At 55.9% G+C, this 56,208-nt stretch carries 57 protein-coding genes (1 of these 57 running past the window's edge); 25 read left to right on the top strand and 32 right to left on the bottom strand.

The genetic code is table 11. The annotated features are described in order from the left end of the window. Positions 1 to 1,120: the 3' portion of an MFS transporter gene (locus AC4EYZ_RS06705; protein WP_009286866.1), read on the top strand. The gene continues 47 nt to the left of window position 1, outside the view; the window shows 1,120 of its 1,167 coding nt (coding positions 48–1,167); the start codon falls outside the window, past its left edge; its stop codon occupies positions 1,118 to 1,120. Between the two features lie 68 nt (positions 1,121 to 1,188). Here the strand turns inward: AC4EYZ_RS06705 and AC4EYZ_RS06710 are convergent, their stop codons facing one another. Further along, a complete protein-coding gene (locus AC4EYZ_RS06710; RefSeq protein ID WP_141439839.1) occupies positions 1,189 to 2,085 on the bottom strand; it encodes an NAD(P)/FAD-dependent oxidoreductase in 897 nt (298 codons plus the stop codon). A 147-nt stretch (positions 2,086 to 2,232) separates the two neighbouring features. Continuing rightward, positions 2,233 to 2,682 (bottom strand): Rrf2 family transcriptional regulator, encoded by a 450-nt coding sequence (locus AC4EYZ_RS06715; RefSeq protein ID WP_027957229.1) that lies wholly within the window; start codon positions 2,680 to 2,682, stop codon positions 2,233 to 2,235. A gap of 265 nt (positions 2,683 to 2,947) precedes the next feature. On the opposite strand from AC4EYZ_RS06715, the gene AC4EYZ_RS06720 reads away from it, so the two are divergent. From AC4EYZ_RS06720 to AC4EYZ_RS06730, 3 genes are read left to right on the top strand one after another with little or no spacing between them, the layout of a single operon-like run. Next, on the top strand, positions 2,948 to 3,166 hold the full coding sequence (locus AC4EYZ_RS06720; protein WP_022519635.1) for a DUF1656 domain-containing protein: 219 nt from the start codon (positions 2,948 to 2,950) through the stop codon (positions 3,164 to 3,166). A 23-nt stretch (positions 3,167 to 3,189) separates the two neighbouring features. Then, the gene (locus AC4EYZ_RS06725) at positions 3,190 to 4,074 is read left to right on the top strand and encodes an efflux RND transporter periplasmic adaptor subunit (protein ID WP_474191650.1); all 885 of its coding nucleotides are present in this window, start codon (positions 3,190 to 3,192) and stop codon (positions 4,072 to 4,074) included. 3 nt (positions 4,075 to 4,077) lie between these two features. Then, positions 4,078 to 6,153, top strand: a complete 2,076-nt coding sequence (locus AC4EYZ_RS06730; RefSeq protein ID WP_474191649.1) for an FUSC family protein — start codon at positions 4,078 to 4,080, stop codon at positions 6,151 to 6,153. Positions 6,154 to 6,209: 56 nt separating this feature from the next. Here AC4EYZ_RS06730 and AC4EYZ_RS06735 read toward each other — a convergent pair whose 3' ends face one another. Further along, a complete protein-coding gene (locus tag AC4EYZ_RS06735; RefSeq protein ID WP_474191648.1) occupies positions 6,210 to 7,136 on the bottom strand; it encodes a LysR family transcriptional regulator in 927 nt (308 codons plus the stop codon). A gap of 140 nt (positions 7,137 to 7,276) precedes the next feature. Here AC4EYZ_RS06735 and AC4EYZ_RS06740 point away from each other — a divergent pair, with 140 nt between their 5' ends. Further along, a complete protein-coding gene (locus AC4EYZ_RS06740) occupies positions 7,277 to 7,669 on the top strand; it encodes a RidA family protein (protein ID WP_022519639.1) in 393 nt (130 codons plus the stop codon). 376 nt (positions 7,670 to 8,045) lie between these two features. After that, a complete protein-coding gene (locus AC4EYZ_RS06745) occupies positions 8,046 to 8,789 on the top strand; it encodes an SDR family oxidoreductase (protein ID WP_474191647.1) in 744 nt (247 codons plus the stop codon). A 38-nt stretch (positions 8,790 to 8,827) separates the two neighbouring features. Here AC4EYZ_RS06745 and AC4EYZ_RS06750 read toward each other — a convergent pair whose 3' ends face one another. After that, positions 8,828 to 9,838, bottom strand: a complete 1,011-nt coding sequence (locus AC4EYZ_RS06750; protein ID WP_212751654.1) for an MBL fold metallo-hydrolase — start codon at positions 9,836 to 9,838, stop codon at positions 8,828 to 8,830. A gap of 171 nt (positions 9,839 to 10,009) precedes the next feature. Between AC4EYZ_RS06750 and AC4EYZ_RS06755 the strand changes: the two genes are divergently transcribed. After that, entirely contained in the window at positions 10,010 to 10,918 is a 909-nt protein-coding gene (locus tag AC4EYZ_RS06755) for a LysR family transcriptional regulator (RefSeq protein WP_138799681.1), read from the top strand. Positions 10,919 to 10,983: 65 nt separating this feature from the next. Here AC4EYZ_RS06755 and AC4EYZ_RS06760 read toward each other — a convergent pair whose 3' ends face one another. Next, a complete protein-coding gene (locus AC4EYZ_RS06760) occupies positions 10,984 to 11,541 on the bottom strand; it encodes a sugar O-acetyltransferase (RefSeq protein WP_138799680.1) in 558 nt (185 codons plus the stop codon). Between the two features lie 28 nt (positions 11,542 to 11,569). After that, positions 11,570 to 11,743, bottom strand: coding sequence for a hypothetical protein (locus tag AC4EYZ_RS06765; RefSeq protein WP_022519644.1), 174 nt, complete (start codon positions 11,741 to 11,743; stop codon positions 11,570 to 11,572). 60 nt (positions 11,744 to 11,803) lie between these two features. On the opposite strand from AC4EYZ_RS06765, the gene AC4EYZ_RS06770 reads away from it, so the two are divergent. Next, on the top strand, positions 11,804 to 12,331 hold the full coding sequence (locus AC4EYZ_RS06770; protein WP_474192827.1) for a TetR/AcrR family transcriptional regulator: 528 nt from the start codon (positions 11,804 to 11,806) through the stop codon (positions 12,329 to 12,331). Further along, the gene (locus AC4EYZ_RS06775) at positions 12,328 to 13,476 is read left to right on the top strand and encodes an MFS transporter (protein WP_474192826.1); all 1,149 of its coding nucleotides are present in this window, start codon (positions 12,328 to 12,330) and stop codon (positions 13,474 to 13,476) included. The genes AC4EYZ_RS06770 and AC4EYZ_RS06775 overlap by 4 nt, the downstream gene beginning before the upstream one ends. Positions 13,477 to 13,748: 272 nt before the next feature. On the opposite strand, the gene aroQ is transcribed toward AC4EYZ_RS06775, so the two are convergent. From aroQ to AC4EYZ_RS06800, 5 genes are all read right to left on the bottom strand, one after another. Then, positions 13,749 to 14,372 carry a gamma subclass chorismate mutase AroQ gene (aroQ, locus tag AC4EYZ_RS06780; RefSeq protein WP_490204185.1) on the bottom strand — a complete coding sequence of 208 codons (624 nt, stop codon included), beginning with the start codon at positions 14,370 to 14,372 and terminating at the stop codon, positions 13,749 to 13,751. Positions 14,373 to 14,485: 113 nt separating this feature from the next. Then, on the bottom strand, positions 14,486 to 15,409 hold the full coding sequence (locus tag AC4EYZ_RS06785; RefSeq protein WP_490204186.1) for an AraC family transcriptional regulator: 924 nt from the start codon (positions 15,407 to 15,409) through the stop codon (positions 14,486 to 14,488). Positions 15,410 to 15,482: 73 nt separating this feature from the next. Continuing rightward, on the bottom strand, positions 15,483 to 15,890 hold the full coding sequence (locus AC4EYZ_RS06790; RefSeq protein ID WP_022519649.1) for a DoxX family protein: 408 nt from the start codon (positions 15,888 to 15,890) through the stop codon (positions 15,483 to 15,485). A gap of 216 nt (positions 15,891 to 16,106) precedes the next feature. After that, on the bottom strand, positions 16,107 to 17,591 hold the full coding sequence (locus AC4EYZ_RS06795) for an ATP-binding protein (RefSeq protein WP_474192849.1): 1,485 nt from the start codon (positions 17,589 to 17,591) through the stop codon (positions 16,107 to 16,109). Between the two features lie 20 nt (positions 17,592 to 17,611). After that, a complete protein-coding gene (locus AC4EYZ_RS06800) occupies positions 17,612 to 18,331 on the bottom strand; it encodes a response regulator (protein WP_474192850.1) in 720 nt (239 codons plus the stop codon). Positions 18,332 to 18,630: 299 nt separating this feature from the next. On the opposite strand from AC4EYZ_RS06800, the gene AC4EYZ_RS06805 reads away from it, so the two are divergent. From AC4EYZ_RS06805 to AC4EYZ_RS06820, 4 genes are read left to right on the top strand one after another with little or no spacing between them, the layout of a single operon-like run. Next, positions 18,631 to 18,930 carry a hypothetical protein gene (locus AC4EYZ_RS06805; RefSeq protein ID WP_474192851.1) on the top strand — a complete coding sequence of 100 codons (300 nt, stop codon included), beginning with the start codon at positions 18,631 to 18,633 and terminating at the stop codon, positions 18,928 to 18,930. Further along, complete coding sequence (locus AC4EYZ_RS06810; RefSeq protein ID WP_039858865.1) at positions 18,927 to 19,376, top strand: (2Fe-2S)-binding protein; 450 nt, start codon at positions 18,927 to 18,929, stop codon at positions 19,374 to 19,376. The genes AC4EYZ_RS06805 and AC4EYZ_RS06810 overlap by 4 nt, the downstream gene beginning before the upstream one ends. 45 nt (positions 19,377 to 19,421) lie before the next feature. Then, the gene (locus AC4EYZ_RS06815; RefSeq protein ID WP_490204187.1) at positions 19,422 to 21,590 is read left to right on the top strand and encodes a xanthine dehydrogenase family protein molybdopterin-binding subunit; all 2,169 of its coding nucleotides are present in this window, start codon (positions 19,422 to 19,424) and stop codon (positions 21,588 to 21,590) included. 31 nt (positions 21,591 to 21,621) lie between these two features. After that, positions 21,622 to 22,635, top strand: coding sequence for an XdhC family protein (locus tag AC4EYZ_RS06820; protein WP_490204188.1), 1,014 nt, complete (start codon positions 21,622 to 21,624; stop codon positions 22,633 to 22,635). A gap of 172 nt (positions 22,636 to 22,807) precedes the next feature. Here the strand turns inward: AC4EYZ_RS06820 and AC4EYZ_RS06825 are convergent, their stop codons facing one another. Then, positions 22,808 to 23,764, bottom strand: a complete 957-nt coding sequence (locus tag AC4EYZ_RS06825) for an AraC family transcriptional regulator (protein WP_490204189.1) — start codon at positions 23,762 to 23,764, stop codon at positions 22,808 to 22,810. A 170-nt stretch (positions 23,765 to 23,934) separates the two neighbouring features. Here AC4EYZ_RS06825 and AC4EYZ_RS06830 point away from each other — a divergent pair, with 170 nt between their 5' ends. The 3 genes from AC4EYZ_RS06830 (at position 23,935) to AC4EYZ_RS06840 (ending at position 26,822) form a co-directional block, all read left to right on the top strand. Then, positions 23,935 to 24,993, top strand: coding sequence for an aldo/keto reductase (locus tag AC4EYZ_RS06830; protein ID WP_474191389.1), 1,059 nt, complete (start codon positions 23,935 to 23,937; stop codon positions 24,991 to 24,993). A gap of 53 nt (positions 24,994 to 25,046) precedes the next feature. Beyond that, positions 25,047 to 25,919 (top strand): aldo/keto reductase family oxidoreductase, encoded by an 873-nt coding sequence (locus AC4EYZ_RS06835; protein ID WP_474191388.1) that lies wholly within the window; start codon positions 25,047 to 25,049, stop codon positions 25,917 to 25,919. An 81-nt stretch (positions 25,920 to 26,000) separates the two neighbouring features. Beyond that, a complete protein-coding gene (locus AC4EYZ_RS06840) occupies positions 26,001 to 26,822 on the top strand; it encodes an SDR family NAD(P)-dependent oxidoreductase (protein ID WP_474191387.1) in 822 nt (273 codons plus the stop codon). A 191-nt stretch (positions 26,823 to 27,013) separates the two neighbouring features. Here the strand turns inward: AC4EYZ_RS06840 and AC4EYZ_RS06845 are convergent, their stop codons facing one another. Together AC4EYZ_RS06845 and AC4EYZ_RS06850 are read right to left on the bottom strand one after the other, a co-directional pair. Further along, the gene (locus AC4EYZ_RS06845; protein ID WP_474191393.1) at positions 27,014 to 27,217 is read right to left on the bottom strand and encodes a zinc-binding dehydrogenase; all 204 of its coding nucleotides are present in this window, start codon (positions 27,215 to 27,217) and stop codon (positions 27,014 to 27,016) included. 14 nt (positions 27,218 to 27,231) lie between these two features. Further along, a complete protein-coding gene (locus AC4EYZ_RS06850; protein ID WP_474191386.1) occupies positions 27,232 to 27,849 on the bottom strand; it encodes a TetR/AcrR family transcriptional regulator in 618 nt (205 codons plus the stop codon). Between the two features lie 176 nt (positions 27,850 to 28,025). Here AC4EYZ_RS06850 and AC4EYZ_RS06855 point away from each other — a divergent pair, with 176 nt between their 5' ends. Beyond that, positions 28,026 to 29,246: an MFS transporter gene (locus AC4EYZ_RS06855; RefSeq protein WP_474191385.1), complete on the top strand. Its 1,221-nt coding sequence runs from the start codon at positions 28,026 to 28,028 to the stop codon at positions 29,244 to 29,246. A 90-nt stretch (positions 29,247 to 29,336) separates the two neighbouring features. After that, complete coding sequence (locus AC4EYZ_RS06860) at positions 29,337 to 30,269, top strand: alpha/beta fold hydrolase (RefSeq protein ID WP_474191384.1); 933 nt, start codon at positions 29,337 to 29,339, stop codon at positions 30,267 to 30,269. Between the two features lie 112 nt (positions 30,270 to 30,381). On the opposite strand, the gene AC4EYZ_RS06865 is transcribed toward AC4EYZ_RS06860, so the two are convergent. Continuing rightward, the gene (locus tag AC4EYZ_RS06865; RefSeq protein WP_490204190.1) at positions 30,382 to 31,329 is read right to left on the bottom strand and encodes a quinone oxidoreductase family protein; all 948 of its coding nucleotides are present in this window, start codon (positions 31,327 to 31,329) and stop codon (positions 30,382 to 30,384) included. 124 nt (positions 31,330 to 31,453) lie between these two features. Here AC4EYZ_RS06865 and AC4EYZ_RS06870 point away from each other — a divergent pair, with 124 nt between their 5' ends. Continuing rightward, on the top strand, positions 31,454 to 32,365 hold the full coding sequence (locus AC4EYZ_RS06870; RefSeq protein ID WP_138799665.1) for an AraC family transcriptional regulator: 912 nt from the start codon (positions 31,454 to 31,456) through the stop codon (positions 32,363 to 32,365). 34 nt (positions 32,366 to 32,399) lie between these two features. On the opposite strand, the gene AC4EYZ_RS06875 is transcribed toward AC4EYZ_RS06870, so the two are convergent. The 13 genes from AC4EYZ_RS06875 to AC4EYZ_RS06935 form a co-directional block, all read right to left on the bottom strand. Next, entirely contained in the window at positions 32,400 to 34,619 is a 2,220-nt protein-coding gene (locus tag AC4EYZ_RS06875) for a xanthine dehydrogenase family protein molybdopterin-binding subunit (RefSeq protein ID WP_474191382.1), read from the bottom strand. Positions 34,620 to 34,622: 3 nt separating this feature from the next. Continuing rightward, positions 34,623 to 35,075, bottom strand: a complete 453-nt coding sequence (locus tag AC4EYZ_RS06880; protein WP_138799663.1) for a (2Fe-2S)-binding protein — start codon at positions 35,073 to 35,075, stop codon at positions 34,623 to 34,625. Positions 35,076 to 35,095: 20 nt separating this feature from the next. Further along, positions 35,096 to 35,491 carry a c-type cytochrome gene (locus AC4EYZ_RS06885; RefSeq protein WP_138799662.1) on the bottom strand — a complete coding sequence of 132 codons (396 nt, stop codon included), beginning with the start codon at positions 35,489 to 35,491 and terminating at the stop codon, positions 35,096 to 35,098. Positions 35,492 to 35,780: 289 nt separating this feature from the next. Beyond that, positions 35,781 to 36,200, bottom strand: coding sequence for a class I SAM-dependent methyltransferase (locus tag AC4EYZ_RS06890; protein WP_414121280.1), 420 nt, complete (start codon positions 36,198 to 36,200; stop codon positions 35,781 to 35,783). A 167-nt stretch (positions 36,201 to 36,367) separates the two neighbouring features. Beyond that, entirely contained in the window at positions 36,368 to 37,060 is a 693-nt protein-coding gene (locus tag AC4EYZ_RS06895) for a DedA family protein (RefSeq protein ID WP_144810449.1), read from the bottom strand. Positions 37,061 to 37,101: 41 nt separating this feature from the next. Then, positions 37,102 to 39,420 carry a xanthine dehydrogenase family protein molybdopterin-binding subunit gene (locus tag AC4EYZ_RS06900; RefSeq protein WP_474191381.1) on the bottom strand — a complete coding sequence of 773 codons (2,319 nt, stop codon included), beginning with the start codon at positions 39,418 to 39,420 and terminating at the stop codon, positions 37,102 to 37,104. Between the two features lie 10 nt (positions 39,421 to 39,430). Next, positions 39,431 to 39,895 carry a (2Fe-2S)-binding protein gene (locus tag AC4EYZ_RS06905; RefSeq protein WP_474191380.1) on the bottom strand — a complete coding sequence of 155 codons (465 nt, stop codon included), beginning with the start codon at positions 39,893 to 39,895 and terminating at the stop codon, positions 39,431 to 39,433. A gap of 79 nt (positions 39,896 to 39,974) precedes the next feature. Next, positions 39,975 to 41,006 (bottom strand): alpha/beta hydrolase family protein, encoded by a 1,032-nt coding sequence (locus AC4EYZ_RS06910; RefSeq protein WP_212751653.1) that lies wholly within the window; start codon positions 41,004 to 41,006, stop codon positions 39,975 to 39,977. A 231-nt stretch (positions 41,007 to 41,237) separates the two neighbouring features. Next, the gene (locus AC4EYZ_RS06915; protein ID WP_138799656.1) at positions 41,238 to 42,206 is read right to left on the bottom strand and encodes an SDR family oxidoreductase; all 969 of its coding nucleotides are present in this window, start codon (positions 42,204 to 42,206) and stop codon (positions 41,238 to 41,240) included. A 101-nt stretch (positions 42,207 to 42,307) separates the two neighbouring features. Continuing rightward, on the bottom strand, positions 42,308 to 43,294 hold the full coding sequence (locus tag AC4EYZ_RS06920; RefSeq protein WP_201304183.1) for an alpha/beta hydrolase: 987 nt from the start codon (positions 43,292 to 43,294) through the stop codon (positions 42,308 to 42,310). A gap of 183 nt (positions 43,295 to 43,477) precedes the next feature. Then, positions 43,478 to 44,500, bottom strand: a complete 1,023-nt coding sequence (locus tag AC4EYZ_RS06925) for an SDR family oxidoreductase (protein ID WP_490204191.1) — start codon at positions 44,498 to 44,500, stop codon at positions 43,478 to 43,480. A 39-nt stretch (positions 44,501 to 44,539) separates the two neighbouring features. Further along, positions 44,540 to 45,331, bottom strand: coding sequence for a MipA/OmpV family protein (locus tag AC4EYZ_RS06930; protein WP_022519847.1), 792 nt, complete (start codon positions 45,329 to 45,331; stop codon positions 44,540 to 44,542). Between the two features lie 55 nt (positions 45,332 to 45,386). Next, positions 45,387 to 46,772: an NTP/NDP exchange transporter gene (locus AC4EYZ_RS06935; RefSeq protein WP_138799653.1), complete on the bottom strand. Its 1,386-nt coding sequence runs from the start codon at positions 46,770 to 46,772 to the stop codon at positions 45,387 to 45,389. 250 nt (positions 46,773 to 47,022) lie between these two features. Here AC4EYZ_RS06935 and AC4EYZ_RS06940 point away from each other — a divergent pair, with 250 nt between their 5' ends. Together AC4EYZ_RS06940 and AC4EYZ_RS06945 are read left to right on the top strand one after the other, a co-directional pair. Continuing rightward, positions 47,023 to 47,688 carry a response regulator transcription factor gene (locus AC4EYZ_RS06940; RefSeq protein WP_226249381.1) on the top strand — a complete coding sequence of 222 codons (666 nt, stop codon included), beginning with the start codon at positions 47,023 to 47,025 and terminating at the stop codon, positions 47,686 to 47,688. Further along, on the top strand, positions 47,688 to 49,067 hold the full coding sequence (locus tag AC4EYZ_RS06945) for a HAMP domain-containing sensor histidine kinase (protein ID WP_159176181.1): 1,380 nt from the start codon (positions 47,688 to 47,690) through the stop codon (positions 49,065 to 49,067). The genes AC4EYZ_RS06940 and AC4EYZ_RS06945 overlap by 1 nt, the downstream gene beginning before the upstream one ends. A gap of 139 nt (positions 49,068 to 49,206) precedes the next feature. On the opposite strand, the gene AC4EYZ_RS06950 is transcribed toward AC4EYZ_RS06945, so the two are convergent. Continuing rightward, entirely contained in the window at positions 49,207 to 49,716 is a 510-nt protein-coding gene (locus tag AC4EYZ_RS06950; RefSeq protein ID WP_474192175.1) for a lipocalin-like domain-containing protein, read from the bottom strand. Positions 49,717 to 50,058: 342 nt separating this feature from the next. Here AC4EYZ_RS06950 and AC4EYZ_RS06955 point away from each other — a divergent pair, with 342 nt between their 5' ends. Next, the gene (locus tag AC4EYZ_RS06955; RefSeq protein WP_414121292.1) at positions 50,059 to 50,895 is read left to right on the top strand and encodes a helix-turn-helix transcriptional regulator; all 837 of its coding nucleotides are present in this window, start codon (positions 50,059 to 50,061) and stop codon (positions 50,893 to 50,895) included. A gap of 26 nt (positions 50,896 to 50,921) precedes the next feature. On the opposite strand, the gene AC4EYZ_RS06960 is transcribed toward AC4EYZ_RS06955, so the two are convergent. Together AC4EYZ_RS06960 and AC4EYZ_RS06965 are read right to left on the bottom strand one after the other, a co-directional pair. Beyond that, a complete protein-coding gene (locus tag AC4EYZ_RS06960; RefSeq protein ID WP_053856885.1) occupies positions 50,922 to 51,284 on the bottom strand; it encodes a cupin domain-containing protein in 363 nt (120 codons plus the stop codon). A 367-nt stretch (positions 51,285 to 51,651) separates the two neighbouring features. Next, the gene (locus tag AC4EYZ_RS06965; protein WP_138799645.1) at positions 51,652 to 52,617 is read right to left on the bottom strand and encodes an AraC family transcriptional regulator; all 966 of its coding nucleotides are present in this window, start codon (positions 52,615 to 52,617) and stop codon (positions 51,652 to 51,654) included. Positions 52,618 to 52,976: 359 nt separating this feature from the next. Here AC4EYZ_RS06965 and AC4EYZ_RS06970 point away from each other — a divergent pair, with 359 nt between their 5' ends. The 3 genes from AC4EYZ_RS06970 to AC4EYZ_RS06980 all read left to right on the top strand — a co-directional run bounded on the left by AC4EYZ_RS06970 (position 52,977) and on the right by AC4EYZ_RS06980 (position 55,158). Beyond that, positions 52,977 to 54,029, top strand: a complete 1,053-nt coding sequence (locus tag AC4EYZ_RS06970) for an NmrA family NAD(P)-binding protein (RefSeq protein ID WP_201304182.1) — start codon at positions 52,977 to 52,979, stop codon at positions 54,027 to 54,029. A 124-nt stretch (positions 54,030 to 54,153) separates the two neighbouring features. Then, the gene (locus AC4EYZ_RS06975) at positions 54,154 to 54,441 is read left to right on the top strand and encodes an SDR family oxidoreductase (protein ID WP_490204283.1); all 288 of its coding nucleotides are present in this window, start codon (positions 54,154 to 54,156) and stop codon (positions 54,439 to 54,441) included. Between the two features lie 291 nt (positions 54,442 to 54,732). Further along, the gene (locus tag AC4EYZ_RS06980; RefSeq protein WP_474192191.1) at positions 54,733 to 55,158 is read left to right on the top strand and encodes a Rid family hydrolase; all 426 of its coding nucleotides are present in this window, start codon (positions 54,733 to 54,735) and stop codon (positions 55,156 to 55,158) included. A gap of 100 nt (positions 55,159 to 55,258) precedes the next feature. Here AC4EYZ_RS06980 and AC4EYZ_RS06985 read toward each other — a convergent pair whose 3' ends face one another. Continuing rightward, positions 55,259 to 56,152, bottom strand: coding sequence for a LysR family transcriptional regulator (locus AC4EYZ_RS06985; protein ID WP_474192190.1), 894 nt, complete (start codon positions 56,150 to 56,152; stop codon positions 55,259 to 55,261). Between the last annotated feature and the right edge of the window lie 56 nt (positions 56,153 to 56,208).

Raw genomic sequence — 56,208 nt, forward strand, 5'->3', positions numbered from 1 at the left:
GTTTGCACTTGGGATGGCCTCTTATGTGACTGCGGGGCTAATTCCCCTCATCGAAGACGCCTTTAGTGTCTCTGCGGCCACGGCTGCTCAGTTAGTCACGGCATTCACCTTAGCCTATGGCTTAGGCTCGCCTGTCGTCGTTGCGCTACTACCTGGCAAGCACCAACGCCTGGGTTTACTACTAGCGTTAGCCGTTTTTATTGTGGCAAATATCGCCAGCGCACTAGCCAACAGTTTTATATCACTCTCGATATGGCGGGCGGTCGCTGGCGTTGGCGCAGGGGTTTACCTTGCCATGGGCATTGCCGCCTCAGCCGCCATAACGGCTGAAGCCCACCGCGGTAAAGCGATTGCCATCATTATGGGCGGTATGGCGAGCGGCACGGTACTGGGGGTGCCTATCAGCCTGTTGCTAGCAGAGCGTTTAGGTTGGGAGTCAGCGATGTGGCTTATTTCAGCACTTGGGTTAATCGCCTACGCGGGGCTACAGGTAAAACTACCTGCTCTTCCATCCGCACCAACGCTTTCACTTGTTCGCAAGCTCGCTATTTTGCGAAGCCCTCATGCCATGGCCATTCTGGCGGTTTCCTTATTGGGCGCTGTGGCCAGTTTGGGGATGTATACCTTTATTGCCCCGTTTATGGCGGCCACCGAGTCAGGTGCTGTTCAGTCAATTACCGGCTATTTATGGGTGTGGGGGATTGGCGGCGTCGTGGGCAGTTTTCTGATTGGGCCTCTGGTGGACAGGTTTATCGGCCCTGTGATTACCCTGGCGATTATGTTGCTGCTCTTTTTGGCGCTCATTGCTCTACCTTTCACGGCGTCGGTTCACCCACTGCTGACGTTACTTCCAATTGCGCTTTGGGGTGCTGTGGGCTGGGCGCTTCAAGTGCCACAAAACAATGAACTCGTTCGTGCACGCCAAGCCCACGGCGACGGTAACCTGGCGGTCGCACTCAATGAATCAGCGCTCTATTTAGGCAGTGCGATAGGCGCGGCGTTCGGGGGCGTTTTGCTGGCTTTCCACCTTCCCGTTTCGACATTAGCCATTGGCGCGGGGGTTATTGCCGCTGCAGGTGCAGCAACACAGCTAATCATCGTCATGCGCATGAAGCGCTAGATCAGTTAGTGCACGCCAAGTGGCACTCTTCATGCCCCTTGGCGGCTCTACATAGATCAGTCTTTTGCTTAACACCCAAACATCAGCGACCGGTGTGTAGAAAGCCCGGCCATGGCGCCATCAGCCACGGCAAAGGTGACCGACCCTGCGGCGCGGGCTACATCACCGCAGGCGAAAACACCGGGGATTGAAGTGGCCTGCATTGCATCGGTTTTAACAATGCAGCCCATGGGAGACTCCTCTAGCTCGCATCCCAATTGAGCTGCTAACGGGCTAAGGTGAATGCGCGGCGCGACAAATAAGCCCACCAATGGAAACACCCGACCATCCTGCATTACCAGCTCAACGCCAACCTCTGTTTGGGAGACTAGCCGTGCCGCTGCGCCATATTCGATATGAGTACCGCGCGCCTTAAGCTGAGCCAGTTGCTCAGCAGTGGGTTCAAAGGCATCGTTAACAAACAGCGTGGTTGCGCCCCAGTCGGGCAGCATCAAACCATGGTGCATCGCGAGTTCTGAGGTTGCCAGCACACCGATACCCTCTTTGCCCAGCTCATAGCCGTGGCAGTACGGGCAGTGGAAAACGCATTTTCCCCACTGCTCGGCGAGCCCCGGTAAGCCTGGAAGCTCATCGGTAACACCCGCGGCCAGAATAATGCGCCGTGCCTGATAGGTGCTGCCATCGGCCAGCGCCACCAAGAAATTATCAGCCGTCCCCGTTACTGCCTCCACCCGCCCCGTGCGCCACTCAACCGTTGGGTACTCCATCAGTTGGCTACGGGCCTCTGCTGCTATCTCTGCGGGTGGTGCACCATCCTGGGTTAAAAAACCATGGGAGTGAGAAGCAAAACGGTTACGGGGTTGTCCCGCATCTATCAGTAATATTTTCCGCCTTGCTCGGGCTAGCTGTAGCCCTGCCGCCATGCCTGCGTAGCTGCCACCGATAATCACTGCATCAAAACTCATTGCCCTTCCTCCGTGTACACCCAGTCTTTTAAGCCCATGGTGAATAAACTCATTTCATGTATCTTTTATTGATACATTAAAAAGCGTACAGAGGTCAATGGCAATGTTGAGAATGCCGATTAACGCTAATCGGGTTGGTGGTGAAGATTAAGGCGTCGGCAGCTGGTAGCCTTTGCGCGTCGCAATATCGTCAAACTGAGTGGCTAGTTCCGCCAGCGTGACCGCTCCCAAGCGGTCGATCAGTAGCGCTTCTGCTTCGCGCATGGCATCAAAAAGCGCCGCATTAACCACCTGCTCTACCGCGCAGTCCGGGTTATCACGGTCGGTGCCGATGGCGAAAATGCGCGGTCCGCCTACGGCGTTGTGTATATCCAGCAGCGTTACGCTGTGCAAATCACAGGCGATGCGCCAGCCGCCGTTGTGCCCCTTTTCAGACTTTACATAGCCCGCCTTACGAAGGCCCGCCATAGTGCGCCGCACCACGGCAGCATTGGTGCCCAGCATGGCGCCAATCTGCTCTGAAGTAATCGGTTGGGATTCCCGCGCGATGTGCAGCAGCACATGCAGCATACGAGAGAGGCGGCTATCTGTTCTCACGGGCAACAGTCAACTATTCAGAGGATAAACAAAGGAAAACAACGAAGCTGCACTTTAGCACACCCGCGAGCGGGGCTGGGAATGAACCCAACCAGGGCCACCGCACACGAACCTACACCTCGTTCGCCGTTATAAGGCAAACTATGCTCTCGCTCTCTATACTGGTGCTGAATCACTTTCACTGGCAGGGGATAAATGTCTGGCACGTCATTAGCCCCATTTAGCGCCTCCCATTGTCGTTACTTCCAGGCCACTTAAGGATGTTATGGGTCTTCACGAAATCGCTGTCGGTGGCATCTACTTAAGCCCTCTGTTGATCTACGCGCTGATCGGCTTTGTGGCTACGCTGACCATTCGTTCACTACTGCACTGGGTGGTCGGCGAGTACGCGCTCTGGTACGAGGCGTGGTTCGACATTTCATTATTTGTCATCCTCACCGCTGCCACCACGTTCATTTTTACTGTTTTGCTTCAAAGCCCTTAAGACAGCCCTTGAGAGAATCGCCGATGCGCCCTTCGCTCCGTATTTTGCTCACCCTCGTTATTGTCGCCATTGCCGTTGCCGCCGGTGCATGGCTATGGCACTACTACCTCTATACCCCCTGGACTCGTGACGCTCGGGTTCATGCGGAAGTGGTGACGATTGCCCCCGATGTCTCTGGCTGGGTACGCACACTTGAAGTCGTGGACACCGACCATGTTGCCCAAGGCGATACGCTGTTTGAGATCGATAACACGCGTTACCAAGCGGCGGTGGACAGCGCCCAGGCCACGGTTGACCATCGCCAGGCAACCCTGGAGCTAAGCCGCGCCGAGGAGAGTCGACGTAACCAGTTGAGCAACAATCGTGCGATTAGCGCAGAAAACCAGCAGATTGCCCAGATCAACTCGCGCATTGCCGCCGCCGATTTACAGCAGGCTCAAGCGGAGCTGGCCAGTGCCCAGCTTGATTTAGCGCGCACCCAAATAACCGCGCCGGTAAGCGGCCATATCCTCAATGTCCACCTTACCGCTGGCACTTACGCTAATCGCGGCACGCCGGTGATGGCGCTGATCGCGGATGATTCCTTCTATGTCGTGGGTTATTTCGAAGAGACCAAAATGACGTCGATCGACATGGGCGATCCGGTAGATGTGATTCTGATGAACGGCGACACCCATCTGGCGGGCCGGGTGGCGGGTATTGGCCGAGGCATTGCCGATAGCAACACAACCCTTAACCAGCAGCTGCTACCGCAAGTGGAGCCCACCTTTAGCTGGGTGCGCTTGGCGCAGCGTATTCCGGTGCGCATTACACTAGAAGACGTTCCTGATGACACCCTGCTGAGCGTCGGCATGACAGCAACCGTGCGCGTCCGCCCTGCTAAAAACGCTGCCGAACAGTCTGAGTAACCCATGTCGCCGTTTGTTAGCACCTACCTGACGCCCAACGCTACGGCGGTCAAGTTTGCGATCAAGACCACCCTGGCAATGATGCTCGCGCTCTATATCGCGCTGATGTTCGACTTGGAGCGCCCCTACTGGGCGCTGATCTCGGCGGCATTTCTACAGATTCGCCCCATGAGTGGCATGGTGGTCGAGAAAGGTATCTGCCAACTTGGCGGCACCTTGATTGGCGCCTTGGCGGGTATCGCGATCATGGCCCTATTCGCCCAGGCCCGCGTACCTGCGCTTATCGTGCTTACCGCTTGGATTATGCTATGCACTTACGTGGGCTCGCTGTGGCGTAATAACTACACCTACGGCTGTCTGATGGCCTCCGTAACGGCCATGCTGATTGTGGTCATCTCCAGCGGCAGCACGCCCGCCGGGATCTTCGATATCGCCGTGGCGCGCCTTACCGAACTGGGGCTGGGCGCCATCTGCGCCATGCTGGTCAGCTCGCTGCTCTGGCCATCCCATGTGGGCGCCCACCTTGCCACTCAGGCCGACAGCGTGATCAACGAAGCCTTCGAGCATGCCGCCCTGCGCTTAGAAGCCAGCGACGATATTCCAGCGATGCAGAAAGCCCTGCGCAGCAGCCTCGTGCCGTTAACCCTGCTGGAAACCGATAGCCAGGCCGCCCGCTTTGAAGGCCCGGTAGGCCCCGGCCGAGTTCGGGCAGCCCATGTACTAACCCGCCGCACGCTGCGCTTTTTCGCCAATCTGCAGGCGCTTCATCAACTGATGCACGACCACGCTGACCGGCTCGCCCCACAAAGTATCGAACTCGCGGGCGAGGTCGCAAAAGGCTTTCGCGATGCTGAACACGTCAAAGGGGTCATTGAGGCCAGAAAAGCTCTCCAGTCGCTACGCCACCGGGTTCATGAAAGCGAGGAAGAGGCCAGCTTAGCTCCCCTCGATCGACGTCTGCGGTTGGGGCTACGTGAATCGATCGGCCACGCCATGATCATGCTCGATGCCCAGGAGGCGATTGCCTCGCCGGAGAGCCATAAACTGCGCTCATCGCCACTGGCCTGGCACCGCGATCGCCTCGCCGCCGGTATTAACGCCATTCGCTCAGGGCTAGTATTTTCGCTACTGGCGACTTTCTGGATCGTCACCGCCTGGCAGAGCGCCATGATCGCGATGATGCTGGGCACACTGTTTTCCGCCTTTTTCGCCAGCCGTGACAATCCCCTCGCCATCACCATGATGTTTTATAAAGGTATGCTGGCGGCGATTCCTAGCGCTTTTCTGTTCGGCCATGTATTGCTCTCCCAGGCCAACGGTTTTCCGATGCTAGCAATGCTGTTTGGTACACCGCTGTTCTTAGGACTATTAGGTGCCACTAACCTAGCCACCATGGGCTACTGCCTAGCCTTCACTATCTTCAATATTCTGCTAACCATGCCCGGCAACGGCATGGATTTCTCGTTCGACAGTTTTGCCAACCGGGTGGTGGCCGTAGTGATTGGGCTAAGCTGCGTGGTAATGGGCTTTCGTCTACTGCCGGGGCTGGGCACCCGACTTCGGCGGCGACGTTTAATCAATGCGATTTCCACCGATATCCATGAGCTAAGCCAGCGCTCGATTCGCGACGCCGAAACCCGCTTCAGCGGCCACATGGCGGATCGGCTTCTGCAACTGGCGCAGCATGACGACATGCTACCCGAAGACCAACGCCACCTGTTTATTCTTGGTTTGACCGGGTTGGATGTTGGCACCGCTACGCTGCGCCTGCGTGATCGGCTTGATGATGCACCGCACCCGCGAATTCGCGAGGCGCATCGCCACCTACTAGACACGCTAGCTGGCGGGTTTGAAGAGAGCGCCAACGGGTGCCAGCCACAAGGAATTCGCGAAGCAGGCCAGCAGTTGGAAGAGGCAATAGAGGCTTACGGCGACGTGCCCGCTGACCGCCGTGTACTGTTGGAAGGCTTGGTTGAGCGACTCGAATTGGCTCTGGAGCGCCTTGCGCGCATCATGGCGGAGCGGCCACAGATTAAGTCTGTGCATAAAGCCCCGAACGCTCCCGTGCTAAAAAAATAAGTGTCCGCTCATGGAATTACCAGAGTAAAGCGCTAGTGAACTAGCTGCTTGTATCGCTACTGCCCCCGTCGATCAACCATGGGCGCATGCTGAGCCATCAACTCCACGACCCAATCGATAAACACGCGCAGCTTGGCGCTTACGTGCCGATTTGGTGGAAAAGCGACGTACATCGGCATTGGATCGAGATGCCAACCATCAAATATGCGAACCAGCTCCCCGCGAGATACGTGCTCACTGGCCATGTAGTCAGGAAGCCAGACTACGCCGAGCCCCGCCAGACCCGCTGCAAGCCCAGCGTTCCCATCATCGACCGAGATCACATAACGCCCCTGCACGGTGACACGCTCTTCGTTGCGGTGCAGGGCATAGGGAAAGGCCAAGCCAGAACGTGCCCAGCGGAAACCAACAATGTAGTGAGGCGGGAACGACAGTTCTTGTGGGTGCGAAGGAGTACCAGCTCTCTCCAGATAGCTCGGTGAAGCGTAAACACCCAGCGTCAGATCGCCCACGCGACGCGCCATCAACGATAGGTCGGTAAGCTCACCGCCACGCACCACGCAGTCCACGCTTTCACCGATCAGATCCACCATGCGATCACTTACCCCCATATCGATTTGAATATCGGGATAACGGGCGTGAAACTCAGGCAAAGCGGAAATCAGGATCATGCGTGCAAAAGGGCTGGGGACATCCACTCTTAGTCGACCCCGGGGCAATACCGAGGCGTTGGACAAGCTGGTTTCAGCATCATCCATATCAGCCAGAAGCTTGATAACGCGTTCGTAGTAGGCGGCGCCGTCAGCCGTTACGTTCACCTTGCGCGTGGTGCGGTTGAGCAGCTTTACCCGTAGCCGTACCTCTAGTTGTTGCACGAGTTGCGTCACGCTGGTTTTGCTCATGTGAAGTGTTTCAGCTGCCTTGGTAAAGCTGCCCGTTTCCACGACCCGAGCAAAAGCCTGCATTGCGTTAAAACGATCCATGAGGGTGCCAAACACCTTTGATTGTTTGAAATATACAAACAATGTTGAACAGAATTCGCCGTTTATCTACCAAAAATGGAGGTCTAAAGTGACTTCATCGTAAACAACGGGTCGGTTTCGACCTACTGATGGAGATTCACATGGCTAAGCGTGACGCTGTTTTCCCCTCCGGCCGCCAGGCACTTTATGACCAGAATACCTATTCCGCCGCTGTTCGCTCGGGCGATTTTCTGTTTGTCTCGGGCCAAGTGGGCAGCCGTGAGGACGGCTCGCCCGAGCCAGATTTTGCTGCTCAGGTGCAGCTTGCTTTCGACAACCTACAGAGAGTACTGGAAGCAGCGGGCGCAAGCTTTGACGATATCGTCGATGTGACGAGCTTTCATACTGACCCGGAGGCCCAATTCCCTATCTGGCTGGAAGCCAAGGCGCGTGCGTTTCCGGAAAAACCTTACCCAAACTGGACAGCGGTCGGCGTGACATGGCTGGCAGGTTTCGATTTTGAAATCAAGGTCATTGCCAGACTACCCGAGTAATCAAATGCCATGTGGCACAAGCGCCTATTCGCAGGGACATCGCTGCATGGTTACTGGCTGCCTCGATAGTTTTCTGACAGCGCAGCCTGTTTAGCTGCGCTTGGCATACGTCCGGGTGGCCTATTTGAGTGGATCCGTCTGATTTTCTCCCGCCTTTCAACTCAACGTTAGCAAGATGCTGAAGGTATTCACCCGCCCCTGCAGGATCAGGCAAGTTTTGCGCAAGGGTTGGCAAGCCCTGCCGCCGTGGAATTGTTAAAAAGTAAAGGTCAGCGCAGCCGTTCAGGGGCCTCACCAACGAAGCGGTTCGAGCTGCGCGACTATCGATGTCCATATTGATGACATTGAATCCTAATGATAGGCGGAGTGTATAACAGTGAAAACATCAGGAAACACCATTCTCATCACCGGCGGTGGCTCCGGCATTGGCCGTGAGCTTGCTCTACGCTTTAACGCGCTGGGCAACACCGTCATCGTCGCTGGACGACGCATGGAAACGCTGGAGGAAACCATTGCCGGTCACCAAAATATGCACGCGATGGTCGTCGATGTAGAGGATCCGCGAGCAATTGTGGCCTTTGCTGAGCGTGTCATCGCCGAGCACCCCCGCCTTAACGTGCTGATCAACAATGCGGGTATCATGCGCCGCGAGGACTTGACCAGTACCCATGACCTCATTGATGCCGAACAAACGGTCGTCACCAATCTGCTTGGGCCTATCCGGCTGACCAACGCACTGACCGACCACCTGACAAGCCAGCCAGACGCGACGATCGTGAACGTATCGTCCGGGTTGGCGTTTGTGCCGTTAAGCGGCACGCCCACCTACAACGCCACCAAGGCGGCCATTCACTCCTATACGATTTCGCTCCGCGAACAGCTCAAGGGCAAGGTCGAGCTTATCGAACTGGCACCTCCCGCCGTGCAGACGGAACTGACACCAGGCCAGTCGACCCGCGAAGGCTATATGCCGCTCGATGACTTTATCGACGAAGTCATGACGCTTTTCCACGAAAAACCCACGCCCAAGGAAATACTGGTGGAAAACGTCAACTTCCTGCGCTGGGCGGAACGCGACGGACACTTCGATGAAGCGGTGGAGATGCTCAGTCAATTTTGAACGGCACGGCTTCACTACGACTGACGGGCTACCCCGGATCAAAACTGCCAATTGGCCGGAACCCAGGCATAGCCGTTGTCGGTCTTGAGCATTCGGCCAATGCCCGGGAAGGGAAAGTGGAAGCCGAGAACGGGTAGCCTGTCTGCCGCGGCCATATCGAAGATCCGGCGGCGCGAGGCGAGTGCCGTTTCCTTGTCACGATCCGGCCCGGGCAGCCATGAGTGATCAATATTGACGATAGGATGATAGGCAAGATCAGCGGTCAGCAGTAGCTGATCCTTCCCGGAGTGGACAAGGAAGTTCGCCATGCCGGGGGTGTGGCCCAGTGCCGGAAGCGTGGTCAAGCCAGGAACGATTTCTGTGCCAGCTTCGTACAATTCGATATCGCCGGTGACCGGCGTGAGGCTCTGCCGGATGGCTGTGGCGAAATGGCGGCGAAAATCCTCGGGTACCGGCATGTAGGAAAGATCCGGATCGTTAGTGATGAAGAAGTCCCAATCGGCACGGGGCGCAAAGACTGTTGCCCGCGGAAATGCCTTGCCACCATCGGCCGTTCGCAGGTTGCCGACATGATCCGGGTGCGTGTGCGAGATAACCACAATGTCGATATCATCGGGCCGTAAACCGATAGCGGCCAGATTATCGAAGATGCGACCGCCTAGCGACCCCATGGTCTGCCCGGCACCAGCTTCGAGAAGAATTCGCCGGCCATTCGTTTCAATAAGAAGGGTATTGAGATTCAGCGTCATGTGGTCGGTCGGCAGGAAGGCTTGCCTCAACACCTCCTCAAGTTCCGCCTCCGACGCATCGCTGGCGTAAACCTGCGGTGGGCCGCCTATCAGCCCATCGCTCAACACGGTGGCAGAGATGTCGCCGACGCGAAAACGATAATAGCCGACATTGCCACTCGCATTTATACCCTGAGCCGTAGATGACGCGGTGGAAGCCTGCTGTGCAAAGGCTATGCCGCTGGCCGGCAAGATCACCCCCGCCGCTACCGACGCCGCTGTCAGCATCACCTGCCGACGATTCACTGTTATTCCGCTCATATGTCCACCCTGTTCGAGTCACTGATTGCTCTGCAGTACTTGTTTTCAGCGCCGGCCAAGACCAGGGGTAACCAAAACCGAGTCATTGCGACGCGCTTTTAAAGGATGACCCAGAACAGGCATGCGGATAAGCTAACGAAAACGGATCAGCTTATTAAGCAGGGCTTTGCAATGAGCCAACTACGCCTTGACAGCTTAGAGATATTTGAAGATGTGGTGCGCTGCGGTGGCTTTAGAGCCGCTGCCCTTGGCAGGGGCGTGTCATCGTCCGCCATTAGCCAGTCGATCAGCGCACTTGAGGAAGCGCTGAGCATTCGGCTGCTGAACCGAACGACACGTAGCGTCGCGCCCACTGAAGCAGGCGAACAGCTTCTTGAGCGACTTGGACCCGCTCTTCATGACATCAGAACAGCGATCGACGATCTCAATCAGCTTCGAGAACGCCCATCTGGCAGCGTGCGGATCAATGCCCCAGGGCCAGCGGCCGACCATGTGCTGTGCCCATTGGCCTTTGAATTCATGAAAATGTATCCCGATGTCAATGTTGAGATCGTCAGTGATGCTGCGATCGTCGATATTGTGAAGCAGGGCTTCGACGCTGGCGTGCGCTTCGGGAATCAACTCGCCCAAGACATGATCGCCATGCCCCTGGGCCCCTCCTTGCGATATGCCATCGTGGCCTCGCCCGATTATCTTCGCGAGCGTGGTCGGCCCGACTCACCGCGCGATCTCTTGCAGCATGACTGTATTCGCCGCCGTTTCCCCGGCGGCACCATGGTAACGTGGACATTCGAGAAGGACGGCGATGAAGTGGAGATCACGCCGCAAGGCCGGTTGACGCTGAGTTCAGCGCACCACGAACGCCAGGCGGCGATCGCGGGATCAGGAATCGCTCATCTGTTTGAGGACTATGTCCTCGCCGATCTCGAACAGGGCAGCGTTATTGAATTGCTCAGCGACTGGAAGAAGAAGCTGCCGAGTTGGTATCTGTATTATCCGAACAGGCGGCATACCAGCGCGGCCATGCGGGCCTTCCTCGACTATATCCGCCATCGTGAATGGCCTCCTGTCAGCAACTAATGCTTCACAGGCTATGCTTGCTTATTCATTTAAACCAATAGCAAAGTAAAAAATAACCGCCCCCCTTAAACGTCGATGGTTTTAATAATGTTGGTGGGATTACCCCCTACCACAACATTATCTGGCACATCTTTAATAACGACGGCCCCCGACGCGATAACAACGTTATTACCTACACTAACACCTGGGTTAATGATGGCACCGCCACCAATCCAGACGTTATTTCCAAACGTAATCGGCTTTGCGTACTCTTTGCCCGAATTACGCTCACGCGGATCCAAGGGGTGCGTGGCCGTATAAATCTGCACATTCGGCCCAAGCATGCAGTTATCACCAAATCGTATTTCACAAACATCCAGCAGTGTGCAGTCGAAGTTTGCAAAGAAGTTTTCACCGACATGGATATTATATCCATAATCCAGTCGAATATTTGGCTCTACATGAAGGCACTTCCCCGTAGAACCAAATAAATCTTTTAACGCTTTCAAGCGCTGAGCATCGGTTTCCAACACTTGATTGTATTGCCAAACCTTGCGCTTTGTTTCCTCATGCTCTTTTCGCAATACCGGATCAGCAGGGTTATAGAGCTCTCCTGCTAGCATCTTGTCTTTTTCCGATCGCATTATTCGCCTTTCTTGCTAGAACTCTATGTTAATCACCCCCAACCGGTATTGTCTCGCTCCGGTTCGGAATCAAGCGGTGCAGCCAGTTCAAGATATCATCGACACCACTGTAGGCAACGGGAATCACCAGCAGACTCAAAAACATCAACGTGACCAGCCCACCAATGACCGCGACGGCCAGGGTGCCCAGAAGCTGGATCACCCTCCTCCCTTGAGCTCAGTGAGAGTTGATCATGTAAAGTGATCGTTTTACACTACTCACATGGATACTAAAACAAAGCTTATTTCAGCAGCAGAGCAGCTATTCGACCGGCACGGCTTTACCGCCACCGGGATGGACAAGCTAACCAAGGCGGCTGGCATGTCGAGCCGAACGCTCTACAAGCATGCGGGTAGTAAAACGGCGCTAATAACGGATGTGCTCAAAGAGCGCCATCGACGGTTCCTGCCGCTCATCGAAGTAGACAACGTTGATGCGCTCTTCGACGCGCTGGAAGAATGGATAAGGAGCGAGAGCGCAAGAGGATGCCTTTTTCTGCGCGCTTACGGCGAAACCGGCGGCGACACGCCGGCAATCACTGAGGCCGTGCTGGCTCACAAGGCAAGGCTTTATGAGAAGATCCAGGATATTGTCGCGATAGAAACCGATGGCCAGGAGATGTCGGAACTCGCCGAGCAGGTCCTTATTCTTTACGAAGGCGCCACCGCGGCCGCGATATACCGTGGCCCGGAGGCGATAGCCTCGGCACACAAAGCCGCATCAGCACTGCTCAAGCAGGCACGATCATGAGCCCCAGCGTGTACCTCGGTGCGTCGGGGTTTGGCCTGATTGCGGTGTGCTATGGTTTTGCACGCTTCGCCTTCGGGCTCTTTCTGCCCCAGATCGACACTGACCTTGCTCTTACGCCCACCTTGAGTGGCTTTATCTCAGGTGGATCTTTTCTGGGCTACTGTGTCGCCATCATTTTATCGGCGTACCTGACCGAACGGATCGGCGCCCGCGCCGTTGCCATCGGGGCGGCGCTGGTCGCGACCGTCGGCATGGCAGGCATCGCCATGGCGCCCTCCCCCGTATTGCTCGCCAGCGCGGTCATGCTGGCAGGCTCCAGTACGGGGCTAGCATCGCCGCCCATGGCAGCAGCGGTGGCCGCCGCCGTCCGCCCTGGACGGCAAAGTGCCACCAACACGATCATTAATGCCGGAACGAGTGCCGGTGTGGTGCTTTCCGGGCCAGTCGCGTTACTGATGGGAGGTCAATGGCGGTTAGCGTTCGCGTGTTTTGCAGTGGCAGCTTTTGTGATGGCGGTAGTTGCCGCGCTCAGCGTACCCAGCGGCATCAAAGCGACCCAGACCTCGGGTGGCTTGCCACCCTTTAGCAGCGTTGTTATGCGCTTGATCGCGGCTGCTTTTCTGATGGGCGCGTCCAGCACTGCTATTTGGTCTTTCGGCGGCAAACTCGTCGCGCTGCAGCTTGGCTGGGGCAATACTGGCGCAGGGCTGCTTTGGATTGCCATCGGTGCAGCCGGTATTGTGGGCGCAGGCGCAGGCACGTTAGTGGCGCGCTTCGGGATCGACCGGGTGCATTGGCTTTTTCTGGGGGCATTGGCAGCAGGCATTCTTTTGGTTGGTACCAGCGCCACCACTCCCCTACTGGCAATCGTCGGTGGCATGCTGTTCGGTGCTGCTTACATCATGGTAACAGGTGTCTATCTGGTATGGGGCGTCACGGCATTGCCCGACCGGCCCGCCACAGGTCTGATGATTGGCTTCCTGACCATCGCGATCGGCCAGACGGCTGGCGCCCCACTCTTTGGCTTTTTGATGGATCGGCTGACCCCCGACTACGCTGTGCTGGTCTTCGCATGCATTGCCTTTACCGCGGGGCTGGCAAGGGCCGGCAGCGCCATACCCAAGCCCGCCCCAAAAGCCACCTAGTCAACACAAGAGGTAGGTCGCCTAATAGCGGGGTTACTGGCCATACATCGACAATAACGAGGCAGCGTTAACACTCCTGACACAACACGTTGAAGCAGCCATCAAGAGCTGCTCGACGGGTATGTTCAGCTATTCGCCGCCGTACTCAAGCCACACAGTGTTTTACCGCTAGAAACGTTAAAACAACGCTGCATTGGACTGATCGACGCAGGCTGGGTGGCACATGCCGATTATCAGAGTAGATACACGCCCCTTTCTTGCCAACACCGAACTTATTGCACGTCCACATTTGCAGTGTCGGTGGCTTCGTAAAGTGGGCGTAATGCCTCTTCCCGGGCGGCACCTCCTACGCCGTCATTCACCAAGGCTTCGGCATTATTTTCAAGATATTGTCTAACTCCTTCGCTTTCAGCAACAACCTGAAAGTCGCGAAGTGAAGCCATCAGTTGTGGTGTTAATTGGTCAAGTTGGGGACGGATATCTTCGGCAAGGTCTGGCGGGGATTCAAAGGGAGGCTGCTCTGTTTGCCTCCATTGTTCATGGAGCCGGTGCTGGATAACCTTGCTTGCCTCAAACTGATGTTTGAAAAACGTCTGGGCAAAGGCCTCATTGATACCCGCCCGGGTGGCTTCAGCCACGACCCTCTCTAGAATTTGCGCTTCTCGTGCGGGAGCATCAATAGGATCACCGGAGTTCCATTTAGCCTTTGCAACATCGGGTGCAATAGCAAGCCGCTCATCAACCAACCGAAGCAGCTGATCCACCGTCTGTCTGACGTCGTTGGAAGGTTCGGCGGCACGGGCCTGATATCCAACACCGAGTACCAGCGCCACCAGGAGAATGGCGCACAACATGACACGCAGGGAAGCAAGAGAGATCGTTCTTAGAGTGACCATCATGACCATCCATAGCTAGTTAGAGTGAATTCAATTTTTCTGTTTGAGACGTGCCAAAGTTTAGCAAAAGGCATACTGACCAACATGCTTACGCATTCAATGGGACGCAAAGGTCACGCTGTGGTAACCGTTAACGGCGATACTCTATGTTCGATAGATCTCCGAGCTCGCAGAGCGTCCTGTTTCGGCGGCTTCTGAAACAGCCGCCCATATTCACGGGTAAACTGGGGCACGCTCTCGTAGCCCACTTCAAAAGCAGCACTACTCGCTGAGAATCCTTCATTGAGCATCAAGCGGCGCGCTTCAATCAGGCGAAGTCGCTTCTGGTACTGCCCCGGCGTGAGCGACGTCATGTGCTTAAAGTGCTTGTGAAACGAGGTGCTACTCATTCCCGCTTCTGCCGCAAGTCGCTCAATGGGCACACGCGACTGATACTCAGCTCTGAGTACCGTAATGGCGGCGGCAAGACGGCTTGCATGGCTGTCCGGGTCTGCCAGCGTCCGCAAAGCATTACTGTGAGGCCCAGACAGGAGCCAATAGTGCAGCTCCCGCATGATTCCTGGGCTCAAGAGCGGCGCCGCTTCCGGGCGATCCAACAGGTGCATCAGCCGTGATGCGCAATCGAGCAGTGCGGCTTCGGTGTCGACGGCGAATAGCGTAGGCATCTCTGAAGAGCGCTGCGGGCGGGGGGTATCGATATGGGCCGTGAGTTCGCGCAAGAGCGCCACCTCCAGTTCGACAGCGATCGCCAGATAGGGCTCGCTCTGGCTTGCTTGCACGACCCGTCCGATGACCGGCATGTCAGCACTAACGAGGACGGACTTCCCGCTAGAAAAAACCCGCTCCTCATTCCCCACTATCAAGCGCTTCGCACCCTGCAGAACCAGGCATATCAGCGGCCTGTAAACCGAATGCAGGTCGCCAGATGGCGCCTTGAGGCACATCATTCGTAACCCCGGCACCGGGGTTAGCGCCATACCACGGTTGTCGGCGTAGCGGCTGGTATAAGCCCGGACAGCCTGTTTGAGCGAGTTCATAGGATTCCTCCCGCATTTCAGCTGGAACTTATCATGAAGGGATGGCATGAGGGGATGGTTTCAAACAGCGGTCTCACCCCACCCGACTTTGCGCTCGCGAAGCATCAAAGCTCCAAACGCCTGGGCCTGCGGCACTAATATAGAGAAAGATGAAGCAATAAAGCATGGCCGCTTCACCGTGGTTGAGAACAGGAAAAAAACTGTTCGAGCTGTGCGCGATAAAGTAGGCAAATGCCATTAAACCAGAAAGTAAGAAAGCCGTTGGTCGCGAGAACAGACCCATTAATAGCAACAACCCGCCCACTACCTCCAGGATGCCAGCGGTATAAAGCATGGGGTTAAGGGGATACTCGAAAGGGGCGGGCCAGCTGAAAAGCTTCATCGTCCCATGTGTCAGGAAAGACCCAGCGGCAAAGATTCGCAGAACGCTGAGAAAGTACGGAGCCAATTTGCTCAAGCGGTGCATTGGTAGTGTCGGCATATTGTCCTCGCTCTATGCTAGAGATTACGGTGCCGGGCTAACTAAGCTCTGCGGCGACAACGAGGATGGTAGGTGATGGTTGTGTCCATGATATGCCGTAGTTTTGGTTATTTTGTAGCAAACTGTGCCACTAAAGCTAAATCACAATAAACAATGTGATGAGTTTGCCTTGCCATATTGGGTATGGGTTACTGGAGTGTCAGGGCAAGAAACAGGCTATTTCGGTGAGTGAGCACTTTGCACGGATCGTGAAGCTTTTTTGAGTCGCCAGATACGCTCTTTTCGCACTGGCGCTGCGTCTACACTGCCTTCCCTGGGAAGCGAGATGATGGCTTGCATACCGGCTTCGCCATTGAAAAACGAGATATCTCCCCCATGCTGCCGCGCGACTGCGCGCACTATCGAGAGGCCGAGACCGATGCCTCCGGTCTGTCTGTTTCGCGACGTTTCAAGCCGGACAAAAGGTGCGAAAACCTTCTCTTTCATGTCGTCCGGAATCCCCGGCCCACGGTCTTCAACGACGATATCAACCGTGGAAGGAGTCTCCCGAAGAGACACTTTTGCCTCACCCCCATAACGCACCGCGTTCTCGACCAGATTTCTTAACGCGCGGCGAAGGCTATCTGGTCGACAACGGTACTTCATCTTAACGCTCTCGACATGGGTGACCGGATGTCCCAGATCAGCGTGGTCGTCACAAATACTCCCCACAAGCGCTTCCAGATCAATGGTGCGCGTTTCCTCTTTAATCGACTCTCCACGCGCAAACGAAATCGCGGCTTCCGTCATCGACTGCAGCTCGTCAATCGTCACTATCATTTTGCGCTGGATATCTTCGTCGTTAACGAATTCGGCTCTTAACCGAAGCGAGGTCAGCGGCGTCCGTAAATCATGGCCAATCGCTGCAAGCATCTTCGTCCGATCCTCTACGAAACGATGTAGACGGCTTTGCATCTTATTGAAGGATTGAGCTGTGCGCCTGATCTCTTCTGGCCCCTCTTCCAACAATGGCGGCAGGTTTTGCCCTCGCCCTAAAGCTTCAGCGGCTGTGGCCAGATTTCGTAGTGGTTGAGCGATACGGCTTGCTATAAAAATGCTGATCAAAGCGAGCATGATAGCAGTAAGCCCAAGCGAAATCAGAGGCTTGGATGTCCACAAACTACCTTTATCGTGCTGGTAAAAGGCCGCATTCAACCAACGCCCGTCACCCAGTTGCGCCTTGTACCCATACCCAAGACTGCCTGAAAATTGGAGCACCTTGGTTGGCTGCGACAGCATCCACAAATAGGGCGTTGGAGTCCACCATGGGTCATCGGCGTTTGCAGTGGCCACTTCGTCGACGTTCGGTAATTTCGGATGGGGAGAGCCAGCCCATCCTAATGTTCCGTTTGGATCGACGGCGCTATCCAAAGGCCGGGAAAGCTGGGAGAGGGCCGCTAATCTCCAGGCATTAGGATCCGCAGGGTCGCTGTCGGTCAACCAGTATCTTAAATAACTGCCTTCACTTGCGCGCAGAGCCTGCTCTCTCAATGGCGGCGATAGCGATTCCACCAAGCGGGTCACTGATGACGCTCGGCTGATAAATTCAGCTTTTACCCCTGCATCGAACTTTTTGGTGTACTCATCCATGGAAATCAGGAAGGTAAGCGCCTGGGAGACGATTAACGCCGCTAGCGTCAGCCCGATGATTTGTATAGCCAAGCTTTTACGCCAAAGACGAATCATTCGAACACGACCTCAATACACAGGCTGTAGCCACCGCCCCAATGGGTTTTGATGATCGACGGATTCTTGGCATTCTCCTCAATCTTCTTTCGCAGACGGCTAACTTGGTTATCAATGCTGCGGTCAAAGATGTCGGCTGTCCTCCCAACCGTCAGATCAAGAAGCTGCTCTCGGCTGAGTATTAACCCAGGTCGCTCAATGAAAACCTTGAGAAGACGAAATTCCGCTGTACTGAGAGGAATGCCAACACCATCGTCACCGAAGATCTCCTGGCGCCCTAAATCGAGTTTCCAATGTCCGATGCGCACTATCCTACGATTGAGAATTGTACCCACCGGCGTAGAACTGGTAGCACGACGGAGGACGGCTCTAATTCGAGCAAGAAGCTCACGCGGATTGAATGGCTTAACCAGGTAATCGTCCGCGCCAAGCTCGAGACCGACGATACGATCTGTATCTTCGGCCATCGCAGTCAGAAATATGATAGGAACATCTCCGGATGCCCGAACCTCCCGGCATAGCGAGATACCGTCCTCACCGGGCATCATGACATCGAGAATGATCAGGTCGACCGTCTGTCGCGCGAGGATTCGTCGTAGGGTTGCCCCCCCTTCCGCTACGCTGACCTTGTAACCTTGATGCTCGAGATACTCCCGCACCAGATCCCGTATATCATTATGATCGTCAACGACGACTACATGTGTGGCCTCGTGCATTGCCCTAACCTCCGCGCCGTAAACCTGAAACTCTCGTCAGCCGATATCTGGCCTGTCTTCTTAGCCAGTTCATCATAGAGTCGCGCCGCCTTCGCCAACCCCGACTTCACTTAAATCATTGACGGGATCCTAGGAACTCCACCGTGCGCTTCTGGATTAGTTACGGCATAGGCGGCATAGAGGGTCGAGAGCGCTCCGGGCGAGACGTGATGCAGAGCATAATCAATACGATCAATTTGTCACTTAAGTGTGCCGTACTGATACCAAATTGTAGCAAAGTGTCCCCCAAAGGAGGCGAGTTGGATGGACGCCCCCTTTTCAGTTCCACTTGTGACTTCAGAATCGACCAAATAGAGCGAATCTATCTGTTTCCTTGCCGCATTCAGGTTGAACTTAGCATGATGTCGAAGGCCTTCGTCGCCCCCCTGCAGGAAAAGGCAAGGTTTGCGCAGGTGCTGGCAAGTATTGTCTCCATCAAGTTGTTAAAAAAGATAACGCAGCCTTGGCCGAAGCCAACTGCTGTCTCTAAGGCAATCGAGAAGAGCCAACAACCCTGCCATGTTACGACCCGAAATGAGGCCAAGGAGAAACACCCATGACAGCATTTACGATCAACGGACGCGCGGTAGACGTCACCGCCGAGCCGGGTACACCGCTTCTCTGGGTGATCCGGGAGCAACTGAAACTCACCGGCACCAAGTTCGGCTGCGGCGTCGCACAATGCGGTGCGTGCATGCTGCATGTGGATGGTGAGCCGGTGCGTGCCTGTGTTTTCCCGTTATCTGGCGCCGAAGGCAGATCCATCACCACGATCGAAGGGTTGTCCGAAGATGGCTCGCACCCCGTCCAGCAGGCCTGGGTGGAACTGGACGTCCCGCAATGCGGCTACTGCCAGTCGGGTCAGATCATGAGCGCCGCTGCGCTTCTGGCGCGCAATCCGCACCCTACCGATGCGCAGATCGATGACGCAATGAGCGGCAATCTTTGCCGCTGCGGCACCTATGTGCGCATCCGGGCGGCCATACACCGTGTCGCCGAAAGCTAACCGGCACCGTATCACCTCAAGGCTTATGGAAAGGACAGGTCAACAATGAAAACACATCATTTATCCTTTAGCCGTCGCGCCTTTCTAGGCGGCACCTTAGTGGCAGGCGCCGCGCTCATCATTCCCCTTCGTCTACCCACGGCCTGGGCACGAAAGGACGAGGATTCACTCCTTTCGCACGCTTATATCCGCATCGACACTAGCGGCCAGGTGACCTTCCTGCTACCCACGAGCGAAATGGGCCAGGGCACCCACACGGGCCAGGCCCAGATTCTCGCCGAGGAGTTGGGCGCCGATTGGTCGAGTATTACTGTCGGCATGCCGAATAAGCTCTCCGACGACTACAGAATTCCATTCATCGGCCAGATGCGTTCTGTGGGTTCGTTCGGCATCCGTTTCTGGCACGACCCGCTGCGCCGCGCGGCCGCCCAGGCACGGGAAATGCTGACCCAGGCGGCGGCCGAGCGCCTAGACGTAGCAGCGGCAGCCTTGCACGCCGAGAGCGGCTTCATTGTCCACGCCGACAGCGGCCGAAGGATCCCCTTCGGTGACCTGGTGGAAGACGCCATGGCGCTGCCGATGCCTGAGGATCCAACCCTGCGACCCGATAGCGAACGCACGCTGACCGGGCGCAAGGTAGCGCGTCTCGATACCCCGGCAAAGGTGACAGGCAAAGCCGTATACGGGATAGACGTCGAGCGCGAAGGCATGCTGTATGGCGCCGTCAGACTCGCCCCGGTCTTTTCCGCCGATGTCGAGACATTCGATGAGAGCAGCGTCTCCGGGATGCCGGGCGTTGTCGCCGTGGTTCGCGTGCCGCGCGGCATGGTGGTGGTTGCCGACTCCTGGTGGCAGGCCAAACAAGCAGCCGATGCCCTGGATATCACCTTCACACGAACACCGGCGGATACGCTTTCCTCCGATGAGATAAATGCAATACTTCGCCAGGGACTGGATCGAACCGATGTCCCTATCACCACGCTGCGGGGCGAGGCCGAGGCAACCCTGTCGGACGACGGTCAGGTCGTCGAGGCCGAATACTCGGTGCCGTTTCTGACTCATGCCAGCATGGAGCCGATCAACTGCACGGCCGAGTCCACCGAGGAACGAACAGAACTATGGATCGGCACGCAGGGCCAGGACATCGTGCGCATGACGCTCGAGAATGCGATGCAGATACCGGCTGACCAGTTTTTCATCAATACCACCTATTTGGGTGGTGGCTTCGGGCGCAAGACTCACGGCGAGATCGCCCTTCAGGCAGCGCTTGCCAGCCGCGCCGTCGATGGTCGGCCGGTCAAGGTGCTATGGGCGCGCGAGGATGACGTTCAGCAGGGCCAGTATCGCCAGACGATGATGTGTCGCTTCCGGGCGGTTCTGAACGAGGCCGGCCAGATCACCGGCATGCGCATTCGCGTCTCCGGGCCGCAAATGGGCCGCGAATACGGCATTGATCCGGAGCAGCGGGCGCAGTCGACGGGCAATCTCGCCAACTTCGATCCCTTCTCGCTCGGCGGCCTGTCGGACATGCGCTACGTCATCCCCAACCTTGTCGTGGATCATGCCGTGGTCGACCTGCCGATACCGCTTTGCCCCTGGCGTTCGATCGCCCACTCCTTCAACGGCTTCTTCTTTGAAAGCTTCATGGACGAATGCGCTGCAGCAGCGGGCCGCGATCCGCTGGAGTTTCGCAGAAACCACTGCACCGATCAGGCGAGGATGCTCGCCGTCCTTGACCGGGTCGCCGAGATGTCGCACTGGCACGAGCCTGTGGCAGAGGGAGTCTCGCGCGGCTTGGCCGTGGTAGAAAGCTACGGCTCCTATGTTGCCCAGGTAGTCGAGGCTCGGGCTGACGATGAAGGTATTCAGGTGGAACGTGTTTATGCCGCTATCGACTGCGGACGCGCGATCAATCCGGGCCAGGTGGAAGCGCAACTACAGGGCGCCGTCATCGATGCGCTCGGAGCCGCCATAAGGCAGAAGGTGACGATCCGTGACGGCCACGCCGAGCAGTCGAACTTTCACGATTATCCCTTGCTCCGCATCGGGGAGGTGCCAGAGGTAGCGGTGAGCATCGTTGATATCGGCTCGCCGCTAGGCGGCGTTGGTGAGCCGGGCATTCCCCCGCTCGCCCCGGCGCTGGCCAACGCGCTGTTTGCCGCTACGCAGCAACGAATCCGCCACCTGCCGTTGGCCGATCATGTTCAGGGTTAAAGCAGCCGACCACAGATTGACGAGGCCTAACATGTATCTGGAACACGCGCAGGATGTCCTTGGACAGTGGCTCGATTGGCGCAGAGAAAGCAAGACAGCTCTCGTTATCGTGACCGCGACGGAAGGTGGTGCCGTGCGCATGCCGGGCGCCCTGATGGCCGTGTCTGCCACGGGTGACCGTTGCGGCTACATTTCAGGCGGGTGCATCGACGCGGATGTGGCCCATCATGCGCGGCAAGCGCTTAGCACGGGGGGGATCAAACGCCTGAGGTACGGCAAGGGCTCACCGTTCATCGATTTGCCGCTACCCTGCGGTGGTGCCATTGACGTTTGCGTACTTCCCAACGCCCAGGTCAGTGTTCTGCGTGCCTGCCATGATCAGCTCGCCTCGCGCCAGCCGGTATCGATCACGCTTTCTGACTCGGGCTCGCTCGGATTGGGACATCTGCCCACCCCAGGCACTCTGTCTTTTCAGTACATACCCAAGCTCCGCCTGCGCATCGCCGGGCGCGGCGCCGATAGTCTGGCGCTTGTCCGGCTGGCGACGGCAAGCGGCATCCACACCGAACTGCAACTCCGCGACGCTGCCGAAGCCCAGGATGCCCAACGGCTAGGCATCGGCCATGTCACGTTATTGACGGTTCCATCAGCGCTTCCCAAGCTGGACGATGATCCATGGACGGCATTTCTGCTCGCCTTCCATGACGTGGACTGGGAGGAAGCCCTACTCGCCCAAGCGCTTAAAGGCCCCGTCTTCTATATCGGCGCCATTGGCAGCAAAGCTACCCATGCGCGGCGCTGTGAGAGGCTTCAGTCAATCGGTTTTACCGAGAGACAGATCAGACGAATCCATGGCCCCGTTGGGTTGATCCCATCAATGCGTGATGCGTCAATGCTTGCAGTGTCCATACTCGCCGAGATCGTAGAAGCCTATCAACGCAAGGTACGATCTCCCTTGAGTTCGACCGCGCTTGCGCTGCTCGCCGATATGCCGAACGTTCCAGACACACACCTTTTTAAATCTTCGTCATGCACTAACGTCTGAGCGCTCCTCAGTCATGTCATCACCGGGAGCGGTGCATATGCCACCTGCCAACTTCGCTAGCACAGGCTAAATTGGATCATTTAGCCAAAGCAACTCGAGTCGATGGTGAACTGGGATCCTAAAGGTGAAAGCTCAGCCGACCGCCCGCGATTGCTTGCCTAAGAGTTTCGGCTCAAGCAATGGATCCGGTCTCTGGTGAGCTATCGGCTTCGGCCTGTAGCAGCCTGTCAAACGAAGCACCCCGGGCATAACGGGCAGGCGGAAGCCCGACATGACGGCTAAAGGCGACACTAAAGGTGCTGGCGGAGCTGTAGCCAACCCGTTCGGCGACGTCAGCGATACTGGCTTTTTCTCTGCGCAGCAAATCCTTGGCCAAGGCCATACGCCAGGCGAGCAGGTACTCCATTGGCGCCATGCCCACCGCGCGACCAAACCGCTCGTAAAACGCGGAGCGGGAGAGTGTCGCTTCGTTTGCAAGCTGTGCAACCGTCCAGGGCTGCTCGGGACTCTCATGTATCCGGCGGATTGCGATCGCAATCCGCTCGTCGGTCAGGCCACGCAGTAGCCCGGGCGAGGTGTTCGTCTTACCGTCAGAGCGAAGGGCCTCGATGAGCAGGACTTCCAGCAGGCGTTCCAGAACCACATCCCGCGCCGGTCGCTGCGCACGCGCTTCATCGCCGACGAGTTGCATGAGAGTGGCCAGCCGATCCACTCCCCGAACGTGTACAAGCTTGGGGAGCAGCGACGAGAGCAGAGCCGCATCCGGGGAGCGAAAGACACAGTAACCCACCAGAAAGCGGACATCGGGAGAGTCGTCTGGGTTGCCGACCCTGTGTTCGCCATCGGGTAACACGATGGAGGTATGAACGATGTCTTCGGGGGTCGTGGGCGAGTGGCTCGACATTGAGAAGTTATACGCGGAGGGGAGGAGCACGAAATCCCCTTCTTCGAGGACGATCTCGTCGTGCCCGTCGGCTTTGAGACGGCATGCTCCCTCAAGAATGGCGCAATAGAAAGGGTGCCCGACCTCTGTGCGGAGAACTCTCCAACGACCGGCGCCGCTACCCCGTTTCGAAAACGGGGTAGCGGGTTGAAGGAGCGTGACTACCTGGGCAAGCGGATCGAGCAACACAGGACACCTGCAAACTAAATACGGACGATTTATTGTAGTTCATCCTGCTTCGGCTTGCCATACTCGACTCATGGCAGATGCCAGAGGCGCTCTGCAGCGGGGATCTCTCCCGCAACTGTTGTGAACATGATTCACCTGCACCGTTGCCATCATACGAGGAGAGCACCATGCAATATCGTCAACTTGGCCGTACCGGCATTCAGGTCAGCCCCTACTGCCTGGGCACGATGATGTTCGGGAAAATCGCCAATGCTGATCACGATGAATGCGTCGGCATGATCCACAAGGCACTGGATTTCGGCATCAACTTCATTGATACCGCCGATGCCTACAGCCAGGGCGAATCTGAAGAGATCGTTGGCAAGGCACTGAAGGGGCGGCGAGACGATGTCGTCCTTGCCACCAAGGCTTCTCTCCCGATGGGGGACGACCCTAACCGCCGGGGTGGGTCGCGGCGTTGGCTGACCCGCGCGGTCGAAGACTCGCTGCGCCGCCTGCAGACCGACCACATCGACCTTTATCAGATTCATCGGCTGGCGCCGGATACCGATATCGAGGAAACCCTGTCGGTTCTCACCGACCTGATGCGCGAGGGCAAGGTGCGCGCCATCGGCGCGTCGACCGTTCCTGCTTCCGCCATCGTGGAGGCGCAATGGGTCGCCGAGCGACGCGGACTGGCCCGTTTCCGCACAGAACAACCCCCCTACTCTATTCTCAACCGTTCGATCGAGCGGGAGGTGCTGCCCACCTGCCAGCGTTATGGCATGGGAGCGATGGCTTGGAGCCCGCTGGCTAAGGGTATGCTCACAGGCAAATACCGCAAGGGTGAAGAGCAACCGGACTCGCTGCGGGCGAAATATTTCCCCAAGGCGATGTCCGACGAAGCCAGCCTCGACGCTGTCGAGCAGCTCATCCCGCTGGCCGAAAATGCGGGCCTGTCGTTGACCCACATGGCACTGGCCTTCGTCGTGACGCATCCGGCGATTACATCCGCCCTCATCGGCCCCCGCACGCCCAAGCAACTCGACGATCTGCTCGCCGGCGCGGAGGTGCAGTTAAGCGATGAAATCCTCGACCGGATCGACGAAATAGTCCCGCCGGGCGTTGATGTGGCGCCGCTGGAAGGAGCGGCCTATGTCCCGCCTGCGATCGCCCAGACATCCCTGCGGCGGCGTAATCCCCAGGAGCGGGCGGCCATTGTGCGTGGTGAGCAAGGAGAAAGCTGAAGGCAGTGCCGTGTTTATGCCCTTGTGGCGGAAATCAAAAACAGGAGACTTTCATGAACGACATCGAACAGGTAGGCACCTTTAAATTAGGTGATCGGCAGATCAAACGCATGGGATATGGCGCAATGCAACTGGCCGGCCCCGGCGTATTTGGCCCACCGAAGGACAAAGAGAGCGCCATTGCCCTACTTAGAGCAGCCGTGGAATACGGTGTGGATCATATTGATACGTCCGACTTCTATGGCCCCCACATCACCAACCGAATCATTCGGGAGGCCTTGCATCCCTATCCCAAGGAGTTAACGCTTGTCACAAAAATCGGCGCCCGGCGTGACGACAAAGGTGACTGGCTTCCGGCCTTCTCTAAGGCTGAGCTTACGCAGGCAGTCCACGACAATCTGATTAATCTAGGCTTGGAGCAGATAGAGGTGGTGAACTTGCGGGCAATGTTTTCTGCGCACGGTCCGGCTGAAGGTTCCATCTCTGAACCCTTTTCAGTACTTGCAGAACTACAGCAAGAAGGGCTTATTCGCCATTTGGGTGTCAGCAATGTCACCGAAAAGCAAATCGAAGAGGCCCGCGCCATTGCGCCTATCGTCTGTGTGCAGAACCATTACAACCTTGCCCACAGACATGACGATACTCTCATCGAGCAGCTTGCACAGGATGGAATTGCCTATGTCCCTTTCTTCCCCTTAGGAGGCTTTACACCGCTGCAGTCTACAATTCTGCAACAAGAGGCAGAAACGTTGCAGGTATCGCCTTTGCAGGTTGCTCTTGCCTGGCTGTTACAGCGATCCCCAAACATCCTGTTAATCCCTGGAACATCATCCATGGTACATCTACAGGAAAATTTGGCTGCCGCACAGTTGGTTTTGCCGGAAGAATCGGTCAACAATCTCAATCGCATTGCCAGCGAAGCTTGAGTGGAAGCAACACGGGTAATACCGCCCCCCCTATAAGAGAAGATGTTGCTGACAACAATCTGAAGTACAGGAGGAAACACCATGAGCGCACACAAGACAATCCTCGTGACGGGTTCAACCGATGGACTTGGCCGTCGGGTCGTCGAAGAGCTTGCGCGACCCGGCATGCATATTCTGGTGCACGGACGTGATACGCGACGCGGAGCGGCCGCTGTCCATGCCGTCGAACAGGCTGGAGGAACCGCCCGGTTCTTTGAGGCGGACTTCGCCTCTCTTGGCGACGTGCATAGACTCGCTGATGCGGTTCACGCGGAATGCTCTCATCTTGACGCTCTCGTCAATAATGCCGGAATCTCGAAGCCCGATGGGCCACGCCGAGAAAGCACGGATGGCTACGAGCGACATTTCGCGATCAACTACCTCGCGACCTTCTTACTGACGGAACGCTTGTTGCCCTTGCTCAAAGCGGGCGGTGGCGAGGATCCTTCGCGCATTGTGACCGTCGCTTCAGCAGGCCAGAGCGCCATTGACTTCGACGATGTGATGCTCAAGCACGGTTACCAGGGTTATCGCGCCTACGGGCAAAGCAAGGTCGCACAGATCATGTACACGATCGACCTGGCGGAGAGGCTGGACGCAAGAGCGATTATCGCCAATTCCCTCCACCCCGGCACTCACATGAATACGACTATGGTGCGGCAGGCCGGCATCACGCCGAGCACATCAGTTGGTACGGGGGCGGCCGCTGTGATCGCCCTTACAACCGGAAGGGATCGCGCGGCGACAACCGGCCGATATTTCGACGGTCAGCGCGAGTCACGCGCGACATCGCAAGTATATGATGCATCGGCGCGCCGTACACTGCGGGCTCTCAGCGAGGACTTAACAGGACTGAACCGGTAAATACCGCAATCTCGGAGGTATTCAATATCTCCCTCCTGCTCATCCTGTGCTTAGTCCCTCTGGGGCAATGCCACGGCAATCCCAGCTAGAACCATCAGCTTCAACAGATCGCGTCTGGTTGTTTCGCTAGTTGCCTGCATGACAACTCTCCTTATCAAGCTCCGAACCGGGGCTGGCGGCTGCGGTCAAGCTCAATCGAATGTGATGATGATTTTTCCCCGTGCACGTCCTGAGGCCTGATGTCGGAATGCTGGAATGAACTCTGTAAACGGTACCGTTCGATCCACAAGGATCCGTAGACCGTACTGGTCGATAGCTTTCGATACTCGCGCCAAGCGCTGGCCGTCGGAAGCATGGAATACGAAGCCGACAGTGACGTTAAGTGAAGCTCTTATCTAACTCAACAGCTCTATCCCTTGGTTCTCGATGCATCCCACACTAACATCACTTGGGTGATGGCAGTATCCAGGACAGAGTGGCGAATACCGTCTCGAGCTAGTGTAGAAAGTCCCAATAAAAATGAGTCAAACACCGTGGATAAGGCACGCTCATTGGTGTCAGCCCGCAGCTCGCTGCTCTCGATACCGCGTTTCACGCAAGCCACGATACCCGCGCGGGTTCTTGCACGTGAACGGGTTAATGGAGCAATCACAGCGGCATTTTCATCCGAAGGTGTGCTAATGACGCTTAACCCAACCATACAGCCTTTAGGGTGCCCGCGTTCACACTGCATCTTAGCTGAGCGCCGCAGGGTAATTTCAATGGCGTCGCGGGGAGCAAGCTCCTCCTCCCACAAGGATTCCGTCACAAGTGCATAGGTGGACAAATAACGTTGTGCGCACTCCTGAAACAACGCTTCCTTAGAACCAAAAGCGGCATAGAAACTGGGGGCAGAGATACCGTTGCCAATACCTGCCTTTAATTGGCTCAATGACGTAGATTCGTAGCCATTCTGCCAAAAGATGTACATCGCCTCCTCCACTGCCTTATCGCGATCAAAGGTTCGAGGCCGGCCCATCGTTGCCATATTGAACTCCATAAATTACTCCACTTAACTAACATACTATTCGGTATATAAATCCTTGACAAGGGACTCTCGGCGCGCATATATTTATACCGATCGATACATATATAGCAAACCTCAGGGTGTCACCGCACTGAACGCTGCCCGGAAATTACTTAACTTTCTAAAGGATCTTTGTTGTGAGCTACTTATCCACACAGGCAGAAGCAGCTGAACCTGATCGTCTACCATTCGCGGGACTGCTGGCCTTGGCCATGACGGGCTTTATTTGCATTGTCACAGAGACGATGCCCGCGGGTTTGTTGCCTCAAATCAGCCAGGGCTTTGGCATTAGTCCAGCACTCGCGGGTCAAATGGTAACGGCCTATGCGCTGGGATCTTTGTTAGCTGCTATCCCACTCACGATTGCAACCCGCGGGTGGCGGCGCCGTAACGTGTTATTAATAACCATTGTTGGTTTTCTCATTTTCAATTCAGCGACAGCGCTTTCCACTAACATCTGGTTAACGCTAGCCGCTCGCTTTTTCGCCGGGGTTGCCGCGGGACTTGCGTGGAGCCTGCTTGCTGGTTACGCAAGACGAATGGTGGCGCCTCATCAGCAAGGACGCGCCTTGGCAGTGGCAATGGTAGGAACACCCATCGCACTCTCCTTGGGAGTTCCTCTTGGAACCTTTATGGGTTCAGTTATCGGCTGGCGAGCGGCGTTCTGGATAATGTCAGCCTTAGCGCTCATCTTGATTGCATGGGTACTCGCCAAAGTTCCTGACTACCCCGGTCAGCCCTCCCACGAACGTATGCCATTGCTGAAAGTGTTTACGACAGCCGGCGTCAGACCGGTACTGGCTGTTGTTATAGCGTGGATGCTCGCTCACAACATTCTCTATACCTACATTGCGCCCTTTGTTGCCCCTGCGGGGCTTACCGATCGCATTGACCTTGTTTTACTAGCATTTGGCGCGGCGGCCCTCGCCGGGATCTGGATCACCGGGAAGCTGGTGGAGAGCTTTCTGCGCGCAACCGTACTGGCAAGCTTGGCAGCATTTGCTCTAACGACGTTGGTGTTCGGTTTGGGTACGCTGAATCCCCTTGTTGTTTACCTGGGCGTCGCAGTATGGGGCATTACCTTTGGTGGCGCGGCAACGCTACTACAAACGGCGCTCGCTGATACTGCCGGTAGCGGCTCTGATGTAGCACTTTCCATGAATGTAGTGGCCTGGAACAGCTCTATAGCTGGCGGTGGGTTATTGGGAGGCTTTCTGTTGCAAACATGGGGAGCTGGCTCATTTCCATTAGCTCTTACCTTGTTGCTCCTAGTAGGACTCGCTATCGCTTGGTCGGCAAAAATACATGGTTTCCGACCAGGACGACGCACCGCAGAGAGCCCTTCAATTAGTCACTAAGCCTATCGCTAAACCTCTTTTACCAATCTAGCAGTAACCATCTGGATCTCTGCCTATCTTTCCACCAATCAATTAATTGAGGATCAATCCGTGTCCCAACATCATAGCAATACGTTTTCTAATGCTTCATCTACTTGCCCCGCTGATGAATTCCCGATCCCCGATGGATTCACTAGTGGGTATCAGACCATCGACGGCGTTAAACTTCATTACGTCAAAGGCGGATCGGGCCCACTGGTTTATCTGGTGCATGGTTTTGGACAAACGTGGTATGAGTGGCACCAACTGATGCCCGCGCTGGCAAAAAGCTTCACCGTCGTTGCACCAGACTTGCCAGGTCTGGGCCAGTCGGCTGTTCCCCCCTCCTATAGAGCCACCGATATTGCAGTGCTGCTCTATAAGCTTGCCAAACAATTCAGTGGCAATCAGACGTTTGATCTGGTCGCCCATGATATCGGCATCTGGAATACCTACCCGATGCTGGTGCAGCATCAGAATGCTATTCGTCGTGTTATCTACATGGAGGCACCGATCCCTGGCGACAGTATTTACTCGTTCCCCGCTTTTACCCCCGAAGGTGAATCATTGGTATGGCATTTCAGTTTCTTTGCCGCAGAGCAGCAGTTGGCAGAGAAGTTGGTCTCAGGCAAGGAGCGCATCTTCTTCGAACACTTCATCAAAGTTCATGCCGCCAATAAGGAGGTATTCACACCGGAGCTTCTTGACCTGTATGCCAGTTCGTATGCCAAACCACACAGCCTTAATGCCGCTTTCGAGTACTACCGGGTACTCAATCAAGGCGTAAAAGATAATAACGAATTGGCCAGGACAAAGGTCACTATTCCTGCACTTGCCATCGGCGGTGGAGATCATGGCGGTATGGGACAGTATCAGATTGATATGATGCGTCATTACGCCAGCGACGTGACAGGCATCGTTCTCCATGGTGGTGGCCACTGGTTGCCTGAAGAGTGTCCCGAAGCACTGAACAAAGCTGTGATGGAGTTCTTGAATAGAGACTAAGAGAGCCTACACTTTCTTGCGTTTAGTGCTTTAAAAACCATCGGGATCTACAAGATCCCGATGGCATCATATCAAGAGCCTTCACCCTTTTATCAAAAAGACACTGTTTGTATTACGAATCAGGAGTGAGAATATAACGAACGCTTGGATCTCCGCCCCAGGCCTCTGCCACAGCACTAAGCGGTAAGCATTTATGCGGGGCATGGAAACCAGCTGCCGGTGCAGCGGCAAGCAACTCGCCAGCACCTTGGATGAGTTCATTGACAGCCACACTGCCGATGCCGCTTCCGATCAGCTCCAACCCTGAACTACGCAGCATATCGCCGCGAATGAGGATCTCATCTCCCGCCACGGTGCCGAGTTGCACATAGCGGAGACGTGGTTCACCGGCACCCGAGCCACGATTTAGAGTGGCGGCCCTTAAAACATGTACAGCGGGCTCACCCCATAGGAAGTCGAGCACAATATCGACCCGCTCGTTAAACTGCTCACGCAATGCTGCCTCGCTGCCGTCATTGAGGGCGATCTTCACATCAGCGTTGAGGCTTTGAAGTTTTTTCTCATCACGGCCGACGGCGATGATCTTACCTGCGCCACAATATCGAGCGGTATCAAGTGCCATTCCACCAGCTGAGCCTGCCGCACCCAGCACCATCACCGTTTCACCTTTTCGCAATTTGGTTCGACGTGTAAGCGCGATCCAGGACGCTAGCCCAGCCGTGGCTATGGATGCTGCGTGTATGTCAGGCAACTCATCTGGCACTGGCACCATCATGTGATTGGTAACCAATGACTGCTCTGCCATAGAACCAAACGGTGCCTTGGGGAAAAGAAAGTAGACGCGCCGTCCGCTAGCGTCGACTCCTACGCCGTCAACACCCGGTATGAATCCGGCTTCTGCACCACTCGCATAGTGTTTGCCTGACGCTAATCCTTTCACAATAGGGCTTAGCGCAGTGGCATTCACCTTGACCACCGACTCCCCCTCACCGGCCACTGGCTCGCGAAAATCCTCAAACGATGGTGGAGCACCGAATTTATTCACAACAGCTGCTTTCATGATGTTTATTCCTGAATATTGATTCTTCCCACTGAAGAATTGCCGCATTGGCAATGTAGGCAGAATCAACCGAACGATCTATACTTTAAAGTCCACTTTTTTTACGCATTCGTCCGAGAAATATATGGATCCTCTTTCTGAAGTACTCTCAATGCTAAAGCCCCGTAGCTATATCACCGCTGGCTTCGATGCAGGCGGTGCATGGGCGCTCACACTCGATGATCTAGCTGGTCGAATCAAATGCTATGCCGTCATGCAAGGCGCCTGCTGGCTGTCAATGAAAGATATGGAAGCACCAGTGCTTCTCCAGGCTGGTGACTGTTTTGTCTTGCCCAGTGGCAAAGCCGTACGTATAGGCAGCGACTTGAGCACCGAGCCTAAAAGAGCCAGCGAAGTACTTGATCCCTCTCGTAGCGGCGAAATCGTCACCTATAACGGTGGTGGCGACGTATTTCTGGTGGGCAGCCGTTTCGAAGTCAATGGACGTCACGCAGAGGCACTGCTGCAAACGTTACCACCCCTGATGCGGGTCGAGACCTCGGCTGATCGCGCCAGACTACGATGGTCGATCGAACTGATGATGGAAGAGTTGCAAGAGGCCCGCCCCGGTTCATCCTTGGTGGCACAACAGCTGGCACACATGATGTTAGTACAAGCGTTACGGTTATACCTATCGGAGCAATCTTCTAATGACATTGGTTGGTTTGCCGCGCTTGAAGATCCTCAACTCAGTAAAGCACTCAGAGCGATGCATGCGAACCCTGCACACTCCTGGACAGTTCAGGAGCTAGCGACACAAGCAGGGATGTCACGCTCTACATTTGCCGAGCGCTTTCGCCATAAGGCAGGTGAGACTCCCATCGCCTACCTGACGCGCTGGAGAATGATGCTTGCGGGGGAGCAGCTCACTCACGGTCGTGACACGCTAGCGCGAATAGCCCTGTCAGTCGGCTATGAATCCGAGCATGCGTTTAATACGGCTTTCAAGCGCGTTATGGGCATATCACCAGGGCGTTATATCAAAGCCACGTGGTGAGTCGGACATCGTGATCGCACAACACTTCAGGCGATCAGGCGCCGAGTGCCGCCTTTACCCGTTCAGGTAGGAAAGGGTAGTGCCGGAGCCGCACGCCGCCAGTGAGGCGCGCCACGGCGTTGGCGATTGCTGGCCCGACCGGCGGCAGGCCAGCCTGGCCTATGCCGCCAACCGGACTCCCGCTTGTCGGCACCACCGCCACTTCGATTTCAGGCGCCTCTGACATACGAATCACCCTATAGGTATCAAAGTTTCCTTCCTGCACCTCGCCATTGACGATGTTGATCTGCTCGAATAGCGCGTGGCCGGTTCCGTTTGTGATGCCCACGATCATCATGCCTTCAATGTGGCGCGGTTGGATCGCCACCCCTGGATCTACAGCACACCAGACCTTATGCACTCTAATCACACCGGTTTCCCGGTTGAGCGACACTTCCGCAATCTGCGCACAATGAGAGCCAAAGGCATCGGAATAGGCGAGGCCTAACGCCCGGTCATCACGCTCACGATCCCATTCGGCCATCTGGCCAACGGTCTCAATGACGTTGCGCGCCCGTGGCTGATCCTTCAGGAGTTCGAGCCTGAGCTGCAGAGGATCAGTTCCCCTAGCGGCTGCGATTTCATCGATAACGCATTCGATACTGAATCTGGTGTAGCCAACCCCGACGGCGAACCAGAAGCCGATATCCAAGCCATTATCCTGACGGATATACTCGATCCGGTGCCCTGGCACCGTGTAGTTGAAATGCGCGCCCTCGGTCACCACGTCGTCATGCCCACCCGCGCTTGCGAACAGTTCAGCATTCGTACGAGCAAAAATGGAATCGGCCACAATACGGTGCCGCCAGCCAGTGATATTTCCATTGACGTCGAGACCAACCTGAATGTGCTGCGCTTCGAGTGGTCGGAATTTATCGTGCCGGACATCGTCCTCGCGGCTCCAGATGACCTTGACCGGACGTCCTTCCACCTCCTTGGCCAGCGACACGGCATCGACGATGAAGTCTGCCTCGGCTTTGCGGCCGAAACCACCACCAAGCAGGGTCACGTTCACCTTGACCTTATCCGGCGTCGTGCCGACCACCTCTGCAGCAAAGCCTTGCGTGCCCGTCGGTCCCTGCGTGGGCGCCCAGATTTCAACAGTGTCACCAGTCACCAGCGCCGTGGCGTTCATCGGTTCCATGGTTGCATGGCAAACCAGATCGCTCATGTAGTCGACTTCAATGACCGTTGCCGCATTCGTGATCGCGGAATCTGCATCACCCTCCGAGAACGCCTCAACGCCCGTTTGCGAGAGATCGCGCCCCACATCGCGATAATGTTCCAGCAGGCGGTCGCTTGTGTAGTTGCGAACCTGTGAGGATGTGCTCCACGTCACATTAAGCAGATCTTTGGCCCGCCGCGTCGCCTCGACCGTCTCGCCGATGATACCGACCCCGTAGGAGAGCGGAACAATATGCGTGATGCCAGGCAGGGCCCTGGCTTCCGAGTCGTCAATTCTCTCGGGTTGCTCACCCTGGACAGGCGCCCGCAATACTGCGCCATACAGCATGTCGGGAAGCTGCACATCAATGCCATAGACTGCACTCCCGTCGACCTTCGAAGGGAGGTCGATGCGGTGGATGTCACGCCTGCCGATATAGCGCCATTGATCGGTCGGCTTCAGATCGGCCTCGGTTACCTGCGGCAGCGGATCGGGAAGCGAACCATCTGTGGCGATCTGGCCATAACTGAGTGAGCGGCCGGTTCGTGCATGTACGACCCTACCCGGCTCTGTTGTGAGCTCGCCCACTGACACGTCCAGCATGTTGGCCGCGCTCGACAGGAGAACCTTACGGGTCTGCGCGCCGGTAATCCGTAGCAGCTCATAATAGCCGCGCGTAGATTCGCTGCCGCCCGTGAGCTGGATGCCATAGAAGCCAGGATTGCCGTATTTATCCGCATCGGATGGAGCCTGAACAATGCGAACCATCTCCCAATCAGCATCCATTTCTTCCGCGATGAGAAGCGGCAGAGTGGTCATGATGCCCTGCCCCATCTCGGAGGCAGGCGACATGATCGTCACGGTTCCATCGCCCGCGATGGTCACCCACGCATTCGGGAGGTAATCGCCCTCACCGACCAACGACATTGTTGCGCCAAAGGCATTACGAACTAGGCCGCCGAATGCAACCGCAACGCCGAGACTTCCAACCGAAATAAGGAAGCTGCGCCGAGAAATCGCGTGACTGAAAATCTTGACTGTCTTGGTCATGTCTCAGGCCTCCCGTGCGGCGAGCTGTATGGCGCTGATAACCCGCACATAGGTTCCGCAGCGGCAGATATTACCGTCCATATGTTCAATGATCTGCTCACGCGTGGGATTGGGGTTGCTCTCAAGAAGTGCCGCTGCTTGCATGAGCTGTCCGGACTGGCAATAGCCGCATTGCGGCACCTGTTCGTCGATCCAGGCCTTTTGAAGCGGATGGCTCGCATCTGGCGACAGCCCCTCAATCGTTGTTACTTCACGGCCAGCCACGTCCTCGAGCCAAGTCACGCAGGAGCGCGTCGGCGCGCCATCGATATGAACCGTACAGGCTCCGCACTGCGCGATGCCGCAGCCGAACTTGGTGCCAGTGAGCTGCAGATGCTCCCGGATCACCCATAGAAGCGGCGTGTCTTGCGCGGCGTCGACATCCACCACACGCCCATTGATTGTAAACGCTGTCATGACGGCTTCTCCTGGGAGGGTTACTGATTTTCGAGATAGTCGATGATCGCCGCACGCTGAGTGTCGTCGGGGACGGTGACGGTCATCCGAGTGCCTGGAACCACCTCATGCGGCGCTGCAAGAAACGTGTCGAGCGAGCGATTGTCCCAGACGATGCCTGAATCACGCATAGCATCCGAATAGCGGGCCCCTTCGATGCTGCCGGCAGCGCGGCCGATAACACCCGCGAGATGCGGGCCAATTCCGTTCTGGCCAATCTGAAGGCTGTGACAGGAACCACATCGTTGTTGAAAGAGCCTCTCGCTGCCAGTTTCCTGCGCCTTTACAGCAGTCGCCAGGGCAAAAAAAACCGCTAATATGCCCGTGGCGAACAGCAGCAAAGCGGCAAAATGAGGGGATTCGTTGGTAGTCTTCATGCCGTTATATCCATATCAGGGCTGCAGTGAGAGGAGGTTGCTTCGTGCGCCTCTAAAAGATAGGCCGTCGGAGAAGTACTATCTATGCTCATAAATCCGTTTTATCTTTGCGATCGTCCAGGATACTTGATGGAATCACTGCCAGACGTGCTGGTATTGTTCAGGCGAGCAGCTATGTATCCTCCGTTTTTGGCACGGACGTCGACGGGTCAATCCAATTTTCCTGTCAGCAAAACCGAATAAAATGACACGCGGCAATATCAGCATGACCTGACCCAAGCACTGGTAGCTAATGCGTGGAAGTGACCCGACGGAAACGGTAGACCGTCGCCGGGGGAAGATTGGCTAACGTGCGGCCTAGCAGTTCCGCTTTAATCCCAAGATGATGCTGGAACCGCTGTGAAACGGGGCAGCGAGCACCATAAGTGAACTGATAGAGCACACCCTCTGGCCTCATTTTACGAAACGCCCCCGACAGAACCGCGATCACTTTACGCGGTGACATAGAAAGTAAAGGAAGACCACTAATAACCGCACCAGCCGGTCTCCCTTCGAAAAGGTCGACCATACGAAGGCGAGTGGCGTCCATCCTCAATATCTGGGCCTGCGGATAATGGATACTGAGTGCCGCCGCAAATTCAGGCATCGACTCAATCAGCGTCAGATCCTCTTGCTTAACACCACGCGCAATCAGAGCTCGGGTAAACACCCCGGTTCCAGGCCCAAGTTCTATTACGGGCCCCGTTTCGCGCGAAATTTCTGAGGTGATAAGGCCAGCTAGCGCACTTCCAGAGGGTAAAACGGAAGCGACAAGTAGAGGATTCCTGGCCCATGCCAGGAAAAAACTTAATGACGCATTCGTCGTCGTGCACTGCTTCATAACCGATGCTCCTGAACGCGAGTTATAGATGGAAGAAAGTCGGTTGCATGCGCGCATTCGGTGCTTCTTATTACATTCCGCCGACTTGATACCCGTCGCATAAGCCAAAACAGGGCAATTTCTAAACACAACAGAAAACCGAGCGCTACCAGGGTTAGAACCGTTGTATTTTCAGCAGCTGACCAATGGGAAGCGAAGTAACCGATGCTAATAAATAGGCCGTTCCAAATCACGACTCCAGCAGCCGAGGCCAACAGGAAACTCCCTGAGTGACAGCGTAGAAGAGCCGCAAAGGCAGGAGCGAATAGCCTGACGGTAGGCACGAGCTGGAGCGCAAAGGCCAGTACGGTCTGGTGTCGCCAGAAAGATGCAACCCATTGTGTGATGCGATCGGCAGACATCCCGAAGAGTCGCCCTAATTTGTTGAGAAGCCGCCTAGAGCGGAGCTCGCTAAGCCCTCTAAAAATGTAAAAGCAGAGGGTCGCCCCTAAGGTATTGCCTGTAACGGTCACCAGGAAAGCAATTGACAGCGACCAAGTTCCTTCCGCTGCTGCAATCCCAACAGCAAGTAGCAATCCATAAGAAGGTATTACCGGAACGAAACGCTCCACAAAAGTGATAGCGAAAAGTGCGATCAAACCATAGGCACTGAGCCATGCGGTAACAGTACTAACTGGATCGAAGTTCATAGGTTGTACTCTCCTGTCACAAGCTACTGTGAGCCCTCTCTTCACACCGCAGAGGTAGGTAGAACGGTTCGCGTGCGGCGTTCAGCTATGGTTTCAGTAGTGGTCAGTGGCAGTGAGCGTATCCGTCGGCCCGTGGCGGCTTGAATGGCATTGGCGATGGCCCCTGCGATGGGCACGATGCCGGGCTCACCCGCCCCGCCAGGCGGCAGGCCGCTGTCGACGATCGTGACTTCAATCTCGGGTGCGTTCGCTAGGCGCAGCATCGGGAAATCGTGGAAATTCGATTCCACGACCGCGCCACTTTCCAGCGTAATGCTACTCATCAGCGCGGCTGTCACGCCAAAGGCGATTCCACCCTCCATCTGAGCGATCACAGCATCAGGATTGATCACCATTCCTACATCGATAGCGCAGAAAACGCGATCCACGGTGACAACACCATCTTCCCCAACAGTGACTTCAGCAACCTGGGCGACCACGCTGCGATAGCACTCTTCGATGGCGATGCCGCGGCCACGGCCGGGGGCCATGGCTGAACCCCATCCAGCCATCTCCGCCACCCGATTGAGCACGGTCAAATGTCGCGGACTGTTTCGAAGCAAGGCACGGCGGTAGTCCAATGGGTCTCTCCCCGCCGCCAGTGCGCATTCGTCGATGAAGCTCTCGGTGAAGAAGGTATTGAAAGAAAAGCCGTTCGAGCGCCAGAGCCCGATCGGCACGTGGCTGGCCACATGCTGGCTGCGAATGCGTCGGTTGGGAATGGCATAGTGCAGCTTGTCCACCCCTTCGACGGTCAGACGATCGCCGTTGGGTCCGGGGTTGAACGGCAAGTTGCGGCCAGCGACAGATTCAATGACCGATTGAGCCGCAACCAGTGCGTCATAAGCGCTGGGCAGACCGTCGGGCCCTAGGACAGCACGCAGGCGTGCGGCAGCATGGCTGCGGTAGAGGCCGCGGCCGACGTCCTCCTCACGCGACCAAATCAGCTTGACCGGCCGGCCTCGGTGCCGAGTGGCCAGGAAGGCTGCCTGGGCCGCAACGTCTAGATCACCGCGTCGACCAAAAGCACCACCATTCATGGTGATGTTGCATGTGATTGAGGTGGGCTCTACGCTTCCCCATTCCGTTCCTCGCTGCACACCGGTACGCACCCCCAGGGGAGACTGGGAAGGAACCCAGGCCTCGGCCGTCCCATCTTCACGTACGATCACGGTCGCATTCATCGGCTCCATGCAGGCATGCGTCAGAAAGGGAACCTCATAGGTTTTCTCGATTACAGACATGGAGCTGTTAGCTATGCTGGCCTCCACATCACCGTCATTGATATTTTCGTACGGCGCATCGCTGCCAAGCGCAGCTTGCAGCCTTACGGACATCTCGGCGCTGTTAATGCCATCCCCGTCGGTTTGCGCCCACTCAATATCGAGACGCTGGGCTGCCTGTTCAGCACGCCACCAGGATTCAGCCACGACGGCCACCTGACGCCCATCAATGATCGCGACATCTCTAACGCCGGCAACGGTACGCACCTCAGCCTCGTTCACGACCCGAGCCACCTGCGCTCCAAAAACCGGCGCATGGCGGATAGAGGCATACAGCAGGCCAGGCTGAACCACATCCATTCCAAAGACCGGCTCCCCTCGGATCTTGGCGGGAAGATCCACACGGGGCTGCGACCGGCCAATCAGCCGCCAATCAGATGCCGGTTTCAGCGGGGGATCATTGGGCGGCGGCAAAACAGATGCCTCTCGAGCCAGCTCGCCATAGGACAAACTTTGGCCCGAGGCCTCGTGCCGAACAAAACCATCGGCGGTTGTCAGCTGATTTACCGGGACGCCAAGACGCGCGGCACCGGCGGCAAGCAGCATCTGTCGGGCAGCGGCACCTGCCACACGCATCGGATACCACAGTGCCATCGTTGATGCCGAGGCGCCGGTCGCGATAAAGCCAAGAAGCCCGAGCACCCGCCGTCCGACCCAGACCACAGGCCCGCTGGCTTCCTCGGGACGCTGTTGCAAGACGTTGAACCAGCTAGCATAGGCAGGCAGAGGTTCGACCGGAAACTCAACGCTGATACGGTCATCGAAGGGAATATCAAGTTCCTCGGCCACCACCATGGCGAGACCGGTATGGATGCCCTGCCCCATCTCGGTACGTGGTACGTTAACCACTACGCGGCCATCTTCATGGATAGTAAGGAACGCATTGAGCACAGCACGATCACCATCGACATATCCATCGAGGCCATCCACATCGACCGACGCTAGGTATCCGACGCCACCTACAGCGGCAACAAGGGCGGTGCCACCAAGGGCCGCACCGGTGAGCAGAAAGGCACGTCGGGAAAGTAAAAGAGGCATGACTGTCTCCTCAGCGCTCGGCTAGCATGGCGGCGGCACGATGAATGGCACGGCGAATACGCGGATAAGTGCCGCAGCGACAAATATTGGTGATCGTTTCATCAATGTCGGTATCTGTTGGTCGCGGCGTCGATTCCAGCAGCGCTGTGACAGCAATAATGAAACCTGGTTGACAATAACCACATTGCGGCACCTGCTCATCCAGCCAGGCTTGCTGAATGATCGATAAACGACCTTCCGCATCCGCAAGACCCTCGACAGTGACTACCGATGCGCCTGCCACAGAGCCAACCGGCGTTATACAGGAAAAGCTCGACACTCCATCAATGAGGACACGGCAAGCCCCGCATTGAGCAATACCGCATCCGTATTTCGGTCCGAGCACTTCCAGATCCTCACGAAGTACCCAAAGAAGGGGCTTGCTGGAATCTGTCTCGACGCTTACCGACGCTCCATTAACCACAAACTCAACCATGCTCTTTCTCCTCGGTTTTACCCGTTTTGCATAGGTAATCGGCTGATAGACCTTAAATCGCCTACCCCCTTGTGGGCACTTACATGAAGTTCATGCTGGCTATGAGTAGCTCGTCGCTAGTCCAGTGGCTGTCGTGGCTGTCACCTTGTGCAGAATCATGCGACATCGGTTCTGGAGCCCTCGCCAAGATCGACTGCCAAGTGATTTGCCATTCCGCAAGCGCTTCACCGTCGCCCTCAAAGACTAAGTCGAAGAAAGCTAAGGCCAAATCGGCGGTGGCGACTTTAACTTTGGCGTTGAGCGCACGACCGCCGGTAAGGGTGCGATCAGTGAATATGCTGTGGGAACCGCCCCGAAAAACGGCCAGAAACTTGTTCGGGCTGGTGATCGCATCGAAGATATCGATCCGATCCTCTATGCCCGAGTGATAGCCTGGGATCTGGATCACATCATCGGTCGCAGTGACGTGAATGGTAGGGATCGACACATTGTTAAGCACCGTTGCCACGTCGGACTCCCCATAGAACGGCGGAGCGGAGATCAAGACTGCCGCGGAAAAGCGTGAATCCAAGTAGTCAATCGTTTGGCCTTCTCTCACAACTTGCGCGCCAATCGTGAGTAGTGTGGTATTCGCGCCGTATGAGTGGCCTGCAATAACGAGGCGCTGACGGTTAACTGCAACACCGCGGCTGCCCATTTCATCCGAGAGCATTTGGTCAAGCGCAAAGCGTACATCGGCGGCACGTTCGATGGCCTCCGTTTCCCGCGCTGCAGCCTGCAGGCGATCGACCATCCGAAATGGATTGCCTCGCCACAATTCCTCATCACTGCCTACGTGCTGTACATGTAGGCTGGCAACGCCCTGGGCCGACCAGTGTTTTCCGAGATAGCTGTAACCTTCCCGCGAACCACCGATGCCGTGTGAAAACACGACCAACGGCACCGACATTTCAGGCGTAGCCGCCGTAGGCCAGTACAGTCGTGCGGGTACCGGGCGCGAACGATCTTGATCCACCCAGTCGAAATCAGTCACTGAATAGGTGGGCTCTGACTCTATTAACTGCGCGCTCACCGCCGAGTACGGTACGGCCAACCCCGCTAATAAAAGCATGGCGCTCACTTTTCGCCGCCACATGTTTACCTGTTTTTTTACAATCACTGTAGAGATCGGTGTGCCGCTGAACTCAGCGGATCGATCTGGAGCTATTGGTCGATGTATTGGGATATCGTTCATAAGTTGTCTGGTTCCGCACTACGCTACTTTGATAGAAGGCTGTAGTAGTAGATTTGAGAGAGATACGAAAAAAGGCGGCAGACTAAAGACTCGCTAGCGGCCAGCGAATCAATGGAGGCTTATATTTCGTTTATCAGCGACGCTAGAATTCTGAATTTCCTCAAGGGAAAACAGTGCTCCCGTCAATCGTTCCGACTCCTCCCATAACCTGATTGCAACTTCTAGATCCAGTGCTTGTGGAGGAAGTTTGGCCGCGGAAGGATAGCCTCGGGTTTCACCAAACCTATCGGGTCCGTAATAGGCACCACCTTGCGCCTGCGGTGACGTAGCGGCGAAAAGTGTTGGCAACGCCCCCTGCGCTGCTGGCTGAAACAGGAACCAAAGGTAACGACGGATGATCCCCACGACACTTTGTGCTCCAGCGCCATTGGGCAACAAGTCGGTGCGTGAAACGCCTGGATGCGCCGCAATACTCTGGATGCCCCATCCTGCGACATCGCTGCGACGTTGCAATTCGAGAGAAAACATCAAGCAGGCCAGTTTTGACTGGCCATAGGCAACCATTGGTTTATAGCTGCGCCCGGACTGCAAATCGTCGAAGTCGATCGCACCGCTACGAGCGGCAACGCTTGATAGAGTGACGATACGCGGATGATTACCATTACACAGAAGCGGCAATAGCTGGGCCGTCAAAGCAAAGTGGCCAAGATAGTTCGTACCAAACTGTAGTTCGAAATGATCGGCCGTCATTTTCCGATCTGGGGGCGCCATAACCCCTGCGTTGTTGATAAGGAGATCGATGCTGTCAAATGAGGAGTGCAGATGCTTACCAAATGCTGCAATTGAATCGAGATTAGCGAGATCTAGTTCCTCAAACCACACATTCGCGTTAACAACATCATGGCGAATCCGATCAATGGCCGCCGCCCCTTTTGATGGGTTTCGGCCTGCAAGGATGACGCTCGCGCCAGCGCGAGCCAGCGCCAATGCGGTTTCTAGTCCAAGCCCACCTGTGCCAGTGACGACCGCGGTACGGCCACATTGAGAGGGGATGTCGGAATCTGTCCAGTTGGTCATGGGGCGTACCTCGCGTTAAGAAGAAAGATCAGTTGAGTGAATAAATCAGCTCATAGGCATTTCCGTATGCAGCAGTATTTACTGGCGAGATTAATTTGCGTTTAAGACGCTCGGCACGAAGGTTGTGTTCGAGCCTGGGCTTCCAGAAGCGTCAGATATGACGGACTAGGACTTAAATGTTTCGAATAGAACAGAGTGAGACGTTCAATGGCTTGATTGACGTAATCGGGCTTGTGGTACAAGTCGTAGTGGCTGGCCCCTTCTACAACGAAGAAGTCTTTCTCAGCGGCAGGTGAACTATTGAACAGCGCTTTACCATTTTTGTATTGACCAGTGTTACCGCGGCGCCCCCCAACGATCACTTGAAGAGGCTGCGTCAGCAGTTCAGGTACCAAGTTAAAGGCATCAAAGCCGAGCAGGTGGATATAGCTGGTGAAGAGCAAGCGATTACTAGAGTTGGGGTGGCGATAGCGCGACTCCCGATAGAACGTGACAGCTTCTAGTACTTCCGGATCCGTGATGCCAACGGCTTCTGCTACTTTTATGCTGTCAGGAATCCAAGGATCAAACCTCGGTTCGGCTCCGCGTGCTTCGTCTGTACGCTGCCTGCCTATTTCTTCCAGCATTTTGAGGAGGTCTTCCCTTGTCTGCATCTCACGGAATGCTCGACCTATATCATTAGCCACGACCGTTCCAATGGCGTTGAAGCGCCGGTCGGTAAGCGCCGCTTTGACCGCGTATCCACCACCGGCGCAAATTCCCAGCAGCCCAACACGTAACTCGTCTATGAAAGGCAGTGTCATCAGATAATCAACGGCGCAACGGATGTCCTCGACCCGAACGGATGGGTCTTCGAGATTTCGCGGCACCCCGCCACTTTCTCCCTGATATGACGGATCGAAAGTAAGGGTCACGAATCCTTGCTCCGCCATCTTCATTGCGTAAATCGCGCCGACCTGCTCCTTTACACTACTACCTGGCGTGGCTAGAACGAGTGCAGCATAGGTTTTGGTTTCGTCGAATCCGTTAGGAAAATGGATAATTCCGGCCAGTTCGATGGCTCTGTTTCTAAAAAAAATGCGTTTCATACTGACTCTCCTGCTTATATTGGCTGAGGCCGCCGTATGCACTGGGATACTGCATACGGCGACAGGGAAGCCTTTACTGGTAATCAATAAATTCGACCCAGCCATGTCGCTTGCTTCAAAAGGTCACCGCTAAACCATGGTTAACAAGCTGGATGAACGGCAGATCAGCTTAGTCAGGATTGGTTAAGGGGCACTTGATGGATAATGTGTGCCGGCGATCTCTTCGGTGACCGCCCACAGGCGAGCAGCGATCGCAATATCATTGGCCACAGAGGGGACGGTCGCCAGGCCAAGCGGGCCACTAACCTCCCGTTCTCCAGTCGGCCCGTAGTAGGCGCCACCTTGTGCGTCAGGCGCAGTGGCAGCATATAGCGTCGGCATTGCACCTTGGGCTGCCGTCTGGAGGTGTTCGCGGTTGGCAGACCACTGGCGCCCCTGCTCACTATCCAATCCGGGGCCGCGAGCAACCAGTTCGGTTACCGCAACACCGGGGTGGGCGGCCATGCTCTGGATGCCCCAGCCTGCCGCAGCGCTGCGCCGCTGCAGTTCGAATGCAAACATCAGGCCCGCCAGTTTGGACTGCGCATAGGCCGTCATTGGTTCGTAGGCCTGAGCGGAATGAAGATCGTCAAAATTGATGCTGCCGCGGAGGGCAGCGATACTCGACAGCGTAATGACGCGAGGCACATCACTGTTGCGTAACAGCGGTAATAGCTCTGCAGTCAGGACGAAGTGCCCGACATAGTTGATGGCGAATTGCATCTCAAAGCCCTCTGCGGACGTACTGCGCTCTGGAGGCGCCATGATGGCGGCGTTGTTGATCAGACCATCCAATCGAGGGAGTGAAGTGTTGAGGCGTTGGCCCAGGGCACGAACCGAGGACAGATCGGCTAAGTCAAAGGGTTCAAAGGTCACCTGAGCATCAGGCACCTCCTGCTTGATCTGATCAATCGCCTCCTGTCCCCGCTCGGGATTGCGCGCAGCGATCACCACCTGGGCCCCCGCAGTTGCAAGGGCTTTTGCGTCTTCATACCCCATGCCGCTGGTTCCGCCAGTGACCAGAAAAATGCGTCCTTCCTGGGAGGGCATATCGGCCAGACTCCAATCCGGTTTGGGTGGGTTCTGCGCCAGCGTGGCACCCGCAAAAAATAGACACATCAACAGCACACCAAGGGCGGCGACACGGATTCGTAATACGTTAAACATTTTTCTTTCCTCATTTTTGGTTTGCTATATATCGATAGATCAGAAACGCCTGCTCAACCCCAGAACGAGGCGTCCTACGCCATTTTGATCAGGCTCCAGCAGCGGGCTGTCTCTAAGTTCGCTCGGCAGGAACTGGTACTCGACCGACCCGAGGAGTTGCCACTGCGATGATCCAACGGAATGCGCCATCGTCAGGCCAATACGCGGAACAACAGCAGAACCCGGCAAGTACTCTGCGACCCCGCGCGCCACTTCTTCATCCAGTACCCCGAAGTAGTAGCCCGCGAAATCGGAGGACATCCAGCTTGCCCCCGCATTGGCTGTGAGCGCAGCTCGGCCGAATTGCCACGTATTGCGATAGTCGAGCGAGATTTCATAGCCTTCACTGGCATCTGAAACGTCGTGAACAGCCTCAAGCGATACCGCACCCCACGACGAGCCCAAGGTCGTGCGAAAACCGGCATCTATGCCGTCATCGCGATCACTCAAGAGGTCAGGATCCACGCCATTGACCAGAAGCTCCGAACGTCCCAGATCGTCGATATCGAACCCATAAAGCCGCGCAGCTAGAATCGCATCGAACGTTAATTGACGAGACTGGTATAAATGCACACCGCCGGAGGTACCCCGGAGGAACATGCGCTCTCCCTCGTAGCTGATCAGCGGCAATGGTCGGACACGTAATCCTTCGCCTGCATAAGGGCTGTCGATAGCTGCAGCACCGACGCCGACGGACCACCTGACGGAGGGTGCCGAGACCTCCTGACCGAACGCGGCGATAGGAAGTACGCTAGAAGCGAGTTGCAATAGTATTCGAGCTAACATATTCATTCTGTGACCCTCATAGCCACGGTTTTATTGGAGTTTGGGCGACACCTCATCGCATCTATTGCACTGAAGAGCTCACGCTCTTTTCTACCAGTTGTTTAAGGCCACCGAATTCGTCTTTAGGCCCGGTGAGTGCTACTTGACCGGCCTGTGCGCGGCCCAACCAGAGACCCAACACGGCCCAAACCAACGCCAAAGGAACAACCACACTGACCAGCCCACCTATAGCCAGCCCTAATCGCCCAAGCGCGCCCTCAGTTTGGGCACCGACAACATCGCCAGCACGGTAGATGAAGGTATCTACGAAGGCCTTGGCCTTGTACTTGTCCTCACGGCCGACCACGGTAAATAACGCCTCCCGTGCTGGACGGGTGACGCCGCGTTGAAGCGCACGAGTAGTGGCCTCTAACAGGATTAACATCACGAACGACCCGTATATCGCCAATCCGATGAAGCCAAGCGCGGTTGCTATCGGTAGGATCGCTAGCGCCACGCCCAAGCCGTAACGCTGGATAATCTTACCGGTCAGAGTAAGCTGTAGAACCAGCACCGCTACCTGCGTCCACATGTCGATCTGGCCTAGTATTTCCGCGCGCGCGTCCATGTTGTCTGATACCGCTGCGACCATCTGTAGGCGGGTGAAGTAGATGAATGTTGCGAGCACAGTCATTAGCAGGATGTACCCGGCAATACCGGTCAGATAGCGTGATCGGAAAACGGCACGTAGACCTGCCCAGGCGCCACCACCGATACGTTCGTATTCGCTCGCGAATCCGGCTACGGCAGAAGTCTCCATGGAGCTGGCCTGATCCGGCACCACGCGCACCAGCAGCCAAGCCAAAGAGAGAGCTAGCAGCAAGAAACCACCGGCGACAAGCAGCAGGCTGGGCGTACCCAATGGCAGGGCCAGTTGCGACGTAAGCCACGGGCCAAAAATCGCGCCGAGGGTGCCACCGACCGAGATAAGGGCGAAGAAACGTTTGCCCTGCTCACTGGTGAACCGGTCAGCCAGCAACGCCCAGAACACCATCGTGACGAACAGGTTGAACACACTGAACCAAACAAAAAATACCTGTCCACTGCGCTGACCCACGGCGGCGGGCGCGAACACCAGCAATGCCCAAAAGGCCACCAAACTCAGCACGAAGAATGTGTAGGTCGCCCCGATGAACTGTAGTCGCTTCAAGCGACTGACCAGCCAGCCGAACAGTGGATTCACTGCCAGCGTCACCAATGCGGTACCGATAAACAGCCAACGGACACTCTCGATACCGCGTTCCATACCTAGCGCATCACGAACAGGGCGCAACAGCATCAATGCGGTCAATATACAAAAGAAGAACAGTGCTGCAATTAGCACAGGCCCAACCTCCTCAAGGCGGAGATTGAAGAGGGTTTTCAATAGACGTGGACGTTGTGCCACCGAAGTCTTGGTTCTGCTCATTGGATAGCGTCCTGGGTTGAAGCACACCACAAAGGCGTCTTTAATACTCAGTCGAAGCGGCTGATGTCGCAGTATTTACCGGTGAGATTAATTTGCGTTTAAGACGATTAGGGCAAAGTTGTTGCCGCTGTAAGCGACCGTATCCAGCGATCGCCAGCCACCTAACAGCCTTTAAGCACAGGCCTTAATCCGTTATTAATGTCGATGTAGGAATATCGCTGCTCTCCCCTTATTACTCGAGCTGCCCGCTATGGATGCGATCCTCCTTGTTGAAGACGACCACATGCTGGGTCGTGCGCTGTCATCCGCCCTTGGCCAGGAAGGCTGGCGCGTTGTGCATTGCAAAGACGTTGCATCCGCGCGTACAGCGCTGGTCGACCACGCATTCGTCGCGGTTCTACTTGATCTCGGGCTGCCGGGCGGCTCTGGATTGGAGGTGCTGTCCTCGATGCGCAGTCGCTACGACCCGACGCCGGTGCTGATCATTACCGCACGCGATCAGTTGAGCGACCGCGTCCGCGGGCTTGACGTTGGTGCTGACGACTACATCGTCAAGCCGTTTCAGCGCGACGAAATGCTGGCGCGGCTTCGTGCGGTATTGCGCCGCAGCCGTGGCGCAGTCACCCCCGTGTTGCGGTGGCGTGATGTCGAGATCGATCCCGCTGCGCGGGTTGTGACCCGTGAAGGTCAGCGTATTAGCCTTAGTGCGCACGAGTTCCGTCTACTGCTGGCACTGTTCGAGTCGCGTGGTCGTGTTCTCAGCCGTGATCAATTGCAAGATCGGCTCTACGGCGACGATACGGAGATCGGCAGCAACACCGTTGCGGTCTTCGTGCACCAACTGCGCCGCAAGCTCGGCGATGGCGTAGTGGTAACGGAGCTTGGATTCGGCTATCGCCTCGGGGATGAGCACTAATGCGCGCGCTACGCACGCGGTTGCTGGTTGCGCTGGCCACAGTGCTGCTCTCTACTTGGGCTATCGGGTTCGCCATTCAGTACGTAAACGTACTGGAGCGCCAGGGTGGCGAGATAGATGGCATGCTGCGCAATATTGCCGAGCAGATACTGCAGTCGTTGCCTGCGGACATCGCCACCGCAGGCCAACAGCAGCAATTTCTGCTCAGCGGCGAGACGGTGCCCGCGGAAGGCAAGTTCGGAGCGCTAGGCTTCCAAGCCTGGGAGCATGGCACTGGGCGACGATTGATGTCTTCGCGTCCGGCACCCGCGCACCCGATGGCGCCGGACTTTGTTGATGGCTTTGCCGATGCAACCGTTGCTGGAGTGCCCTGGCGCGTATTCGCAGTCAGCGACGCTGACCAACGGGTGCAGGTGCAGGTCGGCGTGCCGACATCGGCCATCCGGGCGGAATTGATGCGTTGGCTCGGCCCGACCCTACTCACAGCACTGTTGCTCCTGTTCGGTATCGGTGTCGCGATATGGTTGGTGATCCACTGGTCGCTGAGACCAGTGCTGCGCGTCAGCGAGTCGCTCGCTACGCGTGCCCCTCTCGATCTGGCACCGTTGCCCGAACATGGATTACCAAACGAATTCACGCCGCTGGTGCGTTCGTTCAACCAGTTGATGGCGCGATTGGCGCAGGCGCTTCAGCATGAACGCGAGTTCATCGGTGAGGCCGCCCATGAGCTACGCACGCCGTTGGCAGCGCTGCTGACCCAGGCGCAGGTGCTACAGCACGCCAGCGACCAAGAAGAAGCGGGCGAAGCGCTTGAGCATCTCATCGCTGGTATAGAACGCACCTCGCGACTGGCGCAACAACTGCTTGATACCGCGCGGGTGGAATCCGGCGGTTCCGCCGCGCGCGCGCAAGATGTGGATCTGGCAATGATTGCGGGGATGGTGGCCGACGAGTTCGAGTTGGTTGCGTTACGCAGTGACCAATCAATCGAAGTCGAAGGAGGTCACGCGCCGGTACATGGCGACATTGATGACCTCGGCATACTGGTTCGCAACCTGCTCGACAATGCCTTACGTCATGGAGGCCCGGGCGCGCGTGTACGGCTGGAAACTTGGGTCGAAGATGAAGGACATGCTCGAATGGCGACCCTAAGCGTTGCTGATAATGGCCCTGGCATTACCGATGGCGATTACGAGCGCGTATTCGAGCGATTCTACCGCGCCGAGAACGGTCATCGTACTCAGGGCATTGGCATGGGCCTTTCGTTAGTCGAACGCGTGGTCGCTTCGCATGGCGGACAGTTAAGATGTGGCGTCGGTCTTGAAGGTCGTGGATTTGGCATCACAATCCAATTACCGGCATCCAAAGGGCAGAGATAGTCCCACCTCTCACCTTAAAGCCTCTCAACTAGCTGACGATTGCGCTTTTAGGCCAGAATACGTAACCCCCTTGTGCAACATATCCGTTGTTGGAACACCAACGATGCGGCACTTGAACTTTGCCGGGGCTTTTTATGCACTATCGAACGCGCACGAATTCTGCACTGACTCGCCCTCCATCAGGGCGAGTGAACGTTTCGTACATCCGATCGCCTTCCACTCTCAGTTGAAGCTCCCGCGAGCTTCTTTCACTGCCCACCCAGTTAGGGAACGTAGAACCTTCTACGTAATTACCGGCGAAGCGCCCCTGTTCATCGACGGTATAACTACCAAAGAAGCCAATACTCGAAGCCATGGCACGGCTATTCTCTTCGTCGGTGCCACCACCACGTGAATTTGACTCAAAACGCTCGGTGTCACCATTGGTTAATACCTCGACGAAGTGCATGTCAGCAGTGAAAACCAGCATGCCCTGTGGATTCTCACCATAAGGATGCTCGGTAGCCCCATCGTTTTCCAATGTAGCTGACACCATGCGCCACGTTCCGGCAACCTGATTGGGTTCGGAAGGAGGCAGTAAAGGCTCGCTAGCCTGAGTAGCTACAGCGGCCGCAAGTAATAAAGTGCCAGTTATAATTCCTAGCTTCATAAGGATGCTCCTGACGGGTTCTGAAGAGATATTTATTCTGTTGTTTTTAACTGTTGAGATAAATACCTATATTTCGCATGACCTAGTGAATAAATACCACCAACAGAAGTGCTTCAGCGCCTAGCTGCCTGAGCTTATCTGCACTTTAGCCGGATCGGGCCAACCCTAGAACTTGATGGCCACTAGCAAGTAGCTCTCTCGTAACGGCTATGCCTAAAAAGCCTGTCGCATCAGTCAAAAACATCTTCATAACGCTTCCCCTTCCTCCCAGTGAATACTTGTCATGGGAGAGAATATCGATCAATCTTTATCCAGATAAATAAGCGGCTTTATAGGGGGATAATGACTAACACGCTAGCTCCCTCCTGCGATTCCAATAACCTTGGTGCTTTCTTAAAGGATCGGCGGCAACGACTTGACGCGCTAGCACTTGGTTTCGGAGGGCGCCGGAGGACATCTGGCCTTCGGCGTGAAGAAGTCGCTCAGCGAGCCCATATCAGCACAACATGGTATACGTGGCTCGAACAGGGACGTGGGGGCGCACCATCAGTGCGCGTACTCGAAAGCCTTGCTAAGGCGCTGATGCTGACCGAAGCCGAGCGCGAGCATCTATTCTTGGTCGGCATCGGTCACCCGCCGAAAGCCCACTCCTCTGTTCAAGAAGGTATCTCGGAACGACTACAACGATTTCTCGACGCTATGCCTATGATCCCAGCGACCGTCGCAACGTCGACATGGGACATTGTTGGCTGGAACCGAGCAGCTCAACTAGCGCTCACGGATTACCCGGCACTACCTCCCGATCAACGAAACATATTGAGGCTCATGTTCCTTGATCCAGCGACACGCGCGGCCCAAAACGACTGGGAAACAGTGGCACGGTTTCTAGTGGCAACCTTTCGCGCAGAAACCGCACGTATGGGGGAGAACCCGCGATCTGCTGGACTCGTGGCGGAAATATCCAGCAAGAGTACGGATTTCAAGCGCATGTGGAGAGCAAACGATGTTCATACCGCTGGGGAAGGATCGAAGACAATTTTCCACGCAGTGGTAGGAGAAATTACCTTCGAGTTTTCATCCTTTGCGATTGACGGGCGGCCGGATCTAAAACTGATGACCTACAACCCGGCGGAGCGCTCCGACTTGGAAAAAATGGATCGGCTGAGCCACTCCGGATAACCTGTCGGCCGACCCTTTTAAAGGTGCTAATCGGCGTAGGCTGAGTCGATCGCACCATCGAAGACCACGAAGGCGACACAGAACTCTGACAAGCAATTGTCAGAGTGCAACTGGCCTCCAGGCTGATACCAATAGGCGCCCGCTGTCTGAATCGGCACGTCCGCTTCAAGCTGACCTTCATCCCAGTGCTTCATAGTCCCCTCCATAAGCGACAGGTGGTAAGCCGCGCTATGACTGTGGAAGCGACCGCCATAATTCAGAGGGAACCGAAACAGCGCTGCCGATGGGCCAGTCTGAGGATTCCCCCACAGCACCGAGATCTGAGGGCTGTTTGGATTATCAGCGTAAAGCGGCGTGAAGCGAGCCTCGGCAGCTTCGTAAGGAACCACGTACGTTCTTCCTTCGGTGGGCGGGATTTGGTCGACGTCGCTCGAATATGCAGGGATGCAAACCAACGAGCCAAGCAGCGAAGCGGCGCATGCCAAAAAAGCAGAGCGGGTCCCTAATCCAGTCCTGTCCATTCTTCTTACGGCATGTAAGCTGAACACTACCATGATGCTTTCTCCATTTAGAGGGTGGCGCAAGCGTGTTGCCTGCCGCCGAGAAAGCTGGATTGTGTGCATACCTCACATCCTGGTAAATATGTTTTGTTATAGGGGTAAAAGCACTAACAGGTTGGGCAAACCATTGCAGTCACTGCACGTTCTTGAAAGAGTGCTAGAGAGCCTAGACGCTATTTTCATCACTTTCAGCGATCTATGCTGGGTTGACGCCAGCGCCATTGAGACCAACTGCGTGGCTATACGAAGCGGGCGTTGCCCCACGACTATACTGCCTCGGAGAAACTCCCATGACCCGCTTAAACGCAGTGCTGAACGCGCTTTCGGATTCGTATCCAAGGGATAATGAAATAACGGAAACGGGATCTTGGGAGTTCTCCAACCTCTCTCCCGCCAGCATCATGCGCCAGCGCGTCACGTACTCCATGGGCGATGCTCCTATCGTTTCCCTGAACTTCTGAGCGAACGCCGAGCGCGACATACAGGCGCACTCGGCCAGCGCCTGCAGCGTCCAGCGGTGTGCAGGGTCGGCATGGATCGCATTAATTGCCGGCCCCAACTGTTTGTCCGCTACCCCCAAAAGCCATCCCCCACCGTTAATGACTCCTTCCGCCATATGAAGCCTTAGTGCCTGTACCAGCATCATATGAGCGAGGTGCTGGGCAATCAGGAAACCACCGGGCTCGGGGTCGTGCAACTCCTTCATCATGCGTTCCACAGACCACCGTAATGCAGCCTGTTCTGTCTCGTTGTGGATGTGGACGATGGGCGGCAGCATGCCCATCAGCATATCGGCATGCCCCCCACTGACGCCGAACCGGCTGCCCACGATAAAGAAATCGCCCCCGCCGTTGACCTTCACAACGGTGCCAGTACGTGGTGGGGGAAAATAGTTGCTGGAGGGCTCTGGTGGCAACGACATATCGCTCGCCAACCGAAAAGGGCGTCCGCTCGGTAGAACGAAACAGTCGCCCTTCTGCAGATGTACGGCCTCCGGAACACCATCGACGGCCAACCAACATTCGCCGGAGACTACGGCATAACACTTGAGGAGCTTATGCTGATCCGGAAATTGGAGCGACCATGCACCGCCAGCCTCCACTCCAGAGGAGACATAGCTTCGCGGTTTCAGTAGCGAGAGTACATCTGATAGGGGATCCATGGGTCCTCCTGGACGATTGCAAAGATAAGCAGGACAAACGCGCATAGACCAACCTGCACGCACCCCTTATGGTCGCAGAGTACTCGACTCTGGCAGACACCGCGAGACCTAGTTGAACGCTAAGTTAGCCACACCCTTTGTCATTCACGCCAACAATCTGAACAGCATTATAGAGGACAACACTCTGATGCCATCAACTGTAAGCCCCCATCCGTTTAGCAGTGCGAACGATCAGTGTAGGCCGGGGACATCGCCGCGGGACATGGAACAGGAAATACTGATTGAACAGGAGCAGTATCTACGCAACTTATCCAATAGAACACGATACGGTTCCACTTCTCAGTCAAAGGAGATGAAACATGGACAACAAACAACTTCATCACAGTGAGCAATGCATAGGGGTAAATGATGTTGCTCGGCGCCAATTTCTTAGCGGCCTCGCTTTGGGTGCCGGTGCAGGCTTAGCTATGAGCCTAGCAATATCGCCTCTGGCGAATGCAACCAACCGCACAACTGGCACTCGAATCGTCGTGACTGCGCCGACTGGCAATATTGGTTCGCAAGTACTGACAAATTTACTAACCAGTTCCAGTGATGCGAAAATTCGCGTTATCGTGCGCGATCCATCGCGCCTTCCAGCGCAAGTACTTGATCAGGTCGAGGTCATTCAGGGCTCACACAGCGATGCGAGTGTCATGGATCAGGCCCTAGAGGGAGCCAGCAGTCTGTTCTGGCTATGCCCTCCGGACTCTCGCGCAGAAAGTGTTATGAGTGCCTATGTAGACTTCACCCGCCCCGCCTGCGAGGCAATCAAGCGGAATGGCTTAGGAAGTGTGGTCAGTATCTCGGCGCTAGGAAGGGGTACACCAATGGCGGCAAATGCCGGTTACGTCACTGCCTCTCTGGCAATGGACGACTTGATTGCGAGTACGGGAGTGGCGTTTAGAGCGCTAACCATGCCTTCGTTTATGGATAATATTGCTCGCCAGGCTTCCTCTATCCACGAACAGGGTAGATTCTTTCTACCTATTGATGGTGACCTCAAACTACCGGCCGTTGCCACCAGAGATATCGCTTCGGTCGCCACAGGGCTTCTACTTGATCCAACTTGGCGCAGCCAAGAAGAAGTGCCAGTGTTAGGGCCGGAAGACCTCTCCTTCAATGAAATGGCGCGAATCATGTCCGACGTTTTGGATAAGCCCGTAATTTATGAGCAGGTTTCTTTCGAAACGTACAAGACTGGCTTCGTTCAACGAGGAATGTCAGATGCCATGGCTCAAGGCCTAACCGACATGGCAAAGGCAAAGAACGAGGGGATCGATAACGCACTCAATCGCACGCCTGAAAACAGCATGCCGACCAGCTTCAGGCAATGGTGTGAAGAAGAATTGCGACCATTGATTCTCGTGTAGCGGAATTCTCCTATTTTCACTTCACTAGCCTTACGACTTACCGACGCAGCAAAACATAGATCTGGCGCGTCCGCCGGTCACTACAGCGATCAAACTGAAAACAACAGTATCAAGGTCGTCGACTATCTCGTCCGGGGGAACTTGCCAGCAAGTTATAAACCGCACGAAAGCGGCTTTAAACATGACAACGGTGCTTTTAGCCAAAGAACTTCATGATACGAGAATAAAGGTAAATTCGGTCGCACCCGGCTTTACTGCTACTGCCCTGAACGGTGGTGGCTCAGGTGCGCAAACTGAATCAGAAGCGGCTCGGGTGTGCGTCATGGTAGCACTATTGCCTGATAATGGGCCCACGGGCGGCTTCCTTGGGCAAAATTGCAAAAGAGCCTTGGTAATAGCCATTCTATGTTAATTCCGACCAAAAAATCGCTACAGCCACACTCACAACGCTAACAGACTTGTTGGCGATGATTGTCTTATGCGCTACTTACTGGAACCTATTTTAATTCAGATTTAATGTCCATAAGAAAAAATAGAGAAATTAAGTTTAATCGTGTAGCCACGCATTCATCTTTTACCGCCGAATAGTTAAGTTTCTCTAAGTAACTATTCGGCGGTAGTCATAGGTCGAAAGAGTATCAAGTGCGATTGATCAATCGATACTCTTTGCTAATTATCATATTGGCTTACCATCGAGGTTACTATGCATATTTTAAAACGCAAGCTCCTAAATCCGCCCAACCTGCCCGATACCTTGATTGAGGGACATAGCCAAGCCGTATTAGTAGAGGGAGGCACCCGGGTGCTGATGTCTAGCCAGGTGGGGATGGATTCCGCAGGAGAGTTGGCGGGCCCTGAGCTGGCCGAGCAGACCGAAGCGGCGCTGGACAATGTCGAACGGTTGCTAACAGGCCTCGGTGGCGATCTCTCACGAGTGGTGATGCTAAGAATCTACTTAGCCGAATCCGCTCGCTACGATCAGCAAGTGGTGATGGAGGCGTTGAAGTATCGCTTCCCTGTCGCACCGCCGGCTGCCACTTGGTTAATTGTGTACGGCCTTGCCGAACCGGAATGGTTAATTGCTATCGAGGCTGAAGCTGTACTACCGGGGCTCGTCTTGAACAGCTAAATGCTTGTCACCACCGTTCACTGGCTAGAAATAACCGTAATTTTAATAGAGGCTTTGATGGTATGAGTTGTTGTATGAATTAAGTCACAACAAGCGCAAACTAACCCTGCAACTCTCGTAGCAGATCAATAAAAGCCCGCAGGCTAGGCGGCACATGCCGGTTATTCGGGTAGTAGAGAAATAGACCGGGAATGCTTGGACACCACTCTTCTAGCACGGTGACCAGCCTCCCATCCCTCAAATAATCTTGTGCATAGGGCTCTGGCACATAGGCGATGCCTAAATCATCCGCGGCGGCCTCCACCATCAGTTGGCTACTGTCCAAGGTCAGCGCACCGGGCACATCTACCGCCACATCCTGGCCATGCTGCTGAAACTCCCAGCGGTAGAGTTTACCGCTCGGCAGCCTTTGCCTTATGCACTGGTGAGAGGCCAGATCGTCCGGTGTCTTTGGTACCACACGGCCACGCAGATAGTCTGGGGAGGCAACGGCAAGAAAGCGCAGCTCATGACCCACAGGGATGGCGATCATATCCTGGGGAACCGCCTCTCTCAGTCTTACGCCCGCATCAAACCCCTGCTCGACAATATCAACCAGCCGCCCCTCGGCCACGAGATCAAGCTCGACGCCATCATGAAGGGCAAGAAAACGCGGCACCACGGTTTGCAGCAACAGCCGCACGGCTCCTTCACTGCCATTGATACGCAGCCGCCCCGTGATCTTTCCTTCGGCGCTGGAAGCATCCTCAAGGATTGACTCCAAGTCGCTCAATAGAGGGCTCAGCCGTAATAACAGCCGCTCGCCGCTCTCTGTCAGCGAGACACTACGTGTGGTTCGGTGCAGCAGCCGGGTGCCCAACCGTTGCTCAAGCGTGCGCACAGTATGGCTGAGTGAAGAGCGGCTGACTCCCATCAGGTCGGCTGCTCGGCGAAAGCTACGGTGCTCCGCCACGGCCTGAAACGCCTTGAGGTCGGTTAACGTTGGCTTACTCATTGGTGAATAAATTTCACCTCCTCGTGCCAATTGATGAGCATTCCCTTACCAGTTTT

The organism is Vreelandella sp. 162(4c), assembly GCF_058152265.1.

What these genes read in the sequence shown, in the direction of transcription:
- AC4EYZ_RS06915 (WP_138799656.1), bottom strand. Translation starts at nt 42,206, where the DNA reads ATGACCAACTGGACAGATTCCGACATCCCCTCTCAATGTGGCCGTACC.
- AC4EYZ_RS06920 (WP_201304183.1), bottom strand. Translation starts at nt 43,294, where the DNA reads ATGAAACGCATTTTTTTTAGAAACAGAGCCATCGAACTGGCCGGAATT.
- AC4EYZ_RS06965 (WP_138799645.1), bottom strand. Translation starts at nt 52,617, where the DNA reads ATGGATCCCCTATCAGATGTACTCTCGCTACTGAAACCGCGAAGCTAT.
- AC4EYZ_RS06905 (WP_474191380.1), bottom strand. Translation starts at nt 39,895, where the DNA reads ATGGTTGAGTTTGTGGTTAATGGAGCGTCGGTAAGCGTCGAGACAGAT.
- AC4EYZ_RS06850 (WP_474191386.1), bottom strand. Translation starts at nt 27,849, where the DNA reads ATGGCAACGATGGGCCGGCCTCGAACCTTTGATCGCGATAAGGCAGTG.
- AC4EYZ_RS06925 (WP_490204191.1), bottom strand. Translation starts at nt 44,500, where the DNA reads ATGTTTAACGTATTACGAATCCGTGTCGCCGCCCTTGGTGTGCTGTTG.
- AC4EYZ_RS06900 (WP_474191381.1), bottom strand. Translation starts at nt 39,420, where the DNA reads ATGCCTCTTTTACTTTCCCGACGTGCCTTTCTGCTCACCGGTGCGGCC.
- AC4EYZ_RS06955 (WP_414121292.1), top strand. Translation starts at nt 50,059, where the DNA reads ATGACTAACACGCTAGCTCCCTCCTGCGATTCCAATAACCTTGGTGCT.
- AC4EYZ_RS06935 (WP_138799653.1), bottom strand. Translation starts at nt 46,772, where the DNA reads ATGAGCAGAACCAAGACTTCGGTGGCACAACGTCCACGTCTATTGAAA.
- AC4EYZ_RS06910 (WP_212751653.1), bottom strand. Translation starts at nt 41,006, where the DNA reads ATGCTTTTATTAGCGGGGTTGGCCGTACCGTACTCGGCGGTGAGCGCG.
- AC4EYZ_RS06985 (WP_474192190.1), bottom strand. Translation starts at nt 56,152, where the DNA reads ATGAGTAAGCCAACGTTAACCGACCTCAAGGCGTTTCAGGCCGTGGCG.
- AC4EYZ_RS06945 (WP_159176181.1), top strand. Translation starts at nt 47,688, where the DNA reads ATGCGCGCGCTACGCACGCGGTTGCTGGTTGCGCTGGCCACAGTGCTG.
- AC4EYZ_RS06870 (WP_138799665.1), top strand. Translation starts at nt 31,454, where the DNA reads ATGGATCCTCTTTCTGAAGTACTCTCAATGCTAAAGCCCCGTAGCTAT.
- AC4EYZ_RS06970 (WP_201304182.1), top strand. Translation starts at nt 52,977, where the DNA reads ATGGACAACAAACAACTTCATCACAGTGAGCAATGCATAGGGGTAAAT.
- AC4EYZ_RS06980 (WP_474192191.1), top strand. Translation starts at nt 54,733, where the DNA reads ATGCATATTTTAAAACGCAAGCTCCTAAATCCGCCCAACCTGCCCGAT.
- AC4EYZ_RS06720 (WP_022519635.1), top strand. Translation starts at nt 2,948, where the DNA reads ATGGGTCTTCACGAAATCGCTGTCGGTGGCATCTACTTAAGCCCTCTG.
- AC4EYZ_RS06885 (WP_138799662.1), bottom strand. Translation starts at nt 35,491, where the DNA reads ATGAAGACTACCAACGAATCCCCTCATTTTGCCGCTTTGCTGCTGTTC.
- AC4EYZ_RS06835 (WP_474191388.1), top strand. Translation starts at nt 25,047, where the DNA reads ATGAACGACATCGAACAGGTAGGCACCTTTAAATTAGGTGATCGGCAG.
- AC4EYZ_RS06710 (WP_141439839.1), bottom strand. Translation starts at nt 2,085, where the DNA reads ATGAGTTTTGATGCAGTGATTATCGGTGGCAGCTACGCAGGCATGGCG.
- AC4EYZ_RS06950 (WP_474192175.1), bottom strand. Translation starts at nt 49,716, where the DNA reads ATGAAGCTAGGAATTATAACTGGCACTTTATTACTTGCGGCCGCTGTA.
- AC4EYZ_RS06895 (WP_144810449.1), bottom strand. Translation starts at nt 37,060, where the DNA reads ATGAACTTCGATCCAGTTAGTACTGTTACCGCATGGCTCAGTGCCTAT.
- AC4EYZ_RS06840 (WP_474191387.1), top strand. Translation starts at nt 26,001, where the DNA reads ATGAGCGCACACAAGACAATCCTCGTGACGGGTTCAACCGATGGACTT.
- AC4EYZ_RS06815 (WP_490204187.1), top strand. Translation starts at nt 19,422, where the DNA reads ATGAAAACACATCATTTATCCTTTAGCCGTCGCGCCTTTCTAGGCGGC.
- aroQ (WP_490204185.1), bottom strand. Translation starts at nt 14,372, where the DNA reads ATGGTCACTCTAAGAACGATCTCTCTTGCTTCCCTGCGTGTCATGTTG.
- AC4EYZ_RS06775 (WP_474192826.1), top strand. Translation starts at nt 12,328, where the DNA reads ATGAGCCCCAGCGTGTACCTCGGTGCGTCGGGGTTTGGCCTGATTGCG.
- AC4EYZ_RS06755 (WP_138799681.1), top strand. Translation starts at nt 10,010, where the DNA reads ATGAGCCAACTACGCCTTGACAGCTTAGAGATATTTGAAGATGTGGTG.
- AC4EYZ_RS06740 (WP_022519639.1), top strand. Translation starts at nt 7,277, where the DNA reads ATGGCTAAGCGTGACGCTGTTTTCCCCTCCGGCCGCCAGGCACTTTAT.
- AC4EYZ_RS06730 (WP_474191649.1), top strand. Translation starts at nt 4,078, where the DNA reads ATGTCGCCGTTTGTTAGCACCTACCTGACGCCCAACGCTACGGCGGTC.
- AC4EYZ_RS06830 (WP_474191389.1), top strand. Translation starts at nt 23,935, where the DNA reads ATGCAATATCGTCAACTTGGCCGTACCGGCATTCAGGTCAGCCCCTAC.
- AC4EYZ_RS06760 (WP_138799680.1), bottom strand. Translation starts at nt 11,541, where the DNA reads ATGCGATCGGAAAAAGACAAGATGCTAGCAGGAGAGCTCTATAACCCT.
- AC4EYZ_RS06880 (WP_138799663.1), bottom strand. Translation starts at nt 35,075, where the DNA reads ATGACAGCGTTTACAATCAATGGGCGTGTGGTGGATGTCGACGCCGCG.
- AC4EYZ_RS06790 (WP_022519649.1), bottom strand. Translation starts at nt 15,890, where the DNA reads ATGCCGACACTACCAATGCACCGCTTGAGCAAATTGGCTCCGTACTTT.
- AC4EYZ_RS06865 (WP_490204190.1), bottom strand. Translation starts at nt 31,329, where the DNA reads ATGAAAGCAGCTGTTGTGAATAAATTCGGTGCTCCACCATCGTTTGAG.
- AC4EYZ_RS06875 (WP_474191382.1), bottom strand. Translation starts at nt 34,619, where the DNA reads ATGACCAAGACAGTCAAGATTTTCAGTCACGCGATTTCTCGGCGCAGC.
- AC4EYZ_RS06785 (WP_490204186.1), bottom strand. Translation starts at nt 15,409, where the DNA reads ATGAACTCGCTCAAACAGGCTGTCCGGGCTTATACCAGCCGCTACGCC.
- AC4EYZ_RS06800 (WP_474192850.1), bottom strand. Translation starts at nt 18,331, where the DNA reads ATGCACGAGGCCACACATGTAGTCGTCGTTGACGATCATAATGATATA.
- AC4EYZ_RS06930 (WP_022519847.1), bottom strand. Translation starts at nt 45,331, where the DNA reads ATGAATATGTTAGCTCGAATACTATTGCAACTCGCTTCTAGCGTACTT.
- AC4EYZ_RS06770 (WP_474192827.1), top strand. Translation starts at nt 11,804, where the DNA reads ATGGATACTAAAACAAAGCTTATTTCAGCAGCAGAGCAGCTATTCGAC.
- AC4EYZ_RS06810 (WP_039858865.1), top strand. Translation starts at nt 18,927, where the DNA reads ATGACAGCATTTACGATCAACGGACGCGCGGTAGACGTCACCGCCGAG.
- AC4EYZ_RS06940 (WP_226249381.1), top strand. Translation starts at nt 47,023, where the DNA reads ATGGATGCGATCCTCCTTGTTGAAGACGACCACATGCTGGGTCGTGCG.
- AC4EYZ_RS06735 (WP_474191648.1), bottom strand. Translation starts at nt 7,136, where the DNA reads ATGGATCGTTTTAACGCAATGCAGGCTTTTGCTCGGGTCGTGGAAACG.
- AC4EYZ_RS06820 (WP_490204188.1), top strand. Translation starts at nt 21,622, where the DNA reads ATGTATCTGGAACACGCGCAGGATGTCCTTGGACAGTGGCTCGATTGG.
- AC4EYZ_RS06750 (WP_212751654.1), bottom strand. Translation starts at nt 9,838, where the DNA reads ATGAGCGGAATAACAGTGAATCGTCGGCAGGTGATGCTGACAGCGGCG.
- AC4EYZ_RS06725 (WP_474191650.1), top strand. Translation starts at nt 3,190, where the DNA reads ATGCGCCCTTCGCTCCGTATTTTGCTCACCCTCGTTATTGTCGCCATT.